The following is a 54,384-nucleotide window of genomic DNA, read 5'->3' on the forward strand; positions in this document are numbered from 1 at the left end:
CTCGTTGGGCGTCTTCTGCCGATTGGAACCCTCGACCAGCGCGATCATCCGGTCCAGGAAACTGTGACCCGGCTCAGCCGTGACGCGCAGCACGATGCGGTCAGACAGCACCTTGGTGCCGCCGATCACACCCGATCGATCGGTGCCCGCCTCGCGCAGCACCGGAGCAGATTCACCCGTGACCGCGGACTCATTGATGGTCGCCAGGCCCTCGACAATCTCCCCGTCGGCAGGGATCAACTGCCCTTCCTCGACCACCACCAGATCGCCGGGCCTGAGTTCCGCCGCGGGCACAGCGTGCTCGCGCCCCGACGAAGACAGACGGCGCGCGACCAGGTCTTTGCGTGCGCGGCGCAGCGAGGCGGCCTGGCCCCGGCCGCGGGCCTCGGCGACCGCTTCGGCGAAGTTGGCGAACAGCACCGTGGCGAACAGGATGAACGTGACCGCCCAGCCGAAACCGGCAGTGGTCCAGCCCGCGATCGTCGCCACGGCGGTGACGACGGTTCCCAGCCACACCACGGCCATCACCGGGTTCTGAATGGCGTGTTGCGGAGCGAGTTTCTTGAACGAATCAATGAGCGCGGGCTTCAGACTTTGGCCTGTACCTGCCGACGAATTTGCATGTGTGGTATTCATATGGACTCCCTTCAACGAGCCAGCAGATCGGTCAGCAACAGGTGGTCGGCCACAGGGCCCAGGACCAGCACCGGCATGAACTGCAACAGGGTGAGGATGACGACGATGCCGATCAGCGTCAGGGCGAAGGTCGGCGTTTCAACGTGCAGCGTGCCAGCGCCTTCGGGCGCGCGGCGCTTGGCTGCCAGCATGGCGGCGATGGCCAGCGGAATCACGAGGGCGGGGAAGCGGCCCAGCGCCAGCACGATCGCGCAGCTCACGTTCCACCAGGGCGTGTTGTCGCCCAGGCCCTCGAAACCCGAGCCGTTGTTGGCAAAGGCCGAGAGGTACTCGTAGAACACCTGGCTGATGGCGTGGAAGCCCGGGTTGGAGTTGCCGGTCAGGCTGGGCACGGCCAGCGTGACGGCCGTGAAGCCCAGGATGACGAGCGGCTGCAGCAGCACCAGCACGGCGAGCAGCTTGACCTCGGGCCCTTCGATCTTGCGGCCGAACAGCTCCGGCGTGCGGCCGGTCATCAGGCCCGCGAGGAAGACGGAAAGCAACAGGTAGATGATGAACTGTTGCAGCCCGCAGCCCACGCCCCCCCAGATGGCGTTGATCAGCATGTTGACCATCGACATCATGCCGGTCAGCGGCGCTGTCGAGTCGAGCATCGAGTTGACCGAGCCGTTGTTCACCTGGGTGGTCACCGAAGCCCACAAAGCGGAGGCTTCGACACCGAAGCGGACTTCCTTGCCCTCCATCAGGGCGATGTCGGTGGTCGTCGCGGAGTGGCCCTCCGACCACAGGGACAGGCCCGCGGAAACCACGGACATGGCCAGCATCGTGCCGAACACCATCGCGCCGAACTTCCGGCGCCCCGTGAACGGCGCGATCATGAAAATGATGCTCACTGGAATCAGGCAGATCGCCAGGGTTTCCAGGAAGTTCGACAGGGGCGTGGGATTCTCCAGCGGCACAGCGCTGTTGGGGCCGTACCAGCCGCCACCGTTGCTGCCGAGCTGCTTGATGGCCACCATGGGAGCGACCGGGCCCAGCGGGATCTTCTGCTCCTTGAACTCGGCCGTGGACTCAACGGGCGTGGCGACAGGGCCGGCGGCCAACGTCGCCGGCACGCCTTGCCAGGTCAGCAACGCCGACCACACCAGGCACAGGGGCAGCACGAAGCGAAGCGTCGCGCGGACCACATCGGCCCAGTAGTTGCCGACGTCGATCACGTCCGCAGGCGCGGTCACCGCACCTTCTGCACTGCGTTCCATGGCCTGGCGGCCGCCGAAGAGGCCGCGCAGGGTGGCCGCGACCACCGCCAGCCCCATCACGGGCGTGATCACCTGCAGTCCGACAATGCCCGTCATCTGCGCCAGGTAGGACAGCTGCGCCTGACCCGAGTAGTGCTGCTGGTTGGTGTTGGTCAGGAACGAGACCATGGTGTGCAGCGCCAGGTCCCAGCTCATGTTGGGAATGCCGTCCGGGTTGAGTGGCAACCAGGCCTGGGTCATGAGGATCACCCAGACCACGATGGCCAGCAACAGATTGGAGAGCAGGAATCCGCCGGCGTAACCGCGCCAGCTCATGCCGACGCCGGGACGTGTGCCGAGCACGGCATAGATGGGCCGTTCGATCCAGCCGAACAGCACGTCGCTGCGCATGGGATCGCCGCGCATGACCGCGGCCAGATAACGCCCGAGAGGCCAGCCGAAGGCCACGAGCAGTGCGAGAAGAAGAAGGGACTCAACCATGATGGAGCACTCCGAGGGAGAGCGGTGCGGCAGCGACCACCATGGACGTGCGTAGCTTGAGGCGCATGTTGTTGTGCGTGAACGAATGGCGAAATTGCCAGCGGAAAGTATTCGGCCGAACCGCGGGAGCCGACATAACTTATGCGTAAATTCCAAACGCACGCGCCGCTGGAAGCGCCCGCGGCCAGTGCGTTTGGCGCGCTTCCCTGTCCAGAATTTATGGTGAATTTACGGCGCACCGCGCCGTGCCGGACTAACGTCCAACCCTCTTTCTACGGGCTGCCTGCGCCATGCCTCAGTTTCTTCAAGACATCCTCTTCATCTCTCTCGTCGCCGTCTGCTTCGTCGCGCTTTTTCGCTTGCTGGGCGGTGCGATCGAGTGGAAAGAACACCAGCGCGGCGTGAAGAAATCGAGCGTGGCTCATGACCAGTGACTGGATGCACGCCCTGCTGGCCGTGCTCTCCCTGGTGCTTCCCATGCTGTTCGCATGGCTGCTCATCAACCTGCCCGAGTTGCGCAAGCGTTGCAAGCGATTTTTCGACGGTCCATGAGCACGCCTTGAAAGTGAGCGCAGATGCTCATGCCATGGCGGTCGAAGCCCCTATCATTCAGCGCACGGTGCTCGCGCTGCAAGCGCATTGCGCGGAACCGTGGTTCAGACCAAAGGCCACCCGATGTCAGCTGAGTCCCCTACCGCCTGCGTGCGTGCGTTTCGCCAGGTTCTGTTGTGGCCCTTGCGCCTGATGCCGGTGCGGGGCTCCGAGGGCCAGCACGCCAAACCCTGGCAACTGCTGGCAGACATGGGCGAGGCCTCACCCTGGCGCGAGGTGGTGGATGAATTCACGGGCGACAGCAGTCGTTTCCACGAACGCCACTACAACGAATTCGTGACCTTTCTGCCCTATGTGCAGCGTTTCCTGTACGGCGAAGGACGCAGCCAGGAGGGCAGCCGCGCGACGGGCTCGCCGATGCGGGTGTTCAGGCGCAGCGACGTCAGCGCCGTGCGAGCGGTGCTGCATCCCGGCGCTCCACCCATCACGCTCGACATCGTCCACGTCGACCTTTATTTTTTTCTCGATCTGGATCTGGTGCTGCTCAATGTCGAGGTCAGCGCCCGCGACCTGACGCTGGCCCAGGCTCAGGAGTTGCTTTACCGCTTCGGCCGTGGCTACCCCGCCGGATGGGATGCGGATGGCCATGCGCAGCACTGCCTGTACAGCGCCGAGTGGCTGGACGCCGCCGGGCAGGTTCTCGCCCGATCCGACGCCAACCAGCGCGACCTCTTCATGGCCCATGTCAGCAGCCACCGCGCCCCACGCATCGCCGCCCACTGGGCCTGGCTGCTGGAGCCCTTGGTGAGCGACCATTCCGACCGGACAGGGCGCCTGCGCTATCGCCAGATCGAGTACTACCGCATGCCGCAACTGGCCTTTCTGGCGCTGGACGATCCGCGGGCACTGAGCCGCAACGACATCATCCGTCTCGGGCTGGTGACCGGGGCCGCCACCTCAAGCGACGAGTCCAGCCTGCCCTATGCCGAGGAGCACCTGGCCGACTTCGAGAAGCGCTACTGTTATGACCGCTTCTGGAGCAACAGCGGTGCCGCTCCCAACACGCGCTATGTGTGCAGTGGCCATTCGCTGCTGGTGCTGGGCGACGCCAACAGCCCGTTTTATGTCTGCCGTGACCGGGGCGTGCTGGCGCAGTTCCGGCACCAGCACTTCCTGCTGTTCCTGATCGCGCATTTCCAGAAGGCGGCGCTGCTGATGTTTTCGGACCGGTTGGCCGAGGCCCTGAAAAACCTGGACATTGCCGACGCGACCAGCGTGCGACGTTTCAAGCGCACGATCCGCGACAGCTTTGCCGGTTTTCTGCGCTTCACGCACCGGTACTGGTTTCACGAGGTATCCGAGCAGGCCCAGGTGCGCGCCCTGTTTCACCTGTGCGCCCACCATCTCGGTCTGGACCCGCTGTACACGGAGGTCAAGGAGCGCATTGGAGAGATGAACCAGTACCTCGACGCTGACAGCCTGCGCCGTCAGGCCAACACCGTCGTGCGCCTGACCGTCGTGACCATCTTCGGCCTGATCGGCACCGTGACCACGGGCTTCCTGGGCATGAATCTGCTGGCCGAGGCCGATGCGCCCATGGGCCGCAAGCTGGGGATTTTCATCCTCGTGTTCGTGTTGACCACCTCTCTGACCATTTACACCATGGTCAAGTCAAAACGCCTGTCCGATTTTCTGGACGTGCTTTCAGATGAGCGCACCAACGCCTGGCAAAAATTCAAGGCGCTGGGCTTGGTCTGGCGGCGCACGGGGGATTGAGGACTTGTCGCCTGGCCGTCGGCCCCGGTGAACGAATCGGCCAAGGTGGTGTCGGAAGGAGGAGCGTGCCATGATCGCAGGAACCGCCCATGAAGACCACCGGAGCTTCGATCGCCTCCCCCTCGGGCCCCGTCGGCCTGCGGCGTGACGCCGCGCGCGATCTGGCGGTGGGGGCCGCCCTGGTGGGCGTGCTCGCCACGGCGCTGGGCGCGGCGGGTGGGCTGGGCCTGGACTACGTGGCCAAGACCGGGCTGATCTATGGCCTGGGCGCCTGGCTGGTGTGGCGCGCCCTGGCCCACCACCCTCACCCGCGCTTCGGCCCCGCCAACCGCGTGACGCTGTGGCGGCTGGGGTCCATGTCGCTGCTCGCGGCCCTGGTGGGCGAAGCCCTGCCCCGCCCGCCGCTGCCGTCGATGGCCCCGGCGGCCTGGTGGCTGGTGGTGATCGCCACCGCCACGGCCCTGCTCGACGCGGTGGACGGCGCGCTGGCCCGGCGCAGCGGGCTGGCCAGCGCCTTCGGCGCCCGCTTCGACATGGAGACCGACGCGGCCTTCACCCTGGTGCTGTGCGCGCTGGTGCTGCAGGCCGGCCAGGCCGGCCCCTGGGTGCTGGCCTCGGGGCTGATGCGCTATGCCTTCGTGGCCGCATCCCGGCCCTGGCCCTGGCTGGCCGGCGCGCTGCCGCCGAGCCGGCGCCGCCAGACGGTGTGCGTGGTGCAGATCACCGCGCTCATCATCTGCCTGGGGCCCATCGTGCCGCCCTGGCTGGCGGCCTCGCTGGCGGCGTTCAGCCTGGCCCTGCTGAGCCTTTCGTTCGCGATCGACGTCCGGACCCTGGCGCGGCAGCGCCCCACCCTCCTGGAGACCTGAGCCATGCGCACTTCCTCCGCCTTCCTCCTTCCGCTGGCGCTTTGCGCCCACCTGCTGGCCGCCGCGCCCGCACATGCCCAGGCGGCCAAATACGAGCTGGACCCCGACCACATCACCGTGGCCTTTCTGGTGGACCACATCGGCTACGCCAAGGTGCTCGGCATGTTCCGCTCGGCGCGCGGCAGCTACCGCTTCGACGAGGCCACCGCCACGCTGTCGGACGTGCGCATCGAGGTGGAGACGGCCAGCGTTTTCAGCAACCAGCGCAAGCGCGACGATCACTTGAAGGGCCCGGACTTCCTGAACAGCGGCGAGTTTCCGCGCATGGTGTTCACCGCCGGCAGCGCCAAGCGCACCAGCGAGCGCAACTTCGAGATCAACGGCCAGCTGGAACTGCTGGGCAAGTCCCTGCCTCTCACGCTGCAGGCGACCTGGAACAAGAGCGCCGAGTCGCCCATGGGCGGGCCGCTGCGCAAGCCTTACACCATGGGCGTGTCCGCGCGCGGCAGCTTCAAGCGCAGCACCTACGGCATGAACTACGCGGTGTCCAACGGCTGGGTCGGCGACGAGGTGCCGCTGATCATCGAGTTTGAAGCGGTGCGCCAGTGAGCGACGCGCCGCCGCGGTGGCTCCCGTGGCTGCTGCGCTTCGGCCTGGCGTTCGCGCTGCTGAACGCGCTGTGGACCTTCGAGAACCGCTGGCCGGGCTTCGGCGTGCGCAGCATGCCGCGCCTGTCGTTCGAGCTGTGCCTGGCGGTGGTGGCGCTGATGGGCTGGGTGCGCTGGCGCGGCCGGCTCCCGGCGCGCGCGGCCACCGCGCTGGCCCTGGGCTTCGTGTGCCTCGTGCTGGTGCGCTACGCGGACGTGACCGCCCCGGCCGTGCTGGGCCGGCCGGTCAACCTGTACTGGGACGGCCGCCACGCCGCCGAACTGCTGCACCTGGCCACCCAGACCCTGCCCGCCTGGCAGCTGTGGGCCCTGGCGTTGGCGCTGCCGCTGGGTGCGGTGCTGCTGGTGGCCCTGGTGCGCCGCGCGATCGGGGTGCTGGCGCAGTGCCTGGCCTGGGAGCGCCCGCGGCCGTGGCTGCTGGCCACGGCGGCCGCCTGCACGCTCAGCTTTGCCGCCTACGTGCCCGGCGAACGCGACACGCGCTGGTTCTTCTCGCTGCCGCTCACGCCCACGCTGTTGCACCAGGGCGAGCTGCTGGCGCGCGTGGCGTGGCCGGCCTCGGCCGAGGCCGCGCTGGGCGCGAGCCCGGCCTTCGAGGGCGACCTCTCCGGGCTGGTGGGGCCGCAAGGTCCGGCGGACGTGCTGCTGGTGTTCGCCGAGTCCTACGGCATGGTCAGCTTCGACCGGCCCGAGCAGGCCGCCGGGCTCGCGGCGGCGCGGGCCGCACTGGACGAAGCCATCCACGCCGGCGGGCGCGCCGTGGTCAGCGCGAGCGTGACGGCGCCCACCGTCGGCGGCGCCTCGTGGCTCTCGCACGCCGCGCTGCTGGCGGGCGTGGACACGCGCGACCCGGGCGACCACGACCTGCTGCTCACCAGCGACCGGCCCACGCTGGTGCGCCATTTCGCGCGCCACGGCTACCGCACCGTGGGCTGGATGCCGGGCCTCAAGCGCCCCTGGCCCGAAGGCGCCTTCTACGGTTTCGACCGCCTCGCGAAGGACGCCGACCTGGGCTACACCGGGCCCGACTTCGGCTACTGGCGCATCCCCGACCAGGCGGCGCTGGCGCTGCTGCACATGCAGGAACTCACGCCCACCGCGGATCGCGCACCGCGCTTCGTGGTGTTCCCGACCACCGGCACGCACGCGCCCTTTCACCCGCTGGCGCCCTTCGTGTCCGGCGGCTCGCGGCTCACCGGCCCCCTCACCTACACACCGGCGCAGGCCACCGCCGCGCAGGCCGCCCCGCTGGCGGTGCGCGAGCCCCTGCAGCCCTACCTGGAGAGCCTGCGCTACCAGCACGCCTGGCTGGCCGACGACCTGAGGCAGCGCTCGGCCCGGCCGATGGTGATGGTGGTGGTCGGCGACCACCAGCCGCCGGCGCTGGTGAGCGGGCCTTCGGTGTCGTGGGACGTGCCGGTGCACGTGATCAGCGAGGACCGCGCCCTGCTGCAGCGCCTGCTGGGCAGCGGGTTCGTGCCCGGCCTCACACCGCCCGAGGAGGCGCTCGGGCCGATGCATCGGCTGACCGGGGTGCTGCTGGCGGTGTTCAACGCGCCCGCGGCGCACGAGGCGCAGGGCGTCGAGCACGTGGGCGCACCCGCGAGCCCCCGGCATCCCGGGACCTGAACGCTCAGGTTGCGAGCCAGGCATGCACGTCGCCCGAGGGTGCGTCCGCCGGCAAGGCTTGCAACCAGCCGCGCATGGCCTCGGCATCCTCGCCTTCGGGCTTCAGCAGACGCTGCCGCTCGCCCAACGACACGGCGTAGCGGTAGCGCCCGGGCCCGGCCAGCGATTCGAGCCGGTCGATGCAGCCCAGCGCCACGTCGCGCACGGCCGGCACGAACTCGAAGGACAGCGCCGGCAGGGGTCGGTTCAGGCCCATGAGCACCTCCAGCTCGAAGCCTTCGACATCGATCTTCACGAAATCGGGCACGCCGTGCCGGGCGATCAGCGCGTCCAGCGTGGTCACGGACACCAGCGGCCCGGCCTGCCAGCGCACGCCCCGGAACGACGGCGCCGCGCCGGCGCGCTGCACGAAGTCGGTGGAAAGCGTGGCCACGGTGGGGGTGCGCGGGCTGGCCATCAGGCGCGCTTCGCCGGGCGCGCGGCCCAGCGCCTGCGGCAGCAGGGTCACCTGCGCATCGTGGTCGAACCGGTGCCGCAGCATCCGGATGAAATCGGGTTGCGGCTCCAGTGCCACCACCCGTGCGCCGAGCCGGCGAAAGGCCGCCACGCGGTTGCCGGCGTGGGCGCCGACGTCGAACGCCAGGCCACCCGTCGGCAGAAAGCGGCGGTAGAAACGGCGCAACTGCACGCCGCGCCAGGGGATGGCGCGGTAGACCAGGAAAGAGCGCAGCAGGCCGAGCCGGCGGTCGAACGCGCTCATCCCGGGCCCCGCACGTGCGGCGTGAAGGCGCATTGGATCGACATGCCATGTCCCTCCTCGACCCAGAATAGCAGCTTCGTCTGCGGTCGGTCTCTTCAGCGCAGCACGCAGCTCACGCGCTCCACGCCGCGGTCGGGCGGCTCGTCGAGCCCGGGCTCCAGGCCGTGCCTGCGCATGAAAGCGAGCATGCGCAGATTAATGTCGAGCACGTCGCCATAGAGGTGGCTCAGGCCGGCTTCGCGCGCGCCGGCCATGAGCGTGGTCATGAGGCGGTTCGCCACCCCCGAGCCCTGCCAGCCGTCCAGCACGCTCAGGGCCAGCTCGGCGCTGCCGCGCTCGGGATCGACGACGAACCAGCCCGCCTCGCCGATGATTTCCTCGCCGTCCGGGCCCCAGATGCAGGCCACCCAGGCCGCGTGGCGCACGCCGTCCGCGTTGACCAGATAGGCAATCAGTTTGGGCGAGGCGCCGTTCACGCTGCCATGAAAACGGTTGCGCCGCGACGGGGCGCTCAAGCCCTGCACGAAGCCTCGCATGGTCTGAGAATCTTCCGTGCGCACCCGGCGCACGAAGACGGTGGGCCGTTGGACGGTGTTCATGCCCCGATCCTTTCCGAAGGTTCGCGCACCAGACAGAACAGCGTCACGTCGTCATGGGGCTCGAAGCCGCCCACATGCGCGGCGAGCTGCGTGCGCACAGCGTCGACCAGGCCCTGCGCGCAGGCGACGTCGCCGCTCAGCGCCCGCCCCAAGGCCGCCTCACCGAAAGGCCCCGAAGCGCCCAAGGCCTCGCTCACTCCGTCCGTGTACACGAGCAGGCCATCGCCTTGCTGCAGCGTGAGGGACTCGACGGTGCAGCGCCTGCCGGCTTCCAGCCCCACGGCGGGGCCCGTGATGCCCAGCCGCACCGGGCTGGCGCCCTGCGCAGGCTGGACATAGGGCGCTTCGTGGCCGGCGTTGAGGTAGTGCAGGCGCCCGCTGTCGGGCTCCAGCAGCGCGAAGAACACGGTGGCGAACATGTTCTCGTGCCCGTGCACGCCGGCGATGTAGTCGTTGACGAAGGCCACGCTGCGCACCAGCGTCTGCGGCAGCGGCTCGTCGGGCGCCGCCTGGGTCGCCATGGCACGCAGCAGCGTGCGAAACAGGGCCATGTAGAGCGCCGCCCCCACACCCTTGTCGCAGACGTCGGCCACCACGATGGCCAGCGCGCCGCCCGGCAGCACATAGGCATCGTAGAAATCGCCGCCCACCTGCCGGGCCGGCGTGCAGCTCGCGCCCAGCGACCAGCCCGCCAGGCCTGGCAACTGCAGGGGCAGAAAGCCTTGCTGGATGCGCTGGCCGATCTGCAGTTCGCGCGACAGCGCCTGCAGCAGCTGGCTCTTGTGGTCCTGCAGGCGCTTCTTGGCCAGCGAGGATTCGATGCGCGCCTGCAGCACCACGGGGTTGAACGGCTTGGGCAGGTAGTCGTCGGCGCCCAGTTCCAGGCAACGCACGACGCTCTCGGTTTCGTCGATGGCCGACACCATCACCACCGGCAACTGCGCCGAGAGCGGGCTGGCCCGGATGCGGCTGAGGGTTTCGTAGCCGTCCATCTCGGGCATGGTGATGTCGAGCAGCACCAGGTCCCAGTCCTGCCGGTCCAGCTGTTCGAGCGCATCCCGCCCGTTGACGGCGATGCCCGCCTCGTGGCCCAGGCGCTGGATGCGGCGCGCCAGCAGGTCGCGGTTGAGCGCCAGGTCGTCGACCACCAGAATGCGCATCGGGCGCTCCGGCGGCTCCTTCAACGGGGCGTCGGGCGTGGGCATCAGACCGCGACAGCCTCGCGGCGCTCGCGCTCCGCATTGAGCAAGGCGTGCAGGTAGGGCAATTGCTGCAGGGCGGCCTGCTCGCCCTCCTCGATGATGTAGGGCACCTTGGCGGTGTCGAACAGGCCCACGCGCTGCTTGAACTCGGGCAGGATCAGGATCATCTCGGAATGGTGCGCCGCGCTCTGGAAGGCCAGGCGCGACTTGAGCAGGTTGTTCGCCAGGATGGCGCTGAGCTGCGCCGCGAAGCGCCCGGCGCTGCGGATGTTGTTCTGGTACGGGCTCTCGAAACCCACCGCCACGATCACGCGGCCGCCGTTCTTCATCGCCACACTCACGGGCAAGGGATCGGCCATGTAGCCGTCGATCAGCAGCCGGTCGCCCAGCTTGACGGGCGCGAACGCCAGTGGCAGCGAGGCGCTGGCCCGGATCGCATCGACCAGGTCGCCGCGGGAGATGTCCACCAGCTCGCCGTTCATGAAGTCGGTGGCCGTGATGTGCAGCGGAATGGGCATGTCCTCGATGCGCTGCTGCCCGAACACGGCGCGAAAGGCGGCGAGCATCGGGGCGTCGTCGCGCAGGCCGAAGCTGTCGGGACGAAAGCCGAACAGCCCGGGCGCCAGCAGGCGCAGAAAACCCATGTGGTTGCGTTTGGACGTGATCTTGCGGGTCCAGGTGCGCACGGTGATGTCCGTCATCTTCGCCGCATCGAAGCCGAGGGCCACCCCGGCGGCGAACAGCGCGCCGCCGCTGCAGCCGACCACGCGTTCGACGCCGATGCCGGCGTCGGCCAGCGCCTTCACGACGCCGATGGCGGCGGCGCACTTGACGCTGCCCGAGCCGATCACCAGCGTGACGGCGGGGCCCTGGATCGACGCGCGCGTCATGCGGCCTCCGTGAAGCTCTCCACGGCGAGGCGCACGTCGGGGTAGATGTTGAGGATGCTGGTGAACCCTGCGATCTCCAGAACGCGGTTCACCTGCGGCTGCACGGCGGCCACGCGCAGGTCACCGCCGCCGAGGCGGCAGCTCTTGACCGCGCCCAGCAGGGACCGCAGGCCCGCGCTGCTGGTGTAGTTCACCAGCGAGAAATCCGCCACCAGGCGCACGTGGCCCTGAGCCTGGGCCTGGGCGAAGCGCTGAGCCAGTTCGTCGGCGTTGAGGCTGTCGATGCTGCCCGTGATGGCCAGCACGGCGATCGCGTCGTGGGGGGTGAGGGTGATCTGCATGGGTGTTCTCCGGGGTCAGGGCGCAGTGGACGGCGCCAGGTGTTTTTCGATGGTGAAGACGTTGCCCCGAAGGGGGTGGTGCTGGTAGTGCTGCCGGTGGGAAAGTTGCCGGATGAGGTGCACACCCAGCCCCCCGGGGGCGCGCGCCTCGACGCCGGCGCCGGTGTCCGCGGGTGCCACCGACAGCGGATCGAAGGGCCGCCCCTGGTCTTCCAGGGTGAACACGATGCGGTGCGGACCGCCGTCGCGCACGATCCGGGCCTCCAGCGCCAGGGGGCCGGGGCGGCCCGCCGGGTAGGCGTGGTGCATGACGTTGACACAGGCTTCTTCGACGATGAGCCGGAGGTCGTGGCAGGTCGTGTCGTCGATGCGCTCGCGCCGGCACAGGTCCGTCACCAGCGCCAGCAGCGCCGGCAGGTGGGCCGGTTCCGCCGGGCACTCGATGCGGCTCATATGCCGTGCTCCGGCGGCGGGACCGGCTGGGGCAGCCAGGCGGTGAAGCAGGAACCCTGGCCCGGTGTGCTGGCGACTTCGATGTCGCCCCCCATGAGGCGGCACAGGCGGCGGCTGATCGCCAGACCCAGGCCGCTGCCGCCGAAGGCGCGTGTGGTGCCCTCGTCGGCCTGCAGAAAGGGCTGGAACAGCCGGCCGATCTCTTCGGCGCTCAGGCCGATGCCGGTGTCCTCCACCTCGAAGCGCAGCACGGGTGCACCGGGCTCGCGCTCGCGCGTGAAGACGCGCAGGCGGACCTGGCCCCGGGCCGTGAACTTCGCGGCGTTGGACACCAGCGCGATCAGCACCTGCCGCAGGCGCAGCGCGTCCGCATGGACCAGCGCCAGGCCCGGCTGCACGTCCACCTGCAGCCGGTTGCCGTTGGCCTTCAGCAGCGGCTGCACGGCCGCCTCGACGGAGGACAGCAGGCCGCGCAGATCGGTGTCCTCCAGCTGGAGCCGGACCCGGTTGGCGTCCAGCCGGGTCAGATCGAGCACGGCATTGATCATCGCCAGAAGGTCCTTGGCCGCCTGCGTGATGCGGCCCAGGTCGGCACGGGCTTCGGAAGGCGCGCTGTCGGCCAGCTCTTCTTCGAGCAGCTCGGCATAACCGATCACGGCGTTGAGCGGCGTCCGCAGTTCGTGGCTCATGTTGGCCAGAAAAGCGCTCTTGGCCTTGTTGGCCTGTTCGGCTTCCTGCCGTGCCTGTTCGAGGTGCACGGCCTGGGCCTCGATCTCGCGGTTGCGCTCTTCCAGGGCCGCGCGCGTGCGGGCCGTGCGCAGCGATTCGGCGTGGATCGCGTGGCCGAACAGCGAGAGGTAGATCGCCGCGGCCACGGCCGAGAGCGCAATCGTCGTCAACGAGGTGTCGGGCCGGAACTCGAAGCCGTTCGCGGCCGCGCCCGTGGCGATGCCGATCACCATGGCCACGACGCCGCGCACCGCGTGGCGCCCGCCGCCCGACCCGAGGTTCGAGGCGTGCATGGCACCGCCGAGCGCGACGATGATCCAGGGGTTGAGGCCGGACAGCCCGCCGTAGACGCCGATCAGGAAGGAGTCGATCAGCAAGGCCCGCATCTCGCTGCGCCGGCTGTCGCTGGAACGGCAGCTCAGCCAGTAGGCGATGTGCGGCCAGGTCAGCATGACCACCAGCGCCCACCACAGCGTGGCCGGTGGCTGCAGGGCAAAGACCGAGCCGAGCAGCAGGCCGGCGGCCAGGTGCGCGCCGATGCGCACCGGGTAGTTCACGCGCACGCCGCCGTAGAGCCGCCGGGGCGCCTTGGCCAGGCCCGGCAGCGCCATCGTCACAGCAGCCCCTCGATCTTGGCCAGCAGGCGTTCGAGTTCGATCGGCTTGGTGTCGAAGTCATCGCAGCCCGCCTCCAGTGCGCGCTGGCGGTCCCCCTCCATGGCGTGCGCGGTGAGCGCGATCACCGGGATCGCGCACAGCTCGGGATGGGCCTTGAGGCGGCGGGTGGCCTCCCAGCCGTCCATGACCGGCAGGCTCATGTCCATCAGGATCAGGGCCGGCCGGGTGCTGGCGGCCGCGTTCAGGGCGTGCGAGCCGTCGAAGGCCATCACCACCTCATAGCCGCGCCGCAGCAGGCGCCGCGACAGCATGTCGCGGTTGAGTTCGTTGTCTTCGACCAGCAGGATTCTGGGCATGTCAGTCCGCCGTGGCGGTGTCGGCGAGGGGCAGGCGCGCCCGCACGGTGGCACGGAACAGACTGCCCTCGCCCGGCGTGCTCATGGCGGTCACATCGCCGCCCATCAGCCGGCACAGGCGGCGGCTGATGGCCAGCCCCAGGCCGGTGCCGCCGTACTTGCGCGTGGTTTCGGCGTCGGCCTGCACGAAGGGCTGGAACAGGCGCCCGAGCTGCGAAGGGGTCATGCCGATGCCGGTGTCCCGAACCTCGAACACCACCAGGGCACCGCCCTCCTCGTCGACTCCGCTCGTGGTGTCGATCCGGATGCGGCCGTCCTGGGTGAACTTGGCGGCGTTCGACACCAGGTTGATCAGCACCTGCCGCAGCTTGGTCAGGTCGGACTGCATCCGGCCCAGGCCCGGCGGGCAATGCACCTGCAGGGTGTTGCGGTTGACCGCCAGCAAGGGCTGGGTGGTCGAGATCACCTGGTCGATCAGCGCGGCCAGCTCAAAGGATTCGACGTGCAACTCGATCTTGCCGGCCTCGATCTTCGAGAGGTCGAGCACGTCGTTGATCATCTGCAGCAAGTGCCGCGCGGCGCCCTTGATGCGGCCCAGGTCGGCGAGCTCGGCATCGAGCTCGCCCCGGTCCGCGAAGTCCTCCTCCAGCATCTCGGTGTAGCCGATGACGGCATTGAGCGGCGTGCGCAGCTCGTGGCTCATGTTCGCCAGAAAGGCGCTCTTGGTGAGGTTGGCGGCCTCGGCCTGTTCGCGCGCCTGTTCGGCCACTTCCCGGGCGTTCTCCAGATCCTGCTTCTGTTGCTCGATGAGCTCGTTGCGCGCGCGCAGCTCGCGCTTGGCACCGATGGCATGGCGCGTCTGGAAATGCGAGGCCAGCCCGAACGCGGCGGTGTAGGCCACCACGGCCAGCGCTGTCATGGCCTGCGCCAGCAGCGAGACCGGTTGCACCTCGAAACCGGCGAGCAGCCCCGTGACCAGCAGGCCGAACACAAAGCACCCGGCGCCCAGGAGGCCCAGGCGCAGCCCGCCGATGCTCAGGTTGGCGGCGTTGATGGCGGTGAACGACACCACGCCGATCCAGAGATCGAGGCCGGTCAGCAAGGTGAACACGCCCATCAGGAAGCTGTCCACCAGCAGGTTGCGCTGCTCGGCGCCCTTGCTGTCGCGCGAGCGGCTGGCGATCGCGTACGCCAGGTGCGGCCAGAGCAAGGCGATGGCGCAGATCAGCGCCAGGATGCCGGTGGGTATGGGTCGCAGCTGCAGCACCGACAAGGCCACGGCCACAAAGAAGCCGTGCCCGCCGATGCGCAGACCGTAGTCCAGGCGCACGGTGGGGTGCACGCGCGGCGGCAGCTCGGAGAGCGACAGTTCCTGCAAGACGGTGCTCAAGGCGAAGCCCGGTTGTTCATGAAGCGAAATCCTCCCTGAGCCCCACTTGTCCGCGAGGTCGGTGCGCATTGTAATACGTATTATGACTAGGCTTCAAGCAGACGACCGACAGGCAATCTGCGGTTGAAGGATTACAGGGGCTTCACGCGCGCGGCCTTGGCCAGCGCCTGCAGCTTCAGGGCGTCCGCCGCGTAGAACCGCGCGGCATCCTGCAGCGACATCCGGGGCGGCACACGCCCGCCGACGGCCAGGACGGCCTGGCCCACCTCCGCGCTGCCCAGCGCCTCCACCACGACCCGGTGCAGGCGCGCGCTGAGGCCCGCGTCCATCGCGGCGGGCACGAGCACGCCGACCCAGATGCTGGGGTGACCCAAGGCCGGCGCCAGCCGGCTTTCGTCGAAGGTCGCGGCGGCGGGAAACCGGTCCAGCCGCTGCGCGGACGAAACGCCCAGCACCTTCATGTGGCCGGCGGCGACCAGGCTGCCCAGCAGCGCGTCCACGGGCAGCAGGGTGAAGTCGATCGCACCGCTGCGCAGATCGGCCAGCATGGGCATGCCGCCGCGGTAAGGCACGTGCATGGCCTCGATGCCGGCACTGGACAGCAGCATGTCCGTCACGAGGTGGAACAGGGAACCCTGCCCGGTGCTGCCGTAGCTCATCGGCCGCTCGCCTCCCCGGCGCGCCAGGGCCACGAGTTCGTCCAGGTTGTCGGCCGGCAGATCGGTGCGTGCGTACAGCGCCAGCGGCGAATCGTTGACCAGGCCCAGCAGGCGGAAGTCCGTGGGTTGGTAGCGCACGGCGCGCAGCGTGAGCGGTGCCAGCACGGTCTCGGAGGGCGACCCGATGAAGACCGTGGAGCCGTCGGGCGCGGCGGCCAACAGGCGGTTGGCGGCGATGGAGCCGCTGGCCCCGCTGACGTTCTCCACCACCGCCGCGCGCCCCAGCCCGCGGCCCAGCGCCGGGGCCAGGGCACGGGCGAAGGCATCCGTCACCCCGCCGGCGGGTTGCGCGACCAGAACGGTGAGCGGGTGGGTGCGCGCTTGGGCGCCCCCATGGGGCAGCGCAGCCAGCGAAGCTGCCCCCATGCCCGAAAGAGCGAATGCGCGGCGCGAAAGATTCATGGGGCAATGGCGTGCAAAATGCCAATACGCATTATGGATGGCAACCCGAGATGAAGACGCCCAAAAATGGCCCAGCTGTGCCCGCGGCCGCGCTGAAACGGCCGACGCAGCGCGACATTGCCCTGGCCACCGGCCTGTCGCAAACCTCCGTGTCGCTGGTGCTCAACGGCGTGGAGCCGTCCACCGTGTCCGCCGAAGCGCGCGAGCGCATCCAGGAAGCCGCGAAGCGGCTCGGCTACGTGCCCAACCGCATGGCCCGCAACCTGCAGTCCGCGCGCACGCACACGCTGGCCTGCATCGTGCCCGACATCACCAACCCGACCTACCCGGCCCTGATCCGCGGGTTCCAGTCCACCGCCGACGCGGCGGGCTACGACACCATGATCTTCGACACCGACGGCGCCCCCGAGCGCGAGCTGCGGGCGCTGCAATGGCTGTCGCAAGGGCATGTGGACGGCGTGATGGCGGTGTTCTTCCATGTGCAGGAAGCCGAGCTGCTGAAGGCCATGCGGGGACACCTGCCCGTGGTGCAACTCGAAAGCCAGGCGCACAAGCCCTCGCGCACCATCGACAAGATCTACATCGACAACGCCGCCGCCGCGCAGGCCATGACACAGACCCTGATCGACAAAGGCCACCAGCGCATCGCCATGCTGTGCGCCCCGCTCGGCCCGGGTGCCGAGCGCCTGCGCGGCTATCGCGCCGCCATGCGGCAGGCCGGGCTGACCGCCCGCACCATCGCCGCCGATGATTTCTCCCAGGCGGCCGGCGCGCGCGCGATGACGGCCGAACTGGCCGGCGACTTCCGTTGCAGCGCCGTCTTCGCCGCCAACGACCTGCTGGCCATCGGGGCCATGTCCGCACTGCGGGCGGCGGGGCGGCGCATCCCCGAGGACGTGGCCGTGGCAGGCTTCGACGACATCCCCTCCGCGCACCTGCTGCACCCCGCGCTCACGACGGTGCGCCGCTCCGAACAAGCCATTGGCCGCCTGGCGGCCGACCTGCTCATCGCACGGCTGGACGGACCCGATGCCGCGCAACCAGGCCGGGGGTTCGAGCAACCCTTCGAGCTGGTGCTGCGCGATTCGGCCTGACGCCCCTCACTCGAACGGCCGGCGCTCGGTCTCGCCGAATCCCGACGGCCCGAGGCCGAACGAGAAGACCGCACCGCGCCCGGCGCCGCTGACCAGGCGGATGTCGCTGCCGTGCAGCAAGAGGATGCGCCGCACGATCATGAGCCCCAGGCCACCGCCGCGCTCGCCGCCGGAGGCAAAGGCCGGCCGCGTGAAGATCACGGGCTGCAGTTCCGGGGGAATGCCGGGGCCGGTGTCGCTCACCTCCACCCGCACGCCCTCACCGTCGGGCAGCAGGCGCACGGCGATCTCCCCGCCTTCCGGTGTGTGGCGAATGGCGTTGTCGAGCAGGTTGGTGAGCACCCTTTCGATCATCCCCAGATCGGCGTTGACCACCGGCAGGCCCGGGGCGATCTCCGGCACCAGGCGCTGGCGGCGCGCCTGGGCCGCCAGCTCGAACTTCTGGAACACGTCCTGCACCAGGTCCGCCAGAGCGAAGCGCTCCTTGTCGGGTTGGACCACGCCGTATTCCAGCCGCGCGAGCTCGAAGAGTTCCTGCGCCAGGCGGCCGACCTTGCGGCTCTGTCCGAGCGCGATCTCCAGGTAGCGGCGGCGATCGGCCTCGGGCAGCGAGTCGGCCTTCATCAGCAGCGTTTCGAGGTAGCCGTGCAGCGAGGTCAGCGGGGTGCGCAGGTCGTGCGAGATGTTGGCGAAGAGTTCGCGGCGCTGCTGGTCCTGGGCGGTCAGCTCGCGCCATTGCTCGGCGATGCGCTGCGCCATCTGGCGGAAGGCCTGCGCCAGTGTGCCGATCTCGTCACCGCCGTCGCTGGCCAGCCGGTCCAGGGCGGGCGCGGCCTGCCGCATCGATGCCACACCGTCGCGCTCGAACCGTTGCACGACCCCGGTCAACTCGCGCAGCGGCCGCGTGATGAGGTGGAACGCGGCCACACCCGCCAGGGCGCCCAGCAGCACCACCAGGGCCATGGACCAGAGCAAGGTGCGCAGCGCGTTGCTGGCGGTGGCGTTCGCCACCAGGGCCTCGCGCGCCTCCCCCGACAGCACCACATAGACGTACCCCGCATCCCGTCCGTTGACGGTCATGGGCGCCGCGCTGAACACCTTGCGCTCGCCATCGCCGCGCGGATCGTCACCCAGCACGGGCAAGGGTCCGCCTGCGAGCAGCCGCTGCACCGGCGCCAGGTCGACCCGGTCGCGCTTCAGGTGCCCCGGCGGCGCCGCCTGGGCCACGATGCGGCCTTGCGGATTCAGCAGGTAGACCTCCACGCTGGGGTTGACGGCCATCAGCTGGTCGAAAAGCGCCCGGACGGCCGCCTCGTTCAGGCCGTCGCTGCGCATCAGCTCCGGGTTGCCCGCGATGTGCGCGGCCAGGCCGAGGGAGAGTCGCTGTGTCACCTCCTGCCCGTGGCGCTCGCTCGCGGCCATCTGCAGGCCGATCGACACACCGCTGCACGCCAGCAGCAGCGCCACGAACACGGCGGACAGGCGGCGCGAAAGGGGCCAGCGCCCGGGCCATCTCATGGGCCGGCCTCTTCGGAGCCGCCGCCCGCCAGCTTGTAGCCCCGCCCCCACACGGTCAGGATGCGGCGCGGCACGGCCGGGTCGGCCTCGACCTTCATGCGCAGGCGGTTGATGTGGGTGTTGACGGTGTGCTCGTAGCCGTCGTGCTGGTAACCCCAGACCTGGTTGAGCAGGTCCAGGCGGGAGAACACCCGGTCCGGGTGGCGTGCGAAGAAGTACAGCAGGTCGAATTCGCGCGGCGTGAGCTCGATCGGCCGGCCATCGAGCTGCACCTCGCGGGCCACGGGGTCGATGCCCAGGTTGCCGAGTTCGAGGCGACCCGATTCGAGGCGGGCATTGCGCGCCATCGCCTCGGTGCGGCGCAGCAGCGCCCGCACCCGGGCCACGAGCTCCAGCACCGAAAAGGGCTTGGCCAGGTAGTCGTCGGCCCCAAGCTCGAGCCCCAGGATGCGGTGCATTTCGCTCGACCGCGCGCTGGTGATGATGATGGGCGTGTAGCGCGCCATGGCCCGCGCCCGGCGGCAGATTTCCAGGCCATCGACGCCGGGCAGCGTCAGGTCCAGGACCAGCGCATCCCAGCTCCCCCGCTCCAGCTCGCGCACGCCGGCGTCGCCGTCGGCCGCATGCGTGACGGCGTAGCCCTCATCGCGCAGGTGCATGCGCAACAGCTCGGCGATGTGGGCATCGTCTTCGACGATCAGCACGCGGGGAGAGGTTTCCATAGGTCGGGCCATTGTCTCGCCATCCGCCACCGGAAGTTGTCACGATTAATTGAACATTTCGTGAGGATTCGGTGATGGGGTGCGCCCAACAATCCGCCCCATGGACCACCCCGCCACTCCCGCCAGCCGCCAGCCGATCCACCCGCGCTGGGTGCGCCTGGCCCACTGGATCAACGCCCTGGCGGTGCTGCTGCTGGTGACCAGCGGCTGGCGCATCTACAACGCCTCGCCCTTCTTTCCCTTCGAGATTCCGAACGGCATCACGCTGGGCGGCTGGCTCGGCGGCGCGATCCAGTGGCACTTCGCCGCGATGTGGCTGCTGGTGGTCAACGGTCTGGCGTACCTGGCGCTCAACCTCTTCAGCGGCCGGCTGCGGCGCAAGTTCTTCCCGCTGTCGATCGCCGGCGTCTGGCGCGACGCGCGGGCGGCCTTGCGAGGCCGGCTCTCGCACGCCGACCCGCGCCACTACAACAGCGTGCAGCGCCTGGCCTACCTGTTCGTGATGCTCGACATCGTGCTGCTGGTGCTCTCGGGCCTGGTGCTGTGGAAGTCGGTGCAGTTCCCCCTGTTGCGCGAACTGCTCGGCGGCTACGAGTTCGCCCGCCGCATCCATTTCGTCGCCATGGCCGCCCTGGTCGCCTTCGTGGCGCTGCACCTGGCGATGGTCGCCCTCGTGCCACGCACGCTGCTGACCATGCTCAGCGGCCGTGCAGGAAAGCCCTCATGAAAATCCTCCAACGCCCGCCCCTCCCCGGCGTCGACGCCGAAGCCGCCCTCGCCGAGGCGCGCCGCCTGATCGCCCGCAAGATCGAGCTGCCCGCCCGACGGGCCTTCCTCACGCGCTCCCTGACGCTGGGCGGGCTGTCGCTGCTCACCGGCTGCAGCATCAGCGACCACGAGGGCGTCGAAGCCGCGCTCGGCGCCATCTCGCGCTTCAACGACCAGGTGCAGGGCCTGATCTTCGACCCGGCGCGGCTGGCGCCGACCTACCCGGCCTCGATGATCACGCGCCCCTTTCCGTTCAACGCCTACTACGGCGAGGACGAGGTGCGCACGGTCGACGAGGCGAGCTACCGGCTCGAAGTGGCGGGCCTGGTGGCCGACCACCGCCGCTGGACGCTGGCCGAACTGCGCGCCATGGCGCAGCACGACCAAATCACGCGCCACATCTGCGTGGAAGGCTGGAGCGCCATCGGCCGCTGGGGCGGCGTGCGTTTCGCCGACTTTCTCCAGCGCGTGGGCGCCGACACGGGCGCGAAGTACGTCGGCTTCAAGTGCGCGGACGACTACCACACCAGCATCGACATGCCGACCGCCCTGCACCCGCAGACCTTGCTGGCGCTGACCTTCGACGGCCAGCCCCTGCCGCCGAGGTACGGCTTCCCGATGAAGCTGCGCATGCCCACCAAGCTGGGCTACAAAAACCCGAAACACATCCAGGCGATTTACGTGACCAACGTCCACCCTGGCGGCTACTGGGAAGACCAGGGCTACAACTGGTTCGGAGGCAGCTGAGCGGCCTGCGGCCCTCATCGCCCCTGACACGCGAGGCCGGATTCTGGACGAACCGCGCCATTTTTCTCAAGACAACTCAGACCCAAGGAAACCGACATGAACCAGCTCACCACCACCCTGCTCGCCACCTTCATCGCCCTGGGATCGGCCTCGGCCTCCGCCGCCGACGAAATGAAGAAGGACGGCATGGCCAAGGACGCGATGACCAAGGACACCATGGCCAAGGATGCGATGAAGAAAGACCCGATGTCCAAAGACGCCATGAAAAAAGACAGCATGGGCAAGGACGGCATGGCCAAGGGCGATGGCATGATGAAAAAAGACGAGATGAAGAAGTGAGGCCCTCATGACCCGATCGCTCGAACCCGGCACCGCCGGCCTGTCGCGCCGCGCCGCCACGCTCGCCGCCCTGGCGCTGCTGGGGGCGGCGGCCTGGAAGGTGCTCCCGGCCCGCGCGGCCGAAGAGGCGGTCGTCATCCCGCCCCCGGCGGACGACAGCGGCCCGGCCGCCCGCCAGGCCGCCTCGGAAACCGCGGTGCTCGCCGGGGGCTGCTTCTGGGGCGTGCAGGGGGTGTTTCAGCACCTCAAGGGGGTGACCCGGGCGGTCTCGGGCTATGCGGGAGGCGATGCCAGCACCGCAAAGTACGAGGCCATCGGGACCGGCCGCACCGGCCACGCGGAAGCGGTGCGCATTGCGTTCGACCCGCAGCAGATCAGCTTCGGGCAGATCCTGCAGGTCTATTTTTCGGTGGCGCACAACCCGACCGAGCTCAATCGCCAGGGGCCCGACCGGGGGACGCAATACCGCTCCACCGTGTTCGCGCAGACCGCTGAGCAAGCCCGCATCGCCAAGGCCTACATCGCGCAGCTCGACCGGGCGCGCGTTTTCGGCCAGCCCATCGCCACCACCATCGAGCGGGAGAAGCCCTTCTTCGAGGCCGAGGCCTACCACCAGGACTACATGACCCTGCACCCCAGGCAGCCCTACATCGTCGTCAACGACCTGCCCAAGGTGGACAACCTGAAGCGTCTTTTCCCCGAACGCTACCGGGCCACACCGGTGCTGGTGGGCTCAACAAAATAACAAAACCCCATGCAGATCATTGATCTGCATGGGGTTTTTGATGCTTTAAATGAGCTTCGATCCGGGCGTCATTCCCACTCCATCATCAACAGGCCCCCCAAACCCGCATGGTTAAAGGGATTGGCTGTGATCGACATGGGGCCTTACCGTCGCTTTTACCGTCAGAAGCGCAGATCTTTTGCTGACGCGGGAGATGGAGCGATTTGCGGGATGGCAACGCTTTCAACACCATGATCAATCAACCCTCAGGATACCGGAGAAAACTTCCATCGTCAGCCCAACGCCGGCACGCGTGAACCCCGCCTGGGCGCCTTGCGCTGCTTTGAAGAGGCGGGCCGCCTGCTGAGCTTCACCAAGGCGGCCGCAGCCCTCAACCTCACCCAGAGCGCCGTCAGCCAGCAAATTCGCCACCTGGAGGAACGGCTGGGCTACCGACTGTTCGATCGCCAAGCGCGCGGACTGATGCTCACAGCGAAGGGCACAACGCTCTGGACGGCAACCACCAAGGCGCTGCACGGCATCGACCAGACGCTCAAACAACTCGCCGTGTGGGATACGCCGCTGCAGATCAGCTGTCTGCCCTCCTTCGCCCTGCAGTGGTTGATGCCGCGTCTCTCGGCTTTTCAGCATGAGCAGCCCCAGATCACATTGCGCCTGACCGCCGAGTACCAGTTCCTCGACCGAGTGACCATGGAGGAGGGAGGCATCGAAGCGGCAGTGCGCTACGACCCCATCGATTACGCTCATCTTCACGCCGAGACCATCCTGGATGAATACCTCGTGGCCGTCGCCACGCCCGCCTATTTGGCGCAGCATCCCGGCATTACCGCAGGCATGTGTCCCGATGGCGTCGTGCTGGTCGACGATGCAGAGGCGTGGGACGGCGCGCCCGAGTTCATAGAGGCGCGAACCTGGGCGGAGGGTCTGCACCCTTCATGGAAGGCGCGTCTGATGGGGCCGCGATATAACCTGTCAGCTTTGGCGATTGGCGCGGCCTTGAACAACCAAGGCATCGCCGTCATCCGCAGTTCATTGGTCTGCGAAGAGTTGTCGAGCGGCCGCCTCGTCAAGGTTCTCGGCAGGCATGTACCGGCGCCCGCGCGCTACGTCTTGCTGTGCAGGCTTTCGGACGATGCGCGAGTGAGGGCGTTTGCGGATTGGCTCAGGGCCGAGTGCAAGCGCTTTGACAACGCGCGGATGCAGTTGCTCTCAGCATGAAGGCTCGCCTTGCGCGAGCGCCGATGAGGTCGTTCAGCACAGGGCCGGTGGACTTCTACCCTTCAGCCGCAGCCACTCACACTGGCTCGTTTTGCGGATCAGACAGGACAGCGCCCCGGCGCAAAGGTATTGAGCCAAATCCAGCCCGTCGGAGCGAATCTCGGGGCGCTGGCCAGTGAGCAAGTCTGACGCTAGCTTGCCGCTGCCGCAGGCCATCGTCCAGCCCAGCGTGCCGTGGCCGGTGTTGAGGAACAGGTTGGCCAGCGGCGTGGCGCCGACGATGGGCGTGCTGTCGGGCGTCATCGGGCGCAGGCCGGTGCAGACGCTGGCGGCCGGCAGGTCGCCGCCCGGGAACAGCTCGGCCATGCCGCCCACGCGGATGCGGTCATCGAATCGTGTGACAGCGGTCTTGGTGAGCGTCCTGCCGTCCCATGTTGACGGCGACGTTTTCAACCGGCAGGGCCGTTGATCTCGTCGGTAGGCTCGCCGTCTTCGTAGAACTTGGCGATGGCCTTGTCCAGGCGCTTGAGCAATGCGTTGAGCGTCTCACCTTCGCGCCTCACCAGCATGGCCAGCGCGTTAGAGCCGTCGGCGGCAGTGGCGGCGCACTGGATCGATGCGATCGCGCCGACCGTGATCTCGCCGCCGTCGTCGATCAGTGCCTCGATGTTCTTCATGTTTTGCCAGACAGGGGCATGGATGCGGCGAAGGCGACGCACTCCATGAGGTTGAGAGCGCCAGCATCAGGTACTTCTCGGCGTCGGTGCACACGCCCAGCAAGTCGTTCTCACCGAGGTATCCGTAGACGAAGGCGAGCAGATAGCGCTCGGGGTGCTCATCGCAGAACTGCTGCACGACCTGGTCGGCCAGTTCGCCCGGCAGTCCCTCGTTGAAGCGGGCGCGTGCCGTCAAGCGCTGCATGCACGTCTCCTGCACGTCCTCCGAGACGATCGGCCACGCAAGGCCGCTGAGCTTCATCGCCTGGAAGGTCACCAGCAGGATGTGCAGCGGGACCTCCAGTTGCGCCATGCCGACACCAGTCTGCGCCGCGCGCCACAAAGAATACCTCGCGCGACCGCGCGTGGTGAGCTTCGGCGGCTCCTACGACATCGATGCGAACCGGCTGCTTCCGGCAGCGGCGCTCGATGCGCGTGAAACGCTTGCGCGCGCGTCGCGACTCGGCGTCGCCGCGGAAGTGCTGGTGCATGCACTGGTGCCCGAGTACAGCCCCACGCCGCTGGGCTGGCACCGCGATGTGCCGGTTTCGAGCGCATCGTGGGCGTGCCGCTCGGCTGCCGGCCGCCCCGCGGTCGATTTACCGCATGGAGGGCGAAGCGCGCGGGGGTGGCAGCACAGCGTGGAGTCGACCATGAAACTGCGGTGGTCTATCACATTCAGACCACAGGTTCTGCCGCGAGTCCCCTCCCGTGAACACGGATCATGTCGAAGCCAATAGCCCAAGCATCGGGAACGCTTGCGACAGGTACGCCGTCAACCCGTCTTCGGCCACGATGCCTTGGCGCAGCTGCCTTTCTTGAAGCCTCGATCCCCTGCCATGAATGCTTCCAGCATGTGGGGGATCAGCGTGGCCGCGTCCACAGCTTCGCCATACGTCTGTGCGTGCAGCGCAGCGTAACGATCAAGGTCTGCCTTCAAGCTGCCCGAACACGCGAAGGTCAGCTTGAGGGAGTCGAGTTTAGGCAGCGGGCCGAGCCGCAGTTTTCTGGTCGCGTTCATCGGGCACTTCCGCGCTGATAGAACAGGGGCTGGTAAGGACGAAGCTGTAGATCGCGGTTGACGATCACCCGCACCGGCAACCCAGGCCGCGCCGTCAGCGTCGGCTGGATGTTCATGTTGCGCCGGGTCATCTCCTGGCCCACCTGGTTCACGCCGTCCTGCAAGCCATCACGCCCGGCAATGATGATGCGGTTGCCATCCTGCCGGCTCTCCGGCGCGGCCAGTTCGGCGCCTACGCCCAACAGCGTGGTCAGCGCAGCGCCGGCCAAGATGCGGCCCCAGTGCCGGTCAACCTCGTCTTCCACCCCGGCATAGCCCGCCGGATCGGTGCCCACGAGGTTGTCCAGCGTCAGTGAGGACGTATCTGGCAGGATGATCCGGTTCCAAGCCATCTGCACGCGGCTCTGCCCGTAACTCACCTGGCTGTTGTAGTGGCCCAGAATGCGCGAACCCTGCGGGATCAGCAGGAACTTGCCCGTAGCCGTGTCATAGACAGGCTCCGTCACCGTGGCGATCACGTCACCTGGCAAGTCCGACTTGATCCCCGTCACCAGCGCTGCCGCGATCACCGTCCCGGCCATGACCTGATATGGCGAAGCCGGCGTTTGCAAGTTGCCAGAATTGCGCGTTTCCGCAGGACCGGCTTTCAGGAACACCTCTTTCTGGTCTTGCCGGTTCTGCACGGCGGTCGGATCGGCAGGCCGGGCCGCCGTCGAGGCCGGGCCAGCCGCCAGCGGGTCGAAGCCCGCCAAGGCGGATGCGGAGCCGGCCACGGCGACTTGCGCGGTGGCTGGCGCTTCGGCCTTGCCGGGCGTGCCAGAACGGAAGAACACCGACGAGGCCGCCGCCGCATCGGCCTCCTTGCGCCGCGCATCCTCCGGATCATGCCCCGGCGGTGCATAGGTGGGCGTCACCGGCTGCTGCGACTTCACGATGGCCGGGCCGAGATCGCCCGGCAGCGGCGGCCCCAGCTCCGGCACCTTCCGCAGCTTGGAGTAGTCCGAAGGCAGGCCATCCAGCCCTTCGGACTTCGACACGCGATCCACGTTGTAAAGCTCGGTCTGCTCGCCCACGCCGCGCCGGTGCGGCTGCAATGACCAGATCGTGGCCCCGAGCACGGCAACCGACAGGCTGCCTATCAGGATGGCCAGCATGCGCCGGTTCAGCCTCGTCACCGCACGCGGCTGAGCGCGAAGTGCCACCGCCTCGGGCGCGCCCTTGCCCGCCTGCGGCGTGGCAAGGGCGGGAGTGTCGTCCTGGCTCATGGTCAATTCCTCCGCGTGCCGTCCGTGCGCTCAATGCGCACCACGTCGCCTTTGTCCCCGCCCAGCCTCAGCTCGGCGGTGCCAAACAGCCGATCCACGATGTAGTACGGCGAGCGGAAGCGGTAGTTCACCAACTGCCCATCGCCCTGCGCGCCGATCACGAACAGCGGCGGCAACTCGCCTTGGGCAATGCCTGCCGGGAACTGGATATAGACCTTCTCGCCGTCATCGAAGGCGCGCAACGGCTTCCACGGCGGGTTGCTGCCGCCGATCGCGTAGCGGAAGCGGATCTTCTCCAGCGACAGGCCCGCATCGACAGGCGTCGCCGTCTGCGCGGCCTGCGCCTGGCGCTGCAAGGCGAGCATCTTGTCTTTCGGGTACTCCCACGACACCGAAGCCATCCATGTCTTCTCGGTAGAAGTCAGCTCCAGCAGATATGTCCTGCGGCTGGTGGTGATGACTAAGTTTGTCTTGAGGCCCGAGCGGATCGGCTTGACCATCACGTTGACACGCAGCGCATCCCCGTTGCCGCTCGATGTGTCCCCGACGATCCAGCGCACGGTATCGCCAGCAGCCACTGTCACCAGTTCCTCGCCCGCCTGGAGCGCAATCACTGTCACGCGCCCCACGGCCGCATAGACCTGATACAGCGCGCCATCGGTGAACGGCCAAACCTGAATCGCATTCACGTAGCCTTCGCGCGTGGGTGCGATGCGCGCCTCGGCGTTGGCGCGCGACACGCGCATGGTTTCATCGACGGGTTCTGCTGCGGGTTTGGCTTCCGGTACGGGCTTCATCTGCGCCGGCATTGGCAACACCTCGGGCACGGCCACGACTTCCACCGGCTTCGGTGCCTCGGGCAGCGGCTGAGCCTGCACCGGCTCATCGAGCGAAATCACCGGCGGCGGCTTGCCCTGCGTGGCGCAGCCCGCCAGAGCGGCGAGCGTCAGCACGGAAACGTAAACGCGGAAAAACGAATTCATGGCTTGGCTCCTTCGGAAGAATCGAGTTCGCGGCTCCACGACAGGCCGTTGACGTAGATGCCTAGCGGGTTCTTGCGCACGCGCTGCTCGGTGCGCGGGGTCTGCTGCACGATGGAAATCACGGCGTTCCAGCGCTCGGTACGATCCAGCGCGCCGGTGACGAAACGCTGCTCGGTCCAGCGCACGTTGAAAGACGTCTCGCTGGCACGGGTCACGCTGGTGATCTGCACCGTCACCGACTCCTTGCCGATGCGCGCAAACGGATCGTTCACGCGGGCGTACTCGTTGAGCACCACGGCGCCCTTGTCGGTGGTGTAGTCATAGGCATCGAGCCAGTTCTGGCGCACCACAATCGGGTCGATGGACAGCGAGCGCACCAGGCCGATGAAGCGGCCCAGGTGGTACGCGATCTGCGCCTCGCTGGGCTTGTACGGTGTGGCGGCTTCGCCGACGGCGCGCACCTGGCCCGCGTTGTCCACCTCGATGACGTAAGGCGTCACGATGGACTGCGCCGAGCGCCAGACCAAGCCGCCGGCCATCAGCAGCGCGAGTGCGAGGCAGCAAAAGGCCATCAAACGCCAGTTTTTCGCCTGCACACGCGACGAGCCAATGCGCTCGTCCCACACCTGGCCTGCGGCTTGGTATGGAGTGGCAGGCTGCGGCGTGTCGGCGTAGCGCACCTGCGGTCTTTTGAATCGCATGGGAGTTCTCCTTATGAATCGGAATCACGAAGGCTTGGGCCTTGGCTGGAGCTGCCACCGTCACCGCCGCGCAGCGTGTGAGCGGCGGTAGTCGCGGCATGCGTGAGTTGCTGGCGGCGATGCAGACGCTTGGCCCAGGCGGGTTGCTCGGTGGATGGGGGCGATGCGGCGGCTTCGCTGGTGTTCTGCGCCCCAGCCCCCGGCGCCGATCCGGCGTCATCGGGTCGGAAGGCAGCGGCGACACGATCCTTCATCGAGCGTGCGCCATCGGCCACCTTCTGCCCGGCTACTTGTGCACCGGTCTTGGCGACGTTGCCTACGCCAGCGGCGGCACCCTTGAGGCCACCACCGGCCGAAGTGGAGCCCGCCTGATACGCCGACTTGGCACTGCCGGCGGTCGATGCCATCGAGCGGGCACCGTTCCCCGCCATCTTGGCGGCGGCCGGCGCCATGCGCGCTCCGGCCGCCACGGCGCTGCCGACGCCCGTGGCCGCGGCGCCGACCGCCACGGCGGTTCCGGCCGCGCCGATGGCCGCACCGGCCATCGCGCCCGCGCCGAGCTGCGGCCCACCGGACACCAGCCCGGTCGCAATGCCCGGCCCGAAGATGCCCAGGGCCAGCATGGACAGCGAGGCCAGCATGATGACCAGCGCCTGGTCGATGGAGGGCTCGGAACCTGGCGGTATCCTGAATTCGGCGAACAAACCCGAGCCGATGCCCACGATGACGGCGAGCACCAGCACCTTGATGCCCGAGGACACCACGTTGCCCAAGACCTTCTCGGCCAGGAACGCCGTCTTGTTCCAGAGGGCGAACGGCACCAGCACGAAGCCCGCGAGCGTGGTCAGCTTGAACTCGATCAGCGTCACGAACAGCTGCACCGCCAGCACGAAGAAGCTGACGATGACCACGAGCCACGCGAGGAACAGCACGACGATGGGCGCGATGTGGATGAACACCTCGGGGAAGCCCGCCATCTCCCTGATCTGGTCGAGGATGGGCGCTGCCGCGTCGATGCCGACCTTGGCCAACCGTCCCGGTTGCAGGAAGTTGCCCATGCTCAAGGTCGAGCCGCTGGCCGTCAGGCCCAGTCCGGCGAAGGACCGGAACACGATGCCGGCCAGCCCGTTGAAGTTGCCGATGATGTAGGCGAAGGCACCCACGTAGAGCACCTTGCGCAACAGCTTGGCGATCACGTCCTCGCCCTGCCCCGTCGCGTGGCCCATCGCCCAGAACAGCCCGGCGAGCGTCATGTCGATGACGATCAACGTGGCAGTCAGGAACGCCACCTCGCCTTGCAGCAGCCCAAATCCGGAGTCGATGTAGCGCGAGAACGTGTCGAGGAAGCGGTCGATGACCGTCACATCGTTCATGGCGGCACGTCAGTTGCCGTAGAAGTTCACGGTGTGCGGCGTGTACGGCGTGCCACTGCCCAGGAAGCGTCGCGTCACCTCGCGTCCGCGCTCGGCCGCCGCCGCCTGCCGCGCCAGTTCCAGCGAAGCCGCGCGGTCCTGGGTGATCTGGAGCCGCTGCGCCTGGATCGACTGCTTGGCCTGCAAGGCCAGAAGCTGGTTGGTGGCCTGCATCGCCTGTAGCGCACCGACAGCCGACTGGCTCTTGCTCACGAGGTCGGCCAGCACGCTTTCGTCCTCGCCCAGGTTCTGCGATAACTGCGCCTGCATCTGCATGGTGGTCTGCAAGCCGTTGAGCGTGTTCTTCCAACGCTCCTGCGCATCCCGGTACATCTGGTCGCCGCTGACGGTGGCGGCGTACTGTTCCGGGTACAGACGCGCGAACTCCCGATCCATGTTCGCCAGGTCATAAGCCAAGCCCTTGGCCTGGGCGATCAGCCGCTGGGTGGTCGCCAGATTGCTGCGCAGCCGGCTCACCACGCTGGACGGCAGGCTGACCAAGTTGCGCGCCTGGTTCATCAGCATCTGCGACTCGTTCTGCAACTGCTGCACCTGATTGCTGATCTGCTCCAGCGTGTTGGCCGCCGTCATCATGTTCTGCATGAAGTTGAATTCATCGAACACGGTGTCGCCGATGCCGAAGATGGCGTGGGCCGGCTGCACGGCGCCGAAGGCGAGCGTGCAGGCGACGGCCACCGCGGCGAGCTTGGGGGTGTATGACTTCATGGCAGGTTCTCCTGTGGTTGGTCAGTGATATGAGGGGGAACATGGGAGGCAAGCGGCGCAAGACCGGGGAACGAGGGCAGCAGGTCGGCCGCCCAATCGAGGCCGCGATGGCGCAGCCAGGCGCCCGCGAAGCCGGGCGTGCTCGCATGCGGCAACACGCGATCGATGTCGCGCTGATCCTGCGGCGTGGAGGCGCCCGCGAAGGCCAGCGTCGCCGGCCCCAGGTCGAGGTCGAACAGGCGATTGCCGAGGCGGGATTGGTAGTAGTAGTCGCGCTTCGGAACTGCCGTGGCGACGATCTCGATCTGCCGGCTGTTGAGGCCGAAGCCTTCGTAGATCGTGCGAATCTGCGGCTCGGTCGCCTGCGGGTTGGGCAGGAAGATGCGGCTGGCGCAGCTTTCGATGATCGCGGGTGCGATGCTCGAATCCTTGATGTCCGCGAGCGACTGCGTGGCGAAGATGACGCTGACGTTTTTCTTGCGCAGGGTCTTGAGCCACTGGCGGATGCGCGCCGCAAACACCGGGTCATCAAGGAACAGCCACGCTTCATCGAGGATCAGCAGCGTGGGCGCACCGTCAAAGCGTTCATCGAAACGCGCAAAGAGGTAATGCAGTACGGCCATGACGGCGGCCTTGCTGTGCATCAGTTCCTCCATCTCGAAGCACTGCACGTCGGCCATGCCCAGCCGGTCATGGTCGGCGTCCAGCAGCTTGCCGTGGGCACCGCCCAGCACATAGGGCGCGAGCGCCTGGCGCAGCACGTTCGATTGCAGCAGCACCGACAGGCCGGTCATCGTGCGCTGCTTCAGCGGCGCGCCGGCGAGGCTTCCCAGCGCCGACCAGATGGTCGCCTTCTCGTCGGGGCCGACAGCGACACCCTCATGCACCAGCCGGCCTTCGACCCATTCAGCGGCCCAGGTCCGGTAGCCCTCGCGGTCGATGCGCGCGAGCGGCTGGAAAGCGATCTCTCCATCCGTGCCCAGGTCGTAGTGCTCGCCGCCCAGGCCGAGGATGGTGGCGCGCATCGAGCGGCCCATGTCGAAGGCGAAGATGCGTGAGCCGCGATAGCGGCGGAACTGCATCGCCAGCGTAGCGAGCAAGACCGATTTGCCCATGCCGGTCGGCCCCGCGACCAGCGCATGGCCCACGTCGCCGATGTGCGTCACGAGCCGGAACGGCGTAGCCCCATCGGTTCGCGTGACGATCAGCGGCGGGCCGCCCAGGTGGTCGTTCTTCTCCGGCCCGGCCCAGACGGCTGACACCGGCATCATGTGCGCCAGGTTCAGCGTCGAGACGATGGGCTGGCGCACGTTCGCATAGGCATGCCCTGGAATCGAGGAAAGCCACGCATCGACCGCGTTCAAGGTTTCGGGGATGGTGACGAAACCCCGGCCCTGGATCGCACGCTCCACCATGCGGAGCTTCTCGTCGGCCACGGCAGGATCGGCATCGAGCACCGTCACCGTGGCGGTGAGATAGCCGAAGGCGACTTGATCGCTGCCAAGCTCCTGCAAGGCGGCGTCCGCATCGGCGGCCTTGTTGCTGGCGTCGGTATCCACCAGCGGCGACTCTTGCTGGAAGATCGTTTCGCGCAACAGCGCGATGACGTTCTTGCGCTTGGCGAACCACTGGCGGCGCAGGCGGACGAGTTCCTTTTCCGCCTCGGCTTTGTCCAGGCAGAGAAAACGCGTACTCCAGCGGTACGCAAACCCCAGGCGGTTGAGGTCGTCCAGAATCCCCGGCCAGGTCGAGGTCGGGAAGCCCCGCACCGACATCACGCGCAGGTGCTGGTCGCCCAGCATGGGCGCCAGGCCGCCGACCAGCGGCGAATCGGTCAGCAGCGCGTCGATGTGGAACGGCACCTCGGGCACCGCCAGCTGATAGCGCCGCGTCGAGACGGTGGCGTGCAGGCAGGTCAGCGTCCGGCTGTCGTCGAGCCAGGCGATCTCCGGCATCACGCCATCGAGCAGGTCGAAGACGCGATCCGTTTCAGCCATGAATGCGGTCAGGCGGTCGCGCCAATCCACGCCCTCGGTTGGCCGGTTCTCGTACAGCATCTCCGCCGCGCGGGCGCGGGATTCCTCGGGCGGCAGGTACACCAATGTCAGGTGATAGCCACTCTCGAAGTGGTTGCCCGATCCCTCAAACGACGCGCGGCGTTCCTCGTCCACCAGCCACGACAGAGGCTCAGGAAACTCCGAGTGCGGATAGTCGGCGGCGGCGCGGCGCTCTGCCTCGATGAACAGTGCCCAGCCCGAACCCAGGCGGCGCAGCGCGTTGTTCAAGCGCGCCGACGTGGCGATCAATTCGCCCTGCGTCGCGCTGTCGAGGTCCGGCCCGCGAAAGCCGGCCGTGCGTTGGAAACTGCCGTCCTTGTTCAAGACGACGCCCGGCGCGACCAGTCCGGCCCAGGGCAGCCAGTCGGCGAGCAGTGCGGGCCGCTGGCGGTATTCGGCGAGGTTCAGCATGGCACTTCCCTCACACGTCCAGCAGCGGGCGCTGCTTGATGTGCCGCGCAAAGACCTGCATGAACTGTGGATCTAAACGCGCGCCCCAGACCGCCAGCGAGTGGCCGACGATCCAGAGCACCACACCCGGAATCCACAGTTGCAGGCCCAAGCCCACGGCGGCGGCCAGCGTGCCGTTGGCAATGGCCACGGTTCGCGGCGCGCCGCCCAGCAGGATCGGCTCTGTCAGCGAGCGATGCAGCGGCACCTCGAACCCAGCCGCGAAGGTGTCCGGGGCACTCATACGACGGCTCCGCCGGAGAAGCTGAAGAACGACAGGAAGAACGAGGACGCGGCGAACGCGATGGACAGACCGAACACGATCTGGATCAGCTTGCGAAAGCCCCCGCTGGTGTCACCGAAGGCGAGTGCCAAGCCCGTAGCGATGATGATGATCACTGCCACGATTCGCGCGACCGGCCCTTGGATCGACTCCAAGATCGACTGCAAGGGGCCTTCCCACGGCATCGAGGAACCGGCGGCCTGCGCGGTGCCGGCCAGGAACAGCAGCAGTGCGGTCAGCAGCAGCCCGTGCCCCGCAGGGCGGGCCAGGCTGTGCAGCCGAGCCAGCCTGGGCAAGCGCGAAAGCGGGTTTACGGAAACACGGAAAGCAGGAACGTGCATCTGCGTCATGGCAGTTCTCCAGGGTGGTTGAGGGACGGGGAAGAAAGGTCGGACTGCGATGGCAGTTCGGGAAACGGCGCGTCCAGCGCATCCGCCAAACCGTCGACCAATCGGTAGCCCACGCCATCGAAGCCGACGACGCGGGCGATGCTCTCGATGCGGCGCTTGCGCCCGCGCCCGGCAATGTGGATCACTACGTTGACCGCCTCGGCGATCAGCGCACGGGGCGGATTTACCGCCACTTCGAGAATCAATTGCTCCAGGCGCAACAGCGCGCCCAGCGCGGAGCCGGCATGGATGGTGGCGATGCCGCCGGGGTGGCCCGTGCCCCACACCTTGATGAGATCCAGCGCCTCGGCGCCGCGCACCTCGCCGACGACGACGCGATCCGGGCGCAGGCGCATGGACGAGCGCACCAGTTCGGTCATCGACACGACGCCTTGGCGCGTGCGCAGCGGCACGTGGTCGCGGGCCGCGCATTGCAGCTCCACCGTGTCTTCGAGCACCAGCACTCGGTCGCCCGTAGCGGCAATCTCGGCCAACAGCGCATTGGCGAGCGTGGTCTTGCCGCTGCTCGTGGCCCCGGCGATCAGAACGTTCTGCCGCTCGCGCACGGCCCGCACCAGAAGGCCCGCCTGGGCGGCGGTCATCATCCCGTCCACGACGTACCGCTCCAGCGGAATCACGCCGATGGCACGCTTGCGCAACGCGAAGGTCGGCCCCGGCGCGGCGGGCGGCAGGATGCCTTCGAAGCGTTCGCCCGTTTCGGGCAGTTCCGCCGACAACAGCGGCTGGCCGCGATGCACTTCCGCGCCGACGTGGGCGGCCACAAGGCGGATGATTCGCTCGCCATCCGCTTCGGACAGCTCCACGCCCATCGGCGCGCGGCCCGATGAGAGCCGGTCGATCCACAAGGTTCGATCCGGGTTCAGCATGATTTCCACCACGTCCGGGTCTTCGAGCGCGGTGGCGATCAGCGGCCCCATTGCCGTGCGCAGCATCTGGATGCGGCGATCCAGCGAGGCCGCAGCGGATGAACGTGGTTCGGGCGGGAATTGCGCAACAGCGCTCATGACACACGCTCCTGTGCTTGAGCCTGCGCCGCCGCGCCTTCCATTCGCATCGGATCGGGGTGCAGTTCCTCCACCACGTCGCGCACCAGACTTCGCCCGCGCAACAGGTGGCGGCCGAGTTGTTCGACGAACTGCTCGAAGCGCGCCTTGCCCTGGGCGCGTGCCGCGTCCTGATGGGCCTCGGGCACGGGAGTGCTGACGGTCAGGAAATAGCGAATGAACAGCGCCAGCGTTTCGATCTGGATGTTCTGGTCACGCTCCAGCCGTTCGGCCTGACGCGACAGGCGATCGAGGCGCTTGGCAATGGCCGCCTCGCGCTGATCGGCAGCATCGGGCGACAGCCACGATGCCAGCGCCGCCGCGACGATGGATGACTTGGACACGCCCTTCTTGGCGGCCAGTTCGTCGAGCCGCTTGGCGTGCTCGGGCTGGATAAAGAGATTCAGGCGGTAGTGGCTCATAGCTCGATTCCGTCGTTGGGGTCGAGGGAAGCCAGCCGAGCCGTGCGCTGGTGCACAGGATCAAGCTGGCGAGGAAGGGAAAGCGGCAGGTCGTCGTCGTCATCGAGCAGCCCGAGGTCGGCCGCGGGCGCGGCCAGCTCGAGGTCGTAGGCGACGGTTTCGGAGAGTTCGGGCTGACGGCGCGGGCCACCGTCGTCGGTGGAATCCAAGCCATCGGCGAATGCCGTGGCTGGCATGGTCGGCATCGGTGGAATCGCCAAGGCGCTCCAGTCATCGGCACGCGCCGGCGGTGCATCGGCATAGTGCCCGTCTGCCAACACAGGCGGCGGCAGCACGCGGCTCTTGAAATTGCTGTCCGCGTAGTAGCGCAGCTTCTTCGCCTTGATCGGTGCCACGCTGGAGACCATCACCACCGCCTCGTCGGGCGGTAGCTGCATCACTTCGCCGGGCGTGAGCAGCGGTCGGGCCGTTTCCTGGCGCGACACCATGAGATGCCCGAGCCACGGCGCGAGCCGATGGCCCGCGTAGTTGCGCTGCGCGCGCAGTTCAGTGGCTGTGCCCAGGGTCTCGGAAATGCGCTTGGCGGTGCGTTCGTCGTTGGTGGCGAACGTCACGCGGACATGGCAGTTGTCCAGAATCGAATGGTTCTGGCCGTAGGCTTTGTCGATCTGGTTGAGCGACTGCGCGATGAGGAAGCTGCGGATGCCATAGCCGGCCATGAAGGCCAGCGTCGTCTCGAAGAAATCGAGCCTGCCCAACGCAGGGAATTCGTCGAGCATCAGGAGCAGCTTGTGGCGGCGCTCGATGCCGTCGGAGCCATCGAGCGATTCGGTGAGCCGCCGCCCGATCTGGTTGAGGATCAGGCGAATGAGTGGCTTCGTGCGCGAAATGTCCGAAGGCGGAACCACCAGATACAGCGATACCGGATGCTCGGCGGCGATCAGGTCCGCGATGCGCCAGTCGCACCGCGATGTGACTTCGGCCACCGTGGGGTCGCGGTACAGGCCGAGGAACGACATGGCCGTGGACAGCACGCCGGAACGCTCGTTGTCCGACTTGTTGAGAACTTCACGCGCCGCCGAAGCAACGACGGGATGCGGACCATCGCGCACCTCGTTCACGAGGTGCGGCGTGGTCATCATCCGGTGCAAGGTCAGCTCGAACGGGCTGGCCGGATCGGACAGGAAGTTGGCGACGCCGCGCAGCGTCTTGTCCTCGCCCGCGTAGAGCACATGCAGGATGGCGCCGACCAGCAGCGCGTGCGAGGTCTTTTCCCAATGGTTCCTGCGCTCCAGCGCACCTTCGGGATCGACCAGGATGTCCGCGATGTTCTGCACGTCGCGCACTTCATGCGCGCCGCGCCGGACTTCCAGCAGCGGGTTGTAGGCCGCCGACTTCGCATCGGTGGGGTTGAACAGCAGGCAGTGCGAGAACTGCGAACGCCAGCCGGCGGTGATGGCCCAGTTCTCGCCCTTGATGTCGTGGATGACTGCGGACGCGGGCCAGGACAGCAGCGTCGGCACCACCAGGCCGACACCTTTGCCCGAGCGCGTCGGCGCGAAGGTCAGGATGTGTTCCGGGCCCTCATGCCGCAGATACTGACGATCGTGCTGGCCGAGGAACACGCCGACTGACCGCGTGAGGGCGGCCTTGCGAATGTCCTCCGCGTTTGCCCAGCGGGCCGAGCCGTAGGTTGTGACCAGGCGCGATTGCCGCGAGCGCCAGATCGACATGCCGATGGCCACCACCACGGCCACGAGGCCGCTGCCGCCCGCGATCGCGCCGCCGATGTCAAAGACACGCGGCGCGTAGGCGTCGAAGAAGAACCACCACTCGAACAGCCGCCAGGGGTGATAGACCGGCGTGCCGAAGAAGTCAAACCATGGCGAGCCCAGGCGTAGCTGATAACCCAGGGCGGCGGCTGTCCATTGTGTGGCACTCCACACACCGGCGACCACGATGCCGAACACCACGGCGATCTGACCGAACAGTACGTTCGTCCCTTGCATGACCCTGCCTCCAATCACGACACGGAGGTGCCGCAGCACTGAGGATCAAGGCGCGCGTGCAGGCCGGTCAAAGGCCGTCGTGGCGACGATTCAGGCCGAAAAAGCCAGACTTCTTTTCGTGGCGAAGACAATAAAAGCGCCGCAGGCGCGAGCGTGCTGCGGCGTAGTGAGGTGACAGCGAGAACTTCGTCGCAGCGAAGCGACGGCGAAGAGCCCTACTTGGATTTCTGCTCCGGCCGATCTCCGAAGAAGCGCCGGTTGGCGGCCTCCGCCGCGCGGCGGCAGAGTTCGTCGCCGACCTTGGCGCGGTCGTCCTTGCACAGCCGTTGAATTTCCTTGATGCGCTCGGGATTTGCCACGAGTGCGTCCACAGTTTCCGACGGTTGAGAGGGGCCGCATGCAGTCAGCGCGGCAGCCAGCATCAGCAGCATCACTTTGTTCATGGTTCGAGTCCTTTCATCGAGTGGGTCTATGAATCTCCGGCGCCGTTCGTGTCATCCGCTGAATCAATGAAGGCCACTCGTTCGATGAACCGGGCCAGCATCCCCGAAGGCTCCGCTTTGCTGCGCAGCAGATAGGTCATGAGCATGGGCGGTTTGCCCGCCAAGCGCCGAGCCACGACGCCCGGCTCGCGGCTGGAGGCAACGTGTGCCGCGCCCGCCAGACCCAAGGCCAGCCCAGCAGAAACCAGAGTCATCATCACATCGAAGGTTGCCACACGCTGCGCGATCAGCGGTTCCTGTCTGCACTTGCGAAGAAATCGATCGACCTGTCGCGCATGGCCTTCGCAGATGGCCGGATCGCCCAGCACCAACGGATAGCGCAGCACTTCCTCCAGAGGAACCTGCTTGAAGGCGAGCACGGGATGGCGAGCAGGCACCGCCACCATCAATTCATCCTCCCACGCGGGAGTGACCAGAATGCCGTCGCCCGCATCTTCGGCCATCGAAAACCCGGCGTCATACAGGTCGCTGTGAAGCCCCTTGATCTGCTGATCCAACGGCACCTCGAACAGTCGGATTTCCACCTCGGGATCTTCTTCGCGGCTACGTGCCAAGAGCGCCGGCAGACGCGATGGTGTGATGCCGTCGGACAAGGCAATGCGCAACTGACCGTGAAAGCCGTTGGCGGCAGACTTGACGCTATCGCGCGCCTGATCCAGCGCCGCAAAGACACGCTGAACGTGCTCACAGAACAAACGACCCGCGCGGGTCAGTTGCGTGCGGCGTGTGGTGCGGACGAACAGATGAGTGCCGAGTTCTTCCTCCAGTTCCTTGATGGTGCGGGATAACGGCGACTGGTCAACGTGTAACCGTTCGGCAGCTCGGGCGAAATGGAGTTCTTCGGCCACGGCAAGGAAACAGCGGAGATGACGAAGTTCCATAGATCACCACGTTGCTGTTACCAGCGATGTTTGGACTTTAGCTTTCTCACTTAGCATGATTGGCCACGATCTCGATGCCCATGCGCACGGCGGCGCTGCAGCCCATGAGTGTCAAGGCATTGGCGCAGTCGCTGCCAAGCCGAGCGTTCCAGAACATCAGCCGGCGCGAGGGAACCAACAGCACGCTGAACGGCCGCTTTTTCGGCCGTGCGGGTGCGCCACCCTGGCGGCAGTACGGGCAAGACACGTCTGCGTCCGAGCAGTGACTCTTGATCCAGTGGCCGGCGAGCGACGCTGAACCGAGCAAGTACTTCCTGTCCTCCCTGCCAGAGGACACACGATCAACGAGTTGGTCGACATCGTCCATCAGCGCTGGCGCATCGAGCGTGACTACCAGAACCCGAAGCAGGACTTTGGCCTTGGCCATTACGCGAGCCGAGGGTGACGGGGTTCGATGCATCGCCGCCATCAGCTCGGTGCGCCTGGAGAGCGGAAACCTGAATCAGTCACGCGCAACGGCGCGCCCATCGTCATCGAATCCTCCAAGAGCATCTCGCGCGAACTCGGCTGCAGGACGTAATCAGGCGAGTCGATCGCACTACCAGCGACAGCCTTTTTTTTCCGGGATCACCACCTAAGCTGCGCATATCGACGAGCGTGCACCCACGCTCCATTCTTCCCAGCGTTTGATCCGCCAAACTGGCTGTTCCTTCAGGCGGCTGACGTGCGCGTCGTTAGACCGGCTGCTGCGCGTCGTTAGACCGGCTGCGTACCGCGGAGGCAGCCGCCCCCTTGCGCGCCGCCAACACCATGAAGATTCCGGCCAAGGCGTACATTGCGACAATGAACATGAGGCTGTATTTGTTGTCCCCTGTCGAGGTCAGGATCCAAGTGCTGATGGACGGCGAGATCGCTGGACCGAGGTTGCCCAGCGAGCTGATAAGCGCAATGCCACCAGCCGCCGTTTCCTTCGGCAGGTACTCGCTGATAAAGGCGAAAAACAATGGTGTCGAAGCGGACGTGCCGATGATGGCGAGCGAGTACAGGCTCAGCGACACGACCAAGCCCGGCGCTAGCATCGCGATCGTTCCCAGGCCGACGGTGATGCAACACATGGCGAATACGAAGTGCCAGCGTCGGTCATTCATGCGGTCGGAACTACGGCCGATCAGAACCATGCCGATCATGCCGATGACGCTGGGAATGGCCTTCAGCAGACCGACGTGGAACACGTCCGTCACGCCCCAACTGCGGATCAGGGTCGGCGCCCAGAATAGCAAGGCGTAGACGGCGGCGCTCATCAGGAAGTAGATCAACGCTAGCGCGAAGATCTTTGGATCGCTCAGCAAATCCTTCATCGCGCTGTGCGTGCGTCCGGTGGTGATTTTTTCACTCTCTACGCGACGGATGAGGATCTTCTTCTGCTCGTCCGTGAGCCACCTGGCCTGCGCCGGGGTATCGCTCAGCATGAAATAGACCATGAACGCGACGACCAAGCAGGGCGCACCATTGGCTATGAACATCCATTGCCAACCATGCATGCCCATGAAGCCTTCGCCGAACTTCATCAACGCGCCGTTCAGTGGGCCGACGATGACGCCGGCTAGCGCGGTGGCGGTCATAAAGATCGCGATGGCCCGCCCTCGCCGTGTCGACGGGTACCAGTAGGTGAAGTAAAGGATCACGCCTGGGAAAAAACCTGCCTCGAAGGCACCGAGCAGGAAACGCAGGACGTAGAACTGCCAGGGCGCAGTGACCCAGGCCATCAGAGTGGCGCAGGCGCCCCAGCACAGCATGATGCGCAGAATCGTCTTTCGGGCGCCGACCTTCTCAAGGAAGAGATTGCTAGGCACCTCGAACAGGAAGTAGCCGACGAAGAACAGGCCCGCGCCGAGCGCGAAGACGTGGTCGCTCAAATGCAGGTCGCTCTTCATCTGCAGCTGCGCGAAGCCGATGTTGACGCGATCAATGAAGGCGAAAACGTAGGCGACCAGCAGCAACGGCAGGATGTGCCAGTTGACCTTGGAAAAAATCGCCGCCTCGACCGAGGTCTCGGTGATCGGGCCGCCGTTCGGCGCGTGTGTGACTGCCATGGGTTGTCTCCTGTAGCCTCATGCCTCATCCTCGAGGGCAGAGACGGGTGCGGCGCGGCATCGACGCAGCAATCTGGCGTCCAATGAACTACGTCAAATGGGAGTCGATAGCGTCGAACTTCGCGTAGACACGAGCGATCGACTTTCCAGCGATCACAAAAAGGTACGGTCCGCCACGGTGATTCGATGCAGAAGTCGGTCGTGCCCGTCGTAGCCACCCGTGGCCGCATGGTTGACGCAACGGTTGTCCCACAACAAAAGCGTTCCTTGCGTCCAGCGATGGCGATACACGACCTCCGAGCGAGCTTGGTGCTCGAACAACGCGCGCAGGATGGGCTGCGCTTCTTCCCCGCTCATGCCTTCGATGCCGATGGTGTAACCCGGGCTGGCGAACAAGGCCACGCGCCCTGTCTCGGGATGCACTCGTGCAAGGGGGTGCGATTGCGATCGCCAATGCCTCATCCGAATAGCGGATTTTCATCGAGCGTCCCGTGTCCTTTTCACCATAGGCGCCGTCGCGTGCATAGGCGCGGCCTGCCGAATGGATGCCGCGCCTTTCGGCCACCAGAGATTTCAAATTGGCGGGAAGCGTCTCCCAGGCGGCATATTGGTTGGAAAACAACGTGTCACCGCCTATGGGCGGGACGACGTTGCCGTACAGCAAGGTCGCTGCTGGCGGCTCCGCCATGAAACTCCAGTCCGAATGCCAAGTCTCGGCAAACAAGGGCGTCTTTTCATTCGCATCCCGGCGCACTTGTGCGACATGGGGATGGCCGGGAATCGATTCAAAGAAAGGGTCGGAGCCGTACGGGCCAATGGTCAGGGCGAAGCGCTCGATGTCCTCGATGGCCATGTCTTGATCGATGAATGCGAGGACTTGATGTTCAAGCCAGTGTTTGCGTATTTCGACGACCTGCGCGTCCGTCAGCGTGCGCGTCAGATCCACGCCTTCCACTACCGCGCCGCACGGCGCGTCCTGTCGCAGAACATTCATTTCCATCTATGTCTCCTTCATCAAGTGATTGCCCCATGAAAGCGAGAGACAGGTGCTCTCCGCAACTTTCTGATCGAGGGTCAGTAGCCCGCTTGGCTTTGCAGTCTATGGATGCCATCATCTTCATGCCAATGGATATTCTTGATAAGCATCATTCATGAATCAGAATTTGCAGAAGATCGACCTCAACCTCTTGTTGGTGTTCGACACCCTCATGCAGGAGCGCAACCTGTCACGCGCCGCAGAGCGAATGCACAAGAGTCAGCCGGCCATGAGCAACGCGCTCAGCCGCCTGCGCGAGCAACTGGGGCAGCCGCTGTTTCGTCGCACGGCCAAAGGGCTCGAACCAACTGTCGAGGCCATGGCACTGCACAGGTCGGTGCGGCAAGCCTTGTATCTGTTGCAGTCTGGAATTGGTGGCCAGGAAAGCTTCCGCCCCGACACCGAGCGAATTTTTCGGTTGTCTATGAATGACGATGCCCAATTACGATTGCTGCCAGCCTTGATGGCGCGGCTGAAGCAACTGGCGCCGCGGGTGATACTGCAGGTGTTGCCCGACGAAGGCACCTCGCTACCACAACGGCTGGCCAGTGGGGATCTGGATCTGGCAATGGATTATCTGTACTTCGATGATCCTGATCTTCTTTACCAGCCGATCACCGAAGAATCACTCGCGGTGATCGGTCGCGCGGGGCATCCTGCGTTCAAGGACGGCCTTGACAAGAAGGCCTACCTGAAAGCACAGCACGTCTCGATTCTGCCCCGAGCCGGCCGCGGCAGTCCTCTTGAAATCGTTTTGGGATCGGCCAAGGTGCGACGTCATGTGCAACTCCAGGTGCCGCATTACCTGACGATTCCTGCCATAGTCGCCGGCACCGAATTGCTGGGCACCATACCGCTGAACCTGGCCAGATATTTCGCTCGCAGCCAGGGTTTCCAGATCGCGGAGTTTCCATTCGAGATGTCTCCGATACAGATCAGTCTCATATGGCATCGCAAGCAAGAGCACGTCTCCGACTTGCAATGGCTGAAGGAGCAGATTCTTCATACTGCGCTCCGCGGAAAAAGCGCTGGTGAAATCGAAGCGCGGCACCTGCACGGCTGATCGGCAGAGGACATCCGCCGTCTCCATCTCGCGTCCACCGATCTCGGCGAGGTCGCGATAGGTTGGGCCGTCGGCCGGCTCAGCGCACCAGACCCAGCCGCCGCGCCGCGCTGACCGCCTGCGAGCGGCTTCCCACCGACAGCTTGCTGTTGATGTTGCGCAGGTGGGTCCGCACGGTGCTGTCCGATATGAACAGCTTCTCGGAGATCGCGCTGTTGGAGTAGCCGTCGGCCAGGAGCCGCAGGATCAGAAGTTCCTTCTGCGTCAGCGGATCGAGCAGCGCCGGCATCGGCATTACCGCCGCAGCCCCATCTGTGGTCACCACGTCATGCTCCGGAGCTGTCTCAGCCGAATTCAACCCGAAGGCCTTCACGAGGGTTCCGACATAGCGCACCAGCGCATCGTTTGGATCCTCGGTCTTCAACGAGGTCGCCAGTTGTCCGATCAGCATCGCCATGCTCGGCCCTTCGTCGAGCACCAGCCGCATGAAGCCCTGGCTGGCACAGCGGCGCAGCGTCTGGGCCAGCAGGCTCAGGGCCGACTCCACACCTTCGCAGCGTATCAGCGCGATGGCATGCAGCAGTCGGCAAGCCACGGCGCGCCGATGGCGCTGCGCACCCACCGCGTCAGCCGCCTCCCGTGCAAGCCGCAGTGCGGCGTGGCGCGCGTCGCCGGTCACCGCGTCCCAGCGCAAGCGTCCCAGCGTGAGGTCGTCGACGTCGTTGCCCAGCAGGCGGAACTGCGATGCGTTGGGCCACACGGCGCCGTTGTCAGCACGCTCCAGTTCGACCCGCGCTGAATCCGCGCGCCCCTGCAGCAGTTGCACGCGAGCGCGCTCCAGGTGCGCGCTCGCCACCACGCGCGGCAGCAGGCGCTGGTGGCCGATCCCCTCGAGTTCGATCAGCAGACGGAAGCATTCGTCCACGTCGCCACCGTCGAAGGCAAGGCGCGCCAGCATGCGATAGCCCAGAATGGTGTGGTCCGGCAGACCCACGTCGCTCGTTGTCGGCAGGTATTGACCGCTGTCAGCCCCGCCGCCAGCATGGCCCCCTGCAAGCGCGAGCCAACATGGGCAAAGTAGAGCGGCTGCGGGGCGATGAAGCACAGTTCGACGAGGCAGTAGCCCCCGAACGCGACCCAAGGCGAGCCGAAGACCGCAATGAGCAGCCCGACGAACATGCCGGCGGTTGAGATCAGCATCCATCGCTTGGGCTTGAGGTCTCGTTCCGCGAGCCGCGGGATCACGATGGCCCCGATCGCGGCGCAGATCCACGGGATCGCAATCAGCAGACCGACCTGCAGGGAACTCAGCCCCGGCCCACCAGCGGCGACGATGGACGGCAGGAAGTGCACCACGGTGTAGACGCCCAGCTGGTTGGTCAGCCAGAACGGAAGCTCGGGCGATCACTGGCCCAGTGGATGCAGGAGCAGCCGAGAAGCCTCGTGGCGGCTGCGAGGAAACTGGCTTAGCGCGGGGGCGGGCAATCGCGCACGAGCATCAGACCGTCAGGTGACGGCGAAACGACAAGCGGCTCTGCTCCGCAGGCCCGAAAGCATTCATCCAACATCGCGCGTGTGGCAAACGTCTCGGGCAGCAAAACCACCGGCTGGCGGTGCAGTTCCACCAGTCGCAGTCGCTTTCGCCCAGCCAGCGGATGCGCCGGAGAGACTGCCAGCACCATCTGCTCGTTGTACAGGGGCTCGAACCGCAACCCTTCCGAAGTGCGTGCGCGGTAGGAAATACCCATGTCGACCTTCCCTTCGATAAGGTAAGCACCGATCTCATCGACCGTGAGTTCATTGACGGTCACGTTGACAGTGGGATGCCGCACCAGCAAGGAAGCCACGCATTCGGGGATGAATCCGATGTTGAACGTGTGAGTCGCGCCGATGCGCAGGCTTCCCGTGAGTCCACTGGCGGACGCCTTCAATGCGCCTATCCCCTGGTCGACCTCCTTCAAGGCCTTGGCGGCATAGCCCAGGAACAACTCCCCTTCCTCAGTGATCAGCACGCGCTTGCCCACGCGCTCGAACAGACGATGGCCGATCTCGTCTTCGAGTTGGCGGATCTGGTGCGACAAAGTGGATTGCGTCACATGCACCCGCTCGGCTGCCCTGGTGAAGTGAAGGCACTCGGCCAGGGCCACGAAATAGCGCAGGTGCCTCAGTTCCATTGAGTCGTCTCCGGCAATTCATTGATCGATGCCATCCATGCTAAAGGACGATATTCATCATTTCCATATTTCGGCAGCAGTCGCTCCAATCGGCTTGTATCTGCACACCGGTGTGTGCAGCCACCACAACGCAAGGAGACACGTATATGCAGGAACGCCGCCGCAAGTTTTATGGCTGGGGATACGAGGGGGACACCGTGCCCGAGAAAGAGATCGAGACTTTCGAGCGCGCCTGGAGCCGGCTGCTCGGCGTCGAGCACTTCGAGGCCACACCGTTTCCGCGCGAGGAGGACATCGCACTGCGCGCGCCGCGCATGCAGCCGCCGGCGAGCCTGGCTGCGATCTGCACGACGGGGCACTACGACCGCCTGTATCACACCTACGGGGCCGGCACGGTCGATGTAGCCCGTGCGCTGCGAGGCGAGTTCCGCAACCCGCCAGACGTGATCGCCTATCCGCGCACGGAGGAGGACATAGTCAACCTCTACGACTGGTGCGGATCGCACAACCTGGCCGTCGTTCCCTATGGCGGTGGCACCAGTGTGGTCGGCGGCGTCAATCCACCCGACAGCGACCGCTACCGCGGCGTGGTCAGTATCGACATGAAGCATTTCGATCAGGTACTGGAGGTGGACGAGACCTCGCAGTCGGCGCGCATCCAGGCCGGCGTGCTCGGCCCAAGCCTCGAACGCCAGCTCAAGCCCACTGGTCTAACCCTGCGCTTTTTCCTGCAGGCTTGGGAGTTCTCCTCACTGGGCGGTTGGATCGCGACCCGGGCCGCAGGTCATTTCGCTACGGCGTACACGCAGATCGACGACCATGTGCAGAGCCTCAAGGTGGTCACGCCGGCAGGCAACATCGCCTCGCGCCGCTTCCCGGTGTCGGGCTCGGGCCCCAACCCGGATCGGCTCTTCCTCGGCTCCGAGGGTGCGCTGGGCATCATCACCGAAGCGTGGGTCCGGCTGCACCGACGCCCCGTCTTTCGCAAGATGACGACCGTGCGCTTCAAGCGCTACGAGGACGCCGTGGAAGCCGCGCGCCAGTTGTCCCAGTCCGGCCTGAACCCTGCCAACGCCCGCCTGATCGAGCGTGAGGAAGCCGCCTACACCGAGTCCAGCGACGGTAGCTACGACATCCTGGTTCTCGGTTTCGAGTCGGCCGACCACCCGGTCGACGCCTGGATGGGCCGTGCGCTGGAGATCTGCGCCGCCTGCGCTGGCGAATGGGACGCGAAAGCATTGGACGGTGAGAAGGCCGGCTCCGATTCCGACACGGCCAACTGGCGCAACAAGTTTCTGCGCGGTCCCTTCATGCGCGAATACGCCATCGCGCGCGGGGTGATGCGCGAGACCATGGAGACGGCCATTCCCTGGAGCGGCTTCGCAGCGCTGCACGCCCATGTCAAGGCAGAAACCCATCGCGCAATCCGCGATGTCACTGGCCGGCCCGGCTCGGTCACTTGCCGCTTTACCCACCTTTACCCGGACGGCCCGGCGCCCTACTTCACCTGGTTCGCCTACGGCGACAAGGCACGGCTGCCGGAGCAGTACATGGCGATCAAGCGCGTCGCCGAGCAGGCCATGGTCGACGCGGGCGGCACGGTCACCCACCACCACGCACTCGGACGCGATCACCGTCCCTGGTACGACAAGGAGCGGCCCGAGCTGTTCTGCACCGCGCTGCGAGCCGCAAAGCAGGCCTTTGACCCGAAGCAGATCCTGAATCCGGGTGTACTTTTCGACCCGAGTTGACCATGACGGAATCCAAGACTCACACCACCGCAGCCCCTCTGTCCGGAATCCGGGTTCTCGATCTCAGCCGCATCCTCGCGGGACCGTGGAGCACCCAGTTGCTGGCGGATCTGGGGGCGGACGTGATCAAGATCGAACGCCCCGTCAGCGGCGACGACACCCGGAGTTGGGGTCCGCCATTCCTGGCACGGGAGGATGGGACACCGACGGTCGAATCGGCCTATTTCCTGGCGGCCAATCGCGGCAAGCGGTCGATCACCGTCGACATCGGCACGAGCGAGGGGCAGGACATCGTGCGTGCGCTGGCTCGGAACGCGGATGTCTTCGTGGAGAACTACAAGATCGGCGACATGAAACGATATGGACTGGACCATACGGCGCTGAGCGAGCTCAATCCGCGGCTGGTCTATTGCTCGATCACCGGATTCGGCCAGACAGGCCCATACAGCCACCGCGCGGGCTACGACTTCGTGATCCAGGCAATGGGCGGCCTGATGAGCATCACCGGGCAGAGCGACGACCAACCCGGCGGCGGAGCACAGAAGTGTGGAGTCCCGATCGCAGACTTGATGACCGGCATGTACGCTTCCACTGCCATCCTGAGCGCCCTGCTCGAGCGCGTCGGCAGCGGCCAAGGCCAGTGCATTGACATGAGCCTGCTGGATACTCAGGTGGCGTGGCTTGCCAACCAGGCGGCCAATTATTTGGTGTCGGGCCACACTCCCAAGCGCTGGGGCAACGCACACCCCAACCTCGCGCCCTACCAGGCATTTGCCGCGCGGGACGGGGAACTGATCGTCGCGGTTGGCAACGACCGTCAGTTCGCCGCGCTGTGCCGGACGCTGGGCAACGCGGCGCTTGCCGCCGAGTCGCGCTTCGCCACCAACACACAGCGGCTGGAGCACCGAGCCCAGCTCATCTCTCTGCTGGCTGCACTATTCGCCGGCCAGAGCCGCGACCACTGGTTGGCCCGGCTCGAGGAGGCCGGCGTGCCATGTGGACCGATCCAGAGCATTCCCCAGGCCTTGGCAGACGCACACGTCCAAGCACGCGGCATGGTGTTCTCGCTGCCGCACGCCAGCGGCGCAGAGGCCCCGCAGATCGCCAATCCAATCAAGTTCTCACGCACCCGCATCGCCTACCGACGCCCGCCCCCCGTCCTAGGCGAACACACCGCTGAGGTGCTGGCCCAAGACTTGGGCTGGACTGTGGCCCAGATCTCGGCCCTGCAGCACCAGGGCATCGTCTGAAGCCCGCGAACAGCGCTAGTTCCCCGACGGCTACTCACTACAAAGGAGACTTTCCATGACGCACTCTATTCGCCGGGCCTTGACCACACTTCTATGCATCGGCGCGCTGGTCGGCGCAGGCGCTGCAATCGCCAAGGACTGGCCGGCGCAAGCAGTCCGCATCGTTCTGCCATATCCGCCAGGCGGCGCCTCGGACGTCACAGCCCGCCTGCTGGGCCACCAGTTGGGGCTGGCCCTGAACGCTTCCGTCATCGTCGAGAACCGCCCCGGCGCCAACGGCATCATCGCCAACGAACTCGTGGCCAAGTCTGCGGCCGACGGCTACACCGTCCTGATGGCAAACCTCGGCCCAAACGCCATCAACCCAGCCGTCTACGCCCGGCTTCCCTACGATACCGCCAAAGACTTCGCTCCGGTGATCCTCACGACGAAGGTCCCGCTGTTGATCGTAGCGGCCGTGGCTCGCCTCTGACGAGCTTGGCGCAATTCATCGCTCTTGCTCGGGAAAAGCCGGGCCAAGTCAGCTTCGGCTCCGCTGGCAATGGCTCCGGTAGCCACTTGGCCGGCGAGCTCTTGGCCATGACGACGGGCACCAAGATGCTGCACGTCCCCTACAAGGGCGACGCGCCCGCGCTGACAGACCTGATGAGCAACCAGGTTACGGTCGCCCTTCCCACGGCACTTGCAGGCGTTCCCCACGTCAAGAGCGGCAAACTGCGCGCGCTCGCCGTCACGAGCCAGTCGCGCATCCCTTCGTTGCCTGACGTACCAACAGTAGACGAAGCGCTCGGCACCAGCGGCTTTGAGGCGGTTTCCTGGGGAGGCCTCATGGTGCCAGCGGGCACGTCCGCACCCATCGTCGCTCGGATCAATACCGAGACCAACAGGGCGCTGCAGATGCCCGACATCCGCACCAAGCTGTCGGCACAAGGGGCTGAAGTCATGGGAGGCACTCCCGAGGCCTTCGGTACTTTCTTACGCTCGGAGCTGTCCAAATGGAAGCGTGTGGCGGAAGCCGCCAAGGTCCGACTCGAGTGAGCCCATGCGCTGGACGGAAGTCACGCATCGTGCCAGCCGCGGCACGTGAAGCCAGGCACGCCGCTTCTGACCCGAGTCGCTAAAGCGCACCCAGGACGCCATTCGAAGCACCCGTAAAAGGGCAGTGGTGTTAGAGCGTGTCGACCAGCTCCGGCACGGCCGTGAACAGGTCGGCCACGAGGCCGTAGTCGGCCACCGAGAAGATCGGGGCTTCTTCGTCCTTGTTGATCGCGACGATGACCTTCGAATCCTTCATGCCGGCCAAGTGCTGGATGGCACCCGAGATGCCGGCTGCGATGTACAGCTGCGGCGCGACGATCTTGCCGGTCTGGCCCACTTGCCAGTCGTTCGGGGCGTAGCCCGCGTCGACGGCGGCGCGGCTGGCGCCGAGGCCGGCGTTCAGCTTGTCGGCCAGCGGGGCCATCACTTCGGTGAACTTCTCTGCGCTGCCCAGGGCACGGCCACCCGCGACGATGATCTTGGCTGCCGTCAGTTCAGGACGCTCGCTCTTCGTGACTTCACGGCCGACGAAGCTGCTCTTGCCGCTGTCTGCAACGCCTTCAGCGGTTTCGATCGCTGCGCTGCCACCCGTGGCGGCTGCGGCATCGAAGCCGGTCGTGCGCACGGTGATCACCTTGGTGGCGTCGGTGCTCTGCACGGTGGCGATCGCGTTGCCAGCGTAGATCGGACGCTCGAACGTGTCGGGGCTGACAACCAAAGTGATGTCGCTGATCTGCGCCACGTCCAGCTTGGCGGCCACGCGCGGTGCGACGTTCTTGCCGTTGGCGGTCGAGGGGAACAGGATGTGGCTGTAGTTGCCGGCGATGGCCAGCACTTGGGCTGCGACGTTCTCGGCGAGGTTCTCTGCCAGCGAAGCGCTGTCGGCAGCGATCACCTTGGACACGCCAGCGATCTGCGCGGCGGCCTTAGCGGCTTCTGCTGCATTGGCACCGGCCACGAGGATGTGGACGTCGCCACCGCAAGCCAGGGCTGCGGTCACGGTGTTGAGGGTGGCCGGCTTGATGCTGGCGTGGTCGTGTTCGGCAATAACAAGTGCGGTCATGTTCAGATCACCTTCGCTTCGTTCTTCAGTTTGTCCACCAGCGTTGCAACGTCAGGCACCTTGATGCCGGCACCGCGCTTCGGCGGCTCGCTGACCTTCAGGGTCTTGAGGCGCGGCTTCACGTCCACGCCCAGGTCTTCAGGCTTGAAGACATCGAGCTGCTTCTTCTTGGCCTTCATGATGTTGGGCAGCGTCACGTAGCGCGGCTCGTTCAGGCGCAGGTCGGTCGTGATGACCGCGGGCAGCGTGAGCGTCAGCGTTTCCATGCCGCCGTCGACTTCGCGCGCGACGGTGACCTTGTCGGCTGCCAGGTCGACCTTCGAGGCGAAGGTGGCTTGCGGCAGGTCGGCCAAAGCAGCCAGCATCTGGCCGGTCTGATTGGCGTCGTCATCGATGGCCTGCTTGCCGAGGATGATCAGCTGGGGCTGTTCCTTGTCGACCAGCGCCTTGAGCAGCTTGGCCACGGCCAGCGGCTGCAGCTCTTCGGTGGTCTCGACCAGGATGCCGCGGTCGGCGCCGATGGCCATCGCGGTGCGCAGGGTTTCCTGGCATTTGGCATCACCGCAGGACACGGCGATGACTTCGGTCACGAGGCCCTTTTCCTTCAGCCGCACCGCTTCTTCGACAGCGATCTCGTCGAAGGGGTTCATGCTCATCTTGACGTTGGCAATGTCCACCCCGGTGCCGTCGCTCTTGACGCGCACCTTCACGTTGTAGTCCACCACGCGCTTGACGGGGACGAGAAGTTTCATTTCGATTCCTGTGATTTTCGAAGTATTTGATGCGCCAACGCTTAAGAAAGTCCCGTAAACCGCGCAGCCCTGCGCTCGCGCCGCGCCGCGACGCCTTCCGCCGCATCAGCGCTGCCGGCCACGTCCTGCGCCAGCATTTGCGTGCAAACCATCGCCTCCACGGGGCTGCGTGCTAGCGTCTCCTGCGCCATGCGTTTGAGAAAGCGCATGACTGTCGGTGACGAGTCCGCCATGTCGTGCGCCATCTCCATGGCCACGGCCATTTCCTCACCGGGCACACACAGGCGGTTGACGAAGCCCGCTTCATAGGCGCGCTGCACCGATACGGGCCGGCCGAGCAGCATCAGCTCCATGGCGATCTTGTGCGGTATGCGCGCAATGATCGACGCCACCAAGCCTGCCGCGTTGCCCATCCGCGCCTCGGGGTAAACAAAGGTGCTGCGATCCGTCGCGATGCAGAGGTCGCAGAAGGTAACCAGTGTCACGCCCGCTGCGATGACGGGGCCATCCACCACGGCAATGATCGGCTTGCCCACCGGCACGCCGAGCTCGGGTATGGCGCGCCAGAACTGGGCCGGCGCGGCCTTCATGTCGAGCCCCGCCGTGAAGACCGGACCATTGGCACGCAATACCGCCACGCGGTCATCGGATGACGCGAAGTCCCGCCATGCCCGTTCAAGAGCCTGCACCGCGGCTTCGTCCAGCGCATTGCGCTTGGTCGCGCGGTCCAGCGTGATGACGCGCACCCGGCCGATGGAGCGCACATCGATGCGAGGGGCGGCCACTGTCATCCTGAAAGCTCCGCCCGTGTGGCCGCTGCCTGCCGCATCTGCGCCATGGCGTATGCCACCTCGACATGCAGCAGAAGCGGATAGCCCATGCTGATGATCAGCCACTCCAGGGCCGCACGGACGGTATGCTTCCATTCAGAACACATCACGCAGCCTCCTGTTGCGAGCTCCGCGCCACGGCGCTGATGATGTTCTTGGACGCCAGTTTCTCGATGCACTGGGAGTTGAGACCGAGCACCTGCTCCAGCACTTCACGCGTGTGGTGACCCAGGGCGCTGGGCGCCCGCTTGTACTGCACGGGCGTAGCGCTGAACTTGATCGGGTTGGCGATGCCGCGCATATAGCCTTCGCCGTTGTCACTACCGACGTCGACCGCCAGTTGGCGATGGATGACTTGCGGATGCTGGAAGGTTTCGCGATAGCTGTTGATACGACCATTGGGCACGCCGCGATCCGAAAATTCCTTGAGCCAGTGCTCGCACGGCAACTTTGCCATGATGGCCTGCACACGCGGCAGCAGGGCATCGCGGTGCAGGATGCGGCCGGACATGCGGGCATAAGCGGGGTCTGTCTCCAGCTCCTGGCTGCCCAGCGCCTGGCAAAAGCGCCGCCATTGCTCGTCGTTGCCCACAGCGATCACGATCTTTCCGTCCGAGGTGTCGAAGACCTGATACGGCACCAGCGTCGGATGCGCATTGCCCCAGCGGCGTGGATCCAGGTCGTTGACGAGGTGGAACGCCCCCTGGTTGGAGGCAAGCGCCGTCACGCAATCGAGTAGCGCCATATCGATGTATTGCCCTTCGCCCGTTGCGTTGCGGTGGTTTAGTGCCGCGAGAATCGCAATGCTCGCGTACAGCCCGGTGGTCAGGTCGGCCATGGCAATGCCTACCTTCTGGGGGCCGCCGCCCGGCAGATCGTCGCGCTCACCGGTAATGCTCATCAAGCCCCCTTCGGCCTGGAATACGAAGTCATAGCCAGGGCGGTCGGCATAAGGGCCCGTCTGGCCATAGCCGGTGATGGAGCAGTACACGATAGCGGGATTGAGGGCGCGGATGCTTTCGTAGTCGAGGCCATAACGAGCCAGGTCGCCGACCTTGAAGTTCTCGACGAACACGTCGCACTGCGCGGCCAGGGCGCGGATCAGGTCCGCGCCTTCGCGGCTGGCGATATCCACGCCCACCGAGCGCTTGTTGCGGTTGGCGGAGGCGAAGTAGGTCGCGTCAGGGGTTTCGCGGCCGTCCGTCGTGCGGAAATACGGCGGACCCCAATGCCGGGTGTCGTCGCCACGCGCCGGGTGTTCGATCTTGATGACATCGGCGCCCATGTCGGCCAGTGTCTGCGTGCACCAGGGTCCGGCCAGCACACGCGTCAAGTCCAGTACACGGATGTTTCCCAAGGCTTGCGGTTTCATCGTTTCGGCTCCCACTTTCAGTTCCCGCTAGGCAGGTTGATCTGAATGGACTTGACTTGCAGGAACTCTTCCACACCGAAGAGTCCGCCCTCGCGGCCAACGCCGCTTTGCTTGTAGCCGCCGAAAGGAGCCAGCGCATTGAAGCGCGCGCCGTTGATGTCTACCTGCCCAGCTTGGATGCGGCGTGCCACGGCCATCGCCTGCTGTTCCTCGCCCCAGACCGCGGCGGCCAGTCCATAGGCCGTGGCGTTGGCAAGGCGCACGGCATCGTCTACGTCCGAATAGGTGAGGATGCTCAGCACCGGACCGAAGACCTCCTGGCGCGCCAGCGCGTTGTCTTCGTCGACCGCGTATGCCCTGGGCGCGACAAAAAAACCTTGTTCCGGCACGGCGCTGGCCTCGGCAATGCGCTGGGCCCCCTGCCGCTCGCCTTCGTGCAACAGCGCCTGGACGCTGGCTTGCTGACGCTGCGAAATCAGCGGTCCGACACGGCTACCTTCGGACAGGCTGCTGCCCACTGTCAGCTTGGCGATTTCCTGCGCCACCAACGCACAGGCTTGCTGCGCCAGATCGGCCGGAACCAGCAGGCGCGTCAATGCGCTGCAGGTCTGGCCATTGTTGAGCATGCAGGAGGCCATCGTCGCCTTCACTGCACGCGCAAGATCAGCGCTCGGCAGCACCACGCTCGGCGACTTGCCTCCCAGCTCAGTGGTCACTTTCTTGACGGTCTGCGCCGCCAGTGCGGTCACGGCCTTGCCAGCCTGCGTCGAGCCGGTGAAGCTCAACACGTCCACCGCTTCGCTGGCCGCCAGCGGTGCACCGACCATTGGGCCCGTACCGTTCACCACGTTCACGACGCCGTCGGGAAAGCCAGCTTCGTGCAGCGCTTCGCAGATCAACTGCGTGGTTTGCGGCGTCAGCTCGCTCGGCTTGAGCACTACGGTGTTGCCCGTAAGCAGGGCGGGCGCGAGCTTGAGCACGATCTGGTGCAGTGGAAAGTTCCAGGGCGTGATGCAGGCGATGACGCCAAAGGGCTCGCGCGCGATGCGCGAATTGCCCACCATCGTCTCCCATGTCAGCGACTGCACGGTGTCCACGAAACTGCCGATATTGCACAGCGGAGACTCGACCTGGACGATCTGCGAGATCTTCAACGGCGTGCCTACTTCGGCCGCGATCGCGCGCACCAGTCGATCCTTGCGGGTGGCCAGTGCCTGTGCCCATTTTTGGACGATGCGTACGCGCTCCGGCAACGGCATCGCGCTCCAGCCCGCAAAGGCCGCGCGGGCGGCCTGCGCCGCGCGCAGTGCGTCGTCCTCGTGTCCCATGCCGACCCTCGCGGCCAGCGCGCCGGAGTTGGGGTCGAACACCTCAACAAATTCTTTGCCCTGCGTGGCACACCAGGCGCCGGCGATGTATTGGCGGTCGTAGAGATGGGTCATTTCACAGTTCCTCCAATGCCTGCACGCGGTCGGGGCCGCCCGACCATTGCCAGGCCAGCGAATGGCGCGACACCCCCAGCAACACGCCGTTTAGTGCACTTGGATGGATCCAGAGGCCATCGCGCTCCACGGGCGTCTGGGTGCGGCGCGTGTAGCGCTG

Annotated in this window: 59 protein-coding genes and 2 pseudogenes (1 of these 61 only partly in view); 19 read left to right on the plus strand and 42 right to left on the minus strand. The window is 66.4% G+C overall.

All coding sequences use genetic code 11. From position 1 onward, the window contains the following. Both AC07ZS_RS03870 and kdpA read right to left on the minus strand, forming a co-directional pair. On the minus strand, positions 1-636 hold a 636-nt coding region (locus AC07ZS_RS03870), incomplete at its 3' end, for a P-type ATPase actuator domain-containing protein (RefSeq protein WP_494797318.1). An 11-nt stretch (positions 637-647) separates the two neighbouring features. Continuing rightward, positions 648-2,375 (minus strand): potassium-transporting ATPase subunit KdpA, encoded by a 1,728-nt coding sequence (gene kdpA / locus AC07ZS_RS03875; RefSeq protein WP_494797319.1) that lies wholly within the window; start codon positions 2,373-2,375, stop codon positions 648-650. Between the two features lie 290 nt (positions 2,376-2,665). Here kdpA and AC07ZS_RS03880 point away from each other — a divergent pair, with 290 nt between their 5' ends. The 6 genes from AC07ZS_RS03880 (at position 2,666) to AC07ZS_RS03905 (ending at position 7,869) form a co-directional block, all read left to right on the plus strand. Further along, positions 2,666-2,809, plus strand: coding sequence for a hypothetical protein (locus tag AC07ZS_RS03880; RefSeq protein WP_494797320.1), 144 nt, complete (start codon positions 2,666-2,668; stop codon positions 2,807-2,809). Next, positions 2,799-2,927: a hypothetical protein gene (locus AC07ZS_RS03885; RefSeq protein WP_494797321.1), complete on the plus strand. Its 129-nt coding sequence runs from the start codon at positions 2,799-2,801 to the stop codon at positions 2,925-2,927. Before AC07ZS_RS03880 ends, AC07ZS_RS03885 begins: the two co-directional genes overlap by 11 nt. A gap of 123 nt (positions 2,928-3,050) precedes the next feature. Continuing rightward, positions 3,051-4,703 carry a hypothetical protein gene (locus AC07ZS_RS03890; RefSeq protein WP_494797322.1) on the plus strand — a complete coding sequence of 551 codons (1,653 nt, stop codon included), beginning with the start codon at positions 3,051-3,053 and terminating at the stop codon, positions 4,701-4,703. 89 nt (positions 4,704-4,792) lie between these two features. Beyond that, positions 4,793-5,572 (plus strand): CDP-alcohol phosphatidyltransferase family protein, encoded by a 780-nt coding sequence (locus tag AC07ZS_RS03895; RefSeq protein ID WP_494797323.1) that lies wholly within the window; start codon positions 4,793-4,795, stop codon positions 5,570-5,572. A 3-nt stretch (positions 5,573-5,575) separates the two neighbouring features. Next, on the plus strand, positions 5,576-6,181 hold the full coding sequence (locus tag AC07ZS_RS03900; RefSeq protein WP_494797324.1) for a YceI family protein: 606 nt from the start codon (positions 5,576-5,578) through the stop codon (positions 6,179-6,181). After that, positions 6,178-7,869, plus strand: coding sequence for an alkaline phosphatase family protein (locus AC07ZS_RS03905; protein WP_494797325.1), 1,692 nt, complete (start codon positions 6,178-6,180; stop codon positions 7,867-7,869). The genes AC07ZS_RS03900 and AC07ZS_RS03905 overlap by 4 nt, the downstream gene beginning before the upstream one ends. A gap of 4 nt (positions 7,870-7,873) precedes the next feature. Here AC07ZS_RS03905 and AC07ZS_RS03910 read toward each other — a convergent pair whose 3' ends face one another. From AC07ZS_RS03910 to AC07ZS_RS03955, 10 genes are all read right to left on the minus strand, one after another. Further along, positions 7,874-8,629 carry an FkbM family methyltransferase gene (locus tag AC07ZS_RS03910; protein ID WP_494797326.1) on the minus strand — a complete coding sequence of 252 codons (756 nt, stop codon included), beginning with the start codon at positions 8,627-8,629 and terminating at the stop codon, positions 7,874-7,876. A gap of 95 nt (positions 8,630-8,724) precedes the next feature. Beyond that, complete coding sequence (locus tag AC07ZS_RS03915) at positions 8,725-9,228, minus strand: GNAT family N-acetyltransferase (RefSeq protein WP_494797327.1); 504 nt, start codon at positions 9,226-9,228, stop codon at positions 8,725-8,727. Further along, positions 9,225-10,433: a PP2C family protein-serine/threonine phosphatase gene (locus tag AC07ZS_RS03920; protein ID WP_494797328.1), complete on the minus strand. Its 1,209-nt coding sequence runs from the start codon at positions 10,431-10,433 to the stop codon at positions 9,225-9,227. The genes AC07ZS_RS03915 and AC07ZS_RS03920 overlap by 4 nt, the downstream gene beginning before the upstream one ends. Beyond that, positions 10,433-11,320 (minus strand): patatin-like phospholipase family protein, encoded by an 888-nt coding sequence (locus AC07ZS_RS03925; protein WP_494797329.1) that lies wholly within the window; start codon positions 11,318-11,320, stop codon positions 10,433-10,435. The genes AC07ZS_RS03920 and AC07ZS_RS03925 overlap by 1 nt, the downstream gene beginning before the upstream one ends. Then, the gene (locus AC07ZS_RS03930) at positions 11,317-11,661 is read right to left on the minus strand and encodes an STAS domain-containing protein (protein ID WP_494797330.1); all 345 of its coding nucleotides are present in this window, start codon (positions 11,659-11,661) and stop codon (positions 11,317-11,319) included. Before AC07ZS_RS03930 ends, AC07ZS_RS03925 begins: the two co-directional genes overlap by 4 nt. A 15-nt stretch (positions 11,662-11,676) precedes the next feature. Then, positions 11,677-12,114, minus strand: a complete 438-nt coding sequence (locus tag AC07ZS_RS03935) for an ATP-binding protein (protein WP_494797331.1) — start codon at positions 12,112-12,114, stop codon at positions 11,677-11,679. After that, positions 12,111-13,454, minus strand: a complete 1,344-nt coding sequence (locus AC07ZS_RS03940; RefSeq protein WP_494797474.1) for an ATP-binding protein — start codon at positions 13,452-13,454, stop codon at positions 12,111-12,113. The genes AC07ZS_RS03935 and AC07ZS_RS03940 overlap by 4 nt, the downstream gene beginning before the upstream one ends. Positions 13,455-13,456: 2 nt before the next feature. Next, a complete protein-coding gene (locus AC07ZS_RS03945; protein ID WP_494797332.1) occupies positions 13,457-13,816 on the minus strand; it encodes a response regulator in 360 nt (119 codons plus the stop codon). 1 nt (position 13,817) lies between these two features. Then, positions 13,818-15,206, minus strand: coding sequence for an ATP-binding protein (locus AC07ZS_RS03950; protein ID WP_494797333.1), 1,389 nt, complete (start codon positions 15,204-15,206; stop codon positions 13,818-13,820). 131 nt (positions 15,207-15,337) lie between these two features. Then, positions 15,338-16,327, minus strand: a complete 990-nt coding sequence (locus AC07ZS_RS03955) for a Bug family tripartite tricarboxylate transporter substrate binding protein (RefSeq protein WP_494797334.1) — start codon at positions 16,325-16,327, stop codon at positions 15,338-15,340. A gap of 50 nt (positions 16,328-16,377) precedes the next feature. Here AC07ZS_RS03955 and AC07ZS_RS03960 point away from each other — a divergent pair, with 50 nt between their 5' ends. Further along, positions 16,378-17,421, plus strand: a complete 1,044-nt coding sequence (locus tag AC07ZS_RS03960) for a LacI family DNA-binding transcriptional regulator (protein ID WP_494797335.1) — start codon at positions 16,378-16,380, stop codon at positions 17,419-17,421. A gap of 6 nt (positions 17,422-17,427) precedes the next feature. Here the strand turns inward: AC07ZS_RS03960 and AC07ZS_RS03965 are convergent, their stop codons facing one another. Next, complete coding sequence (locus tag AC07ZS_RS03965; protein WP_494797336.1) at positions 17,428-18,939, minus strand: sensor histidine kinase; 1,512 nt, start codon at positions 18,937-18,939, stop codon at positions 17,428-17,430. Continuing rightward, positions 18,936-19,661, minus strand: a complete 726-nt coding sequence (locus tag AC07ZS_RS03970; RefSeq protein ID WP_494797337.1) for a response regulator transcription factor — start codon at positions 19,659-19,661, stop codon at positions 18,936-18,938. The genes AC07ZS_RS03965 and AC07ZS_RS03970 overlap by 4 nt, the downstream gene beginning before the upstream one ends. Before the next feature lie 100 nt (positions 19,662-19,761). Between AC07ZS_RS03970 and AC07ZS_RS03975 the strand changes: the two genes are divergently transcribed. The 6 genes from AC07ZS_RS03975 (at position 19,762) to AC07ZS_RS04000 (ending at position 23,478) form a co-directional block, all read left to right on the plus strand. Next, positions 19,762-20,388 (plus strand): cytochrome b/b6 domain-containing protein, encoded by a 627-nt coding sequence (locus tag AC07ZS_RS03975; protein ID WP_494797338.1) that lies wholly within the window; start codon positions 19,762-19,764, stop codon positions 20,386-20,388. Then, entirely contained in the window at positions 20,385-21,176 is a 792-nt protein-coding gene (locus AC07ZS_RS03980) for a molybdopterin-dependent oxidoreductase (protein WP_494797339.1), read from the plus strand. The genes AC07ZS_RS03975 and AC07ZS_RS03980 overlap by 4 nt, the downstream gene beginning before the upstream one ends. Positions 21,177-21,272: 96 nt before the next feature. Further along, on the plus strand, positions 21,273-21,515 hold the full coding sequence (locus tag AC07ZS_RS03985) for a pentapeptide MXKDX repeat protein (RefSeq protein ID WP_494797340.1): 243 nt from the start codon (positions 21,273-21,275) through the stop codon (positions 21,513-21,515). A gap of 7 nt (positions 21,516-21,522) precedes the next feature. Then, the gene (gene msrA, locus AC07ZS_RS03990; RefSeq protein ID WP_494797341.1) at positions 21,523-22,260 is read left to right on the plus strand and encodes a peptide-methionine (S)-S-oxide reductase MsrA; all 738 of its coding nucleotides are present in this window, start codon (positions 21,523-21,525) and stop codon (positions 22,258-22,260) included. 9 nt (positions 22,261-22,269) lie between these two features. After that, positions 22,270-22,494, plus strand: coding sequence for a hypothetical protein (locus tag AC07ZS_RS03995; RefSeq protein WP_494797342.1), 225 nt, complete (start codon positions 22,270-22,272; stop codon positions 22,492-22,494). A gap of 69 nt (positions 22,495-22,563) precedes the next feature. Beyond that, positions 22,564-23,478, plus strand: a complete 915-nt coding sequence (locus AC07ZS_RS04000) for a LysR substrate-binding domain-containing protein (protein WP_494797475.1) — start codon at positions 22,564-22,566, stop codon at positions 23,476-23,478. Positions 23,479-23,511: 33 nt separating this feature from the next. On the opposite strand, the pseudogene AC07ZS_RS04005 reads toward AC07ZS_RS04000, so the two are convergent. The 16 genes and pseudogenes from AC07ZS_RS04005 to AC07ZS_RS04080 form a co-directional block, all read right to left on the minus strand. Then, positions 23,512-23,889 (minus strand): annotated as a pseudogene (locus AC07ZS_RS04005) (FAD-dependent oxidoreductase); the annotation flags it as partial. 168 nt (positions 23,890-24,057) lie between these two features. Further along, complete coding sequence (locus tag AC07ZS_RS04010) at positions 24,058-24,507, minus strand: hypothetical protein (RefSeq protein ID WP_494797343.1); 450 nt, start codon at positions 24,505-24,507, stop codon at positions 24,058-24,060. Between the two features lie 462 nt (positions 24,508-24,969). Then, positions 24,970-25,215, minus strand: a complete 246-nt coding sequence (locus AC07ZS_RS04015; RefSeq protein WP_494797344.1) for a DUF2274 domain-containing protein — start codon at positions 25,213-25,215, stop codon at positions 24,970-24,972. Next, complete coding sequence (locus AC07ZS_RS04020) at positions 25,212-26,480, minus strand: TraB/TrbI/VirB10 family type IV secretion system protein (protein WP_494797345.1); 1,269 nt, start codon at positions 26,478-26,480, stop codon at positions 25,212-25,214. Before AC07ZS_RS04020 ends, AC07ZS_RS04015 begins: the two co-directional genes overlap by 4 nt. A 2-nt stretch (positions 26,481-26,482) precedes the next feature. Beyond that, a complete protein-coding gene (trbG, locus tag AC07ZS_RS04025) occupies positions 26,483-27,463 on the minus strand; it encodes a P-type conjugative transfer protein TrbG (protein WP_494797346.1) in 981 nt (326 codons plus the stop codon). After that, entirely contained in the window at positions 27,460-28,164 is a 705-nt protein-coding gene (gene trbF, locus AC07ZS_RS04030; RefSeq protein ID WP_494797347.1) for a conjugal transfer protein TrbF, read from the minus strand. The genes trbG and trbF overlap by 4 nt, the downstream gene beginning before the upstream one ends. Positions 28,165-28,175: 11 nt before the next feature. After that, positions 28,176-29,537, minus strand: a complete 1,362-nt coding sequence (gene trbL, locus AC07ZS_RS04035) for a P-type conjugative transfer protein TrbL (RefSeq protein ID WP_494797348.1) — start codon at positions 29,535-29,537, stop codon at positions 28,176-28,178. 9 nt (positions 29,538-29,546) lie between these two features. Further along, positions 29,547-30,302 (minus strand): P-type conjugative transfer protein TrbJ, encoded by a 756-nt coding sequence (gene trbJ, locus AC07ZS_RS04040; RefSeq protein WP_494797349.1) that lies wholly within the window; start codon positions 30,300-30,302, stop codon positions 29,547-29,549. Further along, positions 30,299-32,770 (minus strand): conjugal transfer protein TrbE, encoded by a 2,472-nt coding sequence (trbE, locus tag AC07ZS_RS04045; RefSeq protein ID WP_494797350.1) that lies wholly within the window; start codon positions 32,768-32,770, stop codon positions 30,299-30,301. The genes trbJ and trbE overlap by 4 nt, the downstream gene beginning before the upstream one ends. Positions 32,771-32,780: 10 nt before the next feature. Beyond that, positions 32,781-33,053, minus strand: coding sequence for a VirB3 family type IV secretion system protein (locus tag AC07ZS_RS04050; protein ID WP_494797351.1), 273 nt, complete (start codon positions 33,051-33,053; stop codon positions 32,781-32,783). Further along, on the minus strand, positions 33,050-33,442 hold the full coding sequence (locus AC07ZS_RS04055; protein ID WP_494797352.1) for a TrbC/VirB2 family type IV secretion system protein: 393 nt from the start codon (positions 33,440-33,442) through the stop codon (positions 33,050-33,052). Before AC07ZS_RS04055 ends, AC07ZS_RS04050 begins: the two co-directional genes overlap by 4 nt. Further along, positions 33,439-34,506 (minus strand): P-type conjugative transfer ATPase TrbB, encoded by a 1,068-nt coding sequence (gene trbB / locus AC07ZS_RS04060; RefSeq protein WP_494797353.1) that lies wholly within the window; start codon positions 34,504-34,506, stop codon positions 33,439-33,441. Before trbB ends, AC07ZS_RS04055 begins: the two co-directional genes overlap by 4 nt. Next, positions 34,503-34,967 carry a CopG family transcriptional regulator gene (locus AC07ZS_RS04065; protein ID WP_494797354.1) on the minus strand — a complete coding sequence of 155 codons (465 nt, stop codon included), beginning with the start codon at positions 34,965-34,967 and terminating at the stop codon, positions 34,503-34,505. The genes trbB and AC07ZS_RS04065 overlap by 4 nt, the downstream gene beginning before the upstream one ends. Beyond that, positions 34,964-36,976 carry a conjugal transfer protein TraG gene (locus AC07ZS_RS04070; protein WP_494797355.1) on the minus strand — a complete coding sequence of 671 codons (2,013 nt, stop codon included), beginning with the start codon at positions 36,974-36,976 and terminating at the stop codon, positions 34,964-34,966. Before AC07ZS_RS04070 ends, AC07ZS_RS04065 begins: the two co-directional genes overlap by 4 nt. Positions 36,977-37,191: 215 nt before the next feature. Then, a complete protein-coding gene (locus AC07ZS_RS04075) occupies positions 37,192-37,419 on the minus strand; it encodes an EexN family lipoprotein (RefSeq protein WP_494797356.1) in 228 nt (75 codons plus the stop codon). Positions 37,420-37,445: 26 nt separating this feature from the next. After that, positions 37,446-38,360, minus strand: coding sequence for a LysR family transcriptional regulator (locus AC07ZS_RS04080; RefSeq protein WP_494797357.1), 915 nt, complete (start codon positions 38,358-38,360; stop codon positions 37,446-37,448). Positions 38,361-38,434: 74 nt separating this feature from the next. Between AC07ZS_RS04080 and AC07ZS_RS04085 the strand changes: the two are divergent. After that, positions 38,435-38,802: pseudogene (locus AC07ZS_RS04085) on the plus strand (IS701 family transposase); the annotation flags it as partial. A 292-nt stretch (positions 38,803-39,094) separates the two neighbouring features. Here AC07ZS_RS04085 and AC07ZS_RS04090 read toward each other — a convergent pair. After that, positions 39,095-40,453 (minus strand): MFS transporter, encoded by a 1,359-nt coding sequence (locus AC07ZS_RS04090; protein ID WP_494797358.1) that lies wholly within the window; start codon positions 40,451-40,453, stop codon positions 39,095-39,097. A gap of 88 nt (positions 40,454-40,541) precedes the next feature. Then, positions 40,542-41,453, minus strand: a complete 912-nt coding sequence (locus tag AC07ZS_RS04095) for a TauD/TfdA dioxygenase family protein (RefSeq protein ID WP_494797359.1) — start codon at positions 41,451-41,453, stop codon at positions 40,542-40,544. A gap of 151 nt (positions 41,454-41,604) precedes the next feature. Here AC07ZS_RS04095 and bsrA point away from each other — a divergent pair, with 151 nt between their 5' ends. Further along, positions 41,605-42,552 (plus strand): LysR family transcriptional regulator BsrA, encoded by a 948-nt coding sequence (bsrA, locus tag AC07ZS_RS04100; protein ID WP_494797360.1) that lies wholly within the window; start codon positions 41,605-41,607, stop codon positions 42,550-42,552. A gap of 79 nt (positions 42,553-42,631) precedes the next feature. Here bsrA and AC07ZS_RS04105 read toward each other — a convergent pair whose 3' ends face one another. From AC07ZS_RS04105 to AC07ZS_RS04115, 3 genes are all read right to left on the minus strand, one after another. Continuing rightward, positions 42,632-43,510, minus strand: coding sequence for a helix-turn-helix transcriptional regulator (locus tag AC07ZS_RS04105; RefSeq protein WP_494797361.1), 879 nt, complete (start codon positions 43,508-43,510; stop codon positions 42,632-42,634). Continuing rightward, a complete protein-coding gene (locus tag AC07ZS_RS04110; protein WP_494797362.1) occupies positions 43,453-43,908 on the minus strand; it encodes a hypothetical protein in 456 nt (151 codons plus the stop codon). Before AC07ZS_RS04110 ends, AC07ZS_RS04105 begins: the two co-directional genes overlap by 58 nt. A 110-nt stretch (positions 43,909-44,018) precedes the next feature. Next, complete coding sequence (locus AC07ZS_RS04115; RefSeq protein ID WP_494797363.1) at positions 44,019-44,726, minus strand: LysR family transcriptional regulator; 708 nt, start codon at positions 44,724-44,726, stop codon at positions 44,019-44,021. A gap of 146 nt (positions 44,727-44,872) precedes the next feature. Here AC07ZS_RS04115 and AC07ZS_RS04120 point away from each other — a divergent pair, with 146 nt between their 5' ends. The 4 genes from AC07ZS_RS04120 to AC07ZS_RS04135 are packed head-to-tail and all read left to right on the plus strand — an operon-like array spanning position 44,873 to position 48,765. Continuing rightward, a complete protein-coding gene (locus AC07ZS_RS04120; protein WP_494797364.1) occupies positions 44,873-46,477 on the plus strand; it encodes an FAD-binding oxidoreductase in 1,605 nt (534 codons plus the stop codon). A 2-nt stretch (positions 46,478-46,479) separates the two neighbouring features. Continuing rightward, positions 46,480-47,727 (plus strand): CaiB/BaiF CoA transferase family protein, encoded by a 1,248-nt coding sequence (locus AC07ZS_RS04125; protein WP_494797365.1) that lies wholly within the window; start codon positions 46,480-46,482, stop codon positions 47,725-47,727. A 55-nt stretch (positions 47,728-47,782) separates the two neighbouring features. Continuing rightward, on the plus strand, positions 47,783-48,199 hold the full coding sequence (locus AC07ZS_RS04130; RefSeq protein ID WP_494797366.1) for a Bug family tripartite tricarboxylate transporter substrate binding protein: 417 nt from the start codon (positions 47,783-47,785) through the stop codon (positions 48,197-48,199). Between the two features lie 5 nt (positions 48,200-48,204). Further along, a complete protein-coding gene (locus AC07ZS_RS04135; RefSeq protein WP_494797367.1) occupies positions 48,205-48,765 on the plus strand; it encodes a tripartite tricarboxylate transporter substrate-binding protein in 561 nt (186 codons plus the stop codon). A 130-nt stretch (positions 48,766-48,895) separates the two neighbouring features. Here AC07ZS_RS04135 and AC07ZS_RS04140 read toward each other — a convergent pair whose 3' ends face one another. The 7 genes in view from AC07ZS_RS04140 to AC07ZS_RS04170 are tightly spaced (at most 41 nt apart) and all read right to left on the minus strand, a layout consistent with a single transcriptional unit that may run on beyond the window. Continuing rightward, positions 48,896-49,828 carry an electron transfer flavoprotein subunit alpha/FixB family protein gene (locus AC07ZS_RS04140; RefSeq protein WP_494797368.1) on the minus strand — a complete coding sequence of 311 codons (933 nt, stop codon included), beginning with the start codon at positions 49,826-49,828 and terminating at the stop codon, positions 48,896-48,898. A gap of 2 nt (positions 49,829-49,830) precedes the next feature. Then, positions 49,831-50,580 carry an electron transfer flavoprotein subunit beta/FixA family protein gene (locus AC07ZS_RS04145; protein WP_494797369.1) on the minus strand — a complete coding sequence of 250 codons (750 nt, stop codon included), beginning with the start codon at positions 50,578-50,580 and terminating at the stop codon, positions 49,831-49,833. A gap of 41 nt (positions 50,581-50,621) precedes the next feature. Further along, entirely contained in the window at positions 50,622-51,371 is a 750-nt protein-coding gene (locus AC07ZS_RS04150; protein WP_494797370.1) for an enoyl-CoA hydratase/isomerase family protein, read from the minus strand. Next, positions 51,368-51,517 (minus strand): hypothetical protein, encoded by a 150-nt coding sequence (locus AC07ZS_RS04155; RefSeq protein ID WP_494797371.1) that lies wholly within the window; start codon positions 51,515-51,517, stop codon positions 51,368-51,370. The genes AC07ZS_RS04150 and AC07ZS_RS04155 overlap by 4 nt, the downstream gene beginning before the upstream one ends. Then, entirely contained in the window at positions 51,517-52,782 is a 1,266-nt protein-coding gene (locus AC07ZS_RS04160; protein ID WP_494797372.1) for a CaiB/BaiF CoA transferase family protein, read from the minus strand. The genes AC07ZS_RS04155 and AC07ZS_RS04160 overlap by 1 nt, the downstream gene beginning before the upstream one ends. Positions 52,783-52,799: 17 nt before the next feature. Further along, positions 52,800-54,224 (minus strand): aldehyde dehydrogenase family protein, encoded by a 1,425-nt coding sequence (locus AC07ZS_RS04165; protein WP_494797373.1) that lies wholly within the window; start codon positions 54,222-54,224, stop codon positions 52,800-52,802. A 1-nt stretch (position 54,225) separates the two neighbouring features. After that, positions 54,226-54,384: the end of a VOC family protein gene (locus tag AC07ZS_RS04170; protein WP_494797374.1), read on the minus strand. It continues 702 nt past the right edge of the window; the window shows 159 of its 861 coding nt (coding positions 703-861); the start codon falls outside the window, past its right edge; the stop codon is at positions 54,226-54,228.

Source organism: Hydrogenophaga sp. GW456-12-10-14-TSB4 (assembly GCF_059424305.1).

Bases quoted from the DNA above. Each gene is read 5' to 3' on its own strand.
- AC07ZS_RS03890 (WP_494797322.1), top strand. From the start codon at position 3,051: ATGTCAGCTGAGTCCCCTACCGCCTGCGTGCGTGCGTTTCGCCAGGTT.
- AC07ZS_RS04115 (WP_494797363.1), bottom strand. From the start codon at position 44,726: ATGGAACTGAGGCACCTGCGCTATTTCGTGGCCCTGGCCGAGTGCCTT.
- AC07ZS_RS03960 (WP_494797335.1), top strand. From the start codon at position 16,378: ATGAAGACGCCCAAAAATGGCCCAGCTGTGCCCGCGGCCGCGCTGAAA.
- AC07ZS_RS04080 (WP_494797357.1), bottom strand. From the start codon at position 38,360: ATGGAACTTCGTCATCTCCGCTGTTTCCTTGCCGTGGCCGAAGAACTC.
- AC07ZS_RS04125 (WP_494797365.1), top strand. From the start codon at position 46,480: ATGACGGAATCCAAGACTCACACCACCGCAGCCCCTCTGTCCGGAATC.
- AC07ZS_RS03965 (WP_494797336.1), bottom strand. From the start codon at position 18,939: ATGAGATGGCCCGGGCGCTGGCCCCTTTCGCGCCGCCTGTCCGCCGTG.
- AC07ZS_RS03975 (WP_494797338.1), top strand. From the start codon at position 19,762: ATGGACCACCCCGCCACTCCCGCCAGCCGCCAGCCGATCCACCCGCGC.
- AC07ZS_RS03910 (WP_494797326.1), bottom strand. From the start codon at position 8,629: ATGAGCGCGTTCGACCGCCGGCTCGGCCTGCTGCGCTCTTTCCTGGTC.
- AC07ZS_RS04150 (WP_494797370.1), bottom strand. From the start codon at position 51,371: ATGACAGTGGCCGCCCCTCGCATCGATGTGCGCTCCATCGGCCGGGTG.
- bsrA (WP_494797360.1), top strand. From the start codon at position 41,605: ATGAATCAGAATTTGCAGAAGATCGACCTCAACCTCTTGTTGGTGTTC.
- AC07ZS_RS03980 (WP_494797339.1), top strand. From the start codon at position 20,385: ATGAAAATCCTCCAACGCCCGCCCCTCCCCGGCGTCGACGCCGAAGCC.
- AC07ZS_RS04090 (WP_494797358.1), bottom strand. From the start codon at position 40,453: ATGGCAGTCACACACGCGCCGAACGGCGGCCCGATCACCGAGACCTCG.
- AC07ZS_RS03915 (WP_494797327.1), bottom strand. From the start codon at position 9,228: ATGAACACCGTCCAACGGCCCACCGTCTTCGTGCGCCGGGTGCGCACG.
- AC07ZS_RS03940 (WP_494797474.1), bottom strand. From the start codon at position 13,454: ATGGCGCTGCCGGGCCTGGCCAAGGCGCCCCGGCGGCTCTACGGCGGC.
- AC07ZS_RS03955 (WP_494797334.1), bottom strand. From the start codon at position 16,327: ATGAATCTTTCGCGCCGCGCATTCGCTCTTTCGGGCATGGGGGCAGCT.
- AC07ZS_RS04020 (WP_494797345.1), bottom strand. From the start codon at position 26,480: ATGAGCCAGGACGACACTCCCGCCCTTGCCACGCCGCAGGCGGGCAAG.
- AC07ZS_RS04145 (WP_494797369.1), bottom strand. From the start codon at position 50,580: ATGAAACTTCTCGTCCCCGTCAAGCGCGTGGTGGACTACAACGTGAAG.
- AC07ZS_RS04120 (WP_494797364.1), top strand. From the start codon at position 44,873: ATGCAGGAACGCCGCCGCAAGTTTTATGGCTGGGGATACGAGGGGGAC.
- AC07ZS_RS03880 (WP_494797320.1), top strand. From the start codon at position 2,666: ATGCCTCAGTTTCTTCAAGACATCCTCTTCATCTCTCTCGTCGCCGTC.
- AC07ZS_RS04010 (WP_494797343.1), bottom strand. From the start codon at position 24,507: ATGGCGCAACTGGAGGTCCCGCTGCACATCCTGCTGGTGACCTTCCAG.
- kdpA (WP_494797319.1), bottom strand. From the start codon at position 2,375: ATGGTTGAGTCCCTTCTTCTTCTCGCACTGCTCGTGGCCTTCGGCTGG.
- trbF (WP_494797347.1), bottom strand. From the start codon at position 28,164: ATGCGATTCAAAAGACCGCAGGTGCGCTACGCCGACACGCCGCAGCCT.
- AC07ZS_RS04055 (WP_494797352.1), bottom strand. From the start codon at position 33,442: ATGACGCAGATGCACGTTCCTGCTTTCCGTGTTTCCGTAAACCCGCTT.
- AC07ZS_RS03930 (WP_494797330.1), bottom strand. From the start codon at position 11,661: ATGCAGATCACCCTCACCCCCCACGACGCGATCGCCGTGCTGGCCATC.
- trbJ (WP_494797349.1), bottom strand. From the start codon at position 30,302: ATGAAGTCATACACCCCCAAGCTCGCCGCGGTGGCCGTCGCCTGCACG.
- AC07ZS_RS03995 (WP_494797342.1), top strand. From the start codon at position 22,270: ATGCAGATCATTGATCTGCATGGGGTTTTTGATGCTTTAAATGAGCTT.
- trbB (WP_494797353.1), bottom strand. From the start codon at position 34,506: ATGAGCGCTGTTGCGCAATTCCCGCCCGAACCACGTTCATCCGCTGCG.
- AC07ZS_RS03970 (WP_494797337.1), bottom strand. From the start codon at position 19,661: ATGGAAACCTCTCCCCGCGTGCTGATCGTCGAAGACGATGCCCACATC.
- AC07ZS_RS04050 (WP_494797351.1), bottom strand. From the start codon at position 33,053: ATGAGTGCCCCGGACACCTTCGCGGCTGGGTTCGAGGTGCCGCTGCAT.
- AC07ZS_RS04015 (WP_494797344.1), bottom strand. From the start codon at position 25,215: ATGAACGCGACCAGAAAACTGCGGCTCGGCCCGCTGCCTAAACTCGAC.
- AC07ZS_RS03920 (WP_494797328.1), bottom strand. From the start codon at position 10,433: ATGCCCACGCCCGACGCCCCGTTGAAGGAGCCGCCGGAGCGCCCGATG.
- AC07ZS_RS03925 (WP_494797329.1), bottom strand. From the start codon at position 11,320: ATGACGCGCGCGTCGATCCAGGGCCCCGCCGTCACGCTGGTGATCGGC.
- AC07ZS_RS03935 (WP_494797331.1), bottom strand. From the start codon at position 12,114: ATGAGCCGCATCGAGTGCCCGGCGGAACCGGCCCACCTGCCGGCGCTG.
- AC07ZS_RS04165 (WP_494797373.1), bottom strand. From the start codon at position 54,224: ATGACCCATCTCTACGACCGCCAATACATCGCCGGCGCCTGGTGTGCC.
- trbE (WP_494797350.1), bottom strand. From the start codon at position 32,770: ATGCTGAACCTCGCCGAATACCGCCAGCGGCCCGCACTGCTCGCCGAC.
- AC07ZS_RS03885 (WP_494797321.1), top strand. From the start codon at position 2,799: ATGACCAGTGACTGGATGCACGCCCTGCTGGCCGTGCTCTCCCTGGTG.
- AC07ZS_RS04155 (WP_494797371.1), bottom strand. From the start codon at position 51,517: ATGTGTTCTGAATGGAAGCATACCGTCCGTGCGGCCCTGGAGTGGCTG.
- trbG (WP_494797346.1), bottom strand. From the start codon at position 27,463: ATGAATTCGTTTTTCCGCGTTTACGTTTCCGTGCTGACGCTCGCCGCT.
- AC07ZS_RS04075 (WP_494797356.1), bottom strand. From the start codon at position 37,419: ATGAACAAAGTGATGCTGCTGATGCTGGCTGCCGCGCTGACTGCATGC.
- AC07ZS_RS04070 (WP_494797355.1), bottom strand. From the start codon at position 36,976: ATGCAAGGGACGAACGTACTGTTCGGTCAGATCGCCGTGGTGTTCGGC.
- AC07ZS_RS04140 (WP_494797368.1), bottom strand. From the start codon at position 49,828: ATGACCGCACTTGTTATTGCCGAACACGACCACGCCAGCATCAAGCCG.
- trbL (WP_494797348.1), bottom strand. From the start codon at position 29,537: ATGAACGATGTGACGGTCATCGACCGCTTCCTCGACACGTTCTCGCGC.
- AC07ZS_RS04160 (WP_494797372.1), bottom strand. From the start codon at position 52,782: ATGAAACCGCAAGCCTTGGGAAACATCCGTGTACTGGACTTGACGCGT.
- AC07ZS_RS04130 (WP_494797366.1), top strand. From the start codon at position 47,783: ATGACGCACTCTATTCGCCGGGCCTTGACCACACTTCTATGCATCGGC.
- AC07ZS_RS03900 (WP_494797324.1), top strand. From the start codon at position 5,576: ATGCGCACTTCCTCCGCCTTCCTCCTTCCGCTGGCGCTTTGCGCCCAC.
- AC07ZS_RS03985 (WP_494797340.1), top strand. From the start codon at position 21,273: ATGAACCAGCTCACCACCACCCTGCTCGCCACCTTCATCGCCCTGGGA.
- AC07ZS_RS03895 (WP_494797323.1), top strand. From the start codon at position 4,793: ATGAAGACCACCGGAGCTTCGATCGCCTCCCCCTCGGGCCCCGTCGGC.
- msrA (WP_494797341.1), top strand. From the start codon at position 21,523: ATGACCCGATCGCTCGAACCCGGCACCGCCGGCCTGTCGCGCCGCGCC.
- AC07ZS_RS04095 (WP_494797359.1), bottom strand. From the start codon at position 41,453: ATGGAAATGAATGTTCTGCGACAGGACGCGCCGTGCGGCGCGGTAGTG.
- AC07ZS_RS04065 (WP_494797354.1), bottom strand. From the start codon at position 34,967: ATGAGCCACTACCGCCTGAATCTCTTTATCCAGCCCGAGCACGCCAAG.
- AC07ZS_RS03945 (WP_494797332.1), bottom strand. From the start codon at position 13,816: ATGCCCAGAATCCTGCTGGTCGAAGACAACGAACTCAACCGCGACATG.
- AC07ZS_RS04105 (WP_494797361.1), bottom strand. From the start codon at position 43,510: ATGCTGGCGCGCCTTGCCTTCGACGGTGGCGACGTGGACGAATGCTTC.